Below are 40,588 nucleotides of genomic sequence, written 5' to 3'. Positions count from 1 at the left end.
ACCCGAAAAACGTTCAAAATTACAAAAGGCCTTCAGAATGTGACCATTCTGAAGGCCTTTTGTCGACAATCTGAAAGGAAGTGCCTTAGACACTTCCTTTTTAACTAACGACGATGTTCAACTAGGTCAATTGCACCTAATACAATATGGGCTAAGCCGAAACCAAAAATGGTGTTTGCTAACATTTTGTTAGAACTTTTTTGTTTCATGGCATATCCAGCAGCTGTTACTGCTGAACCTAGTACTGTTGGGATTAATCCTTCACGAATATTGTTCATAAAAGTCCCTCCATCGAAGTTAGTTGGTGATGACACCTATCCTATTATTTCTTAAAAGGAACTCAAATATTCTTTTCTGATACGAGAATTTCCAGAAACTCAAAGGAAGAGTGAAGAAAAAAGGTTTTTATACTGCAATAGCGAATATTAAATGAAAGCAAATACACAGTTGGAGGTGGTGAAGTGGAATCCCATTTATTTGAGCGAATTGACCAATTAAGAAATGCCAATCATATTCTTCCACTAACGAAAGGATTGTCAGACGATCAAAAATACATAATTGACCAGCAATTTCTTTTAAGAATATTTCCTACAGAACATCAAATTAAAAGAAAAAAAGAATTTGACACCATTCATAAACTATCCAATTTTTCCAATTATGTCCCAAAGACAATTGAATTTAATCATCTTGAAGACTTAAATAAATCCTATATGATTTTGACATTTCTACCGGGAAAAGACGCGGATGAAGGTTTAAAAGAGTTAACACCTATTGAACAGTATGATGCCGGGTTTTTAGCGGGAAAAGAGCTTGAAAAACTACATCGATTTTTTGCACCACCAAGTTATCCATCATGGTACACGGTAAAAAAGAAAAAAAGCGATCATTATTTACTTGGATTAAAAAATATTAATGTCGATAAAAGGATAAAACAATTACTAGAGTCTTATATAAAAGAAAATGAAAAGTTAATGATTGGTCGACCGAATACATTTCAACACGATGATTTTCATCCTTCGAATTTATTAATAAAGGATAAAACCTTTGCTGGCATTATTGACTTTGAAAGGATGGATTGGGGAGATCCGATTCACGATTTACAAAAGTTAGGTTTTTTCTCAAAACAAGTTAGTGTTGAATTTACAAGGGGAGTCATTGATGGCTATCTTGATGCTCAAACGATTGATTCCTCTTCTTTTTGGGAGCTGTATGCCTTATATAGTGCGATGCATATCGTTTCCTCACTCGTGTGGGGATTAAAAATTGTACCAGAAACCTTTGATTTACTGTTAAAAAATTCATTAGAAGTGTTAAAAGACCATGAAAATTTCAAAAATAACATCCCGAAATGGTATCTTCCTTCAAATAGATGAAACATACATAAATGTGTGAGGAAAAAGGAGTGGCAAAATGGGCAAAAAAATAAGGGAACTAGGTATTAAAATTGGCAGTTTACCTGTAGGAGAAAACAATTGTATCACCGATGTGGAAGGAGTTAAAGTTGGCCACGTGACATTAGATTATCCATTAAATCAAGAGGGGGGATATGCATGCACAGGAGTAACAGCAATTTTACCCCATGGAAATAATCTATTTCAGCAAAAAGTAACGGCTGCAAGTTACGTCCTAAATGGATTCGGTAAAACGACAGGTCTTGTCCAAGTTAATGAACTAGGGGTCATTGAATCACCAATTATGTTAACGAATACGTTCGCTGTTCCTGCTGTTGCTCAAGGAACACTCGAATATATGTTAGAAACAAATCGGGACATTGGTGTTACGACCGGTACGGTTAATATCGTAGTTGGAGAATGTAATGATAGTTATTTGAACTCCATTCGTTCTTTTCCTATTACACCTGATCATGCAAAGGAAGCAATTTTCAATGCTTCTACGAAAGTTGCTGAAGAAGGTGCAGTTGGTGCAGGGAAAGGGATGGTTTGCTTCGGGTATAAAGGTGGAATTGGCTCTTCTTCCCGTCTAGTCCAAGTGGAAGGATTGGCATCTCCCTATACCGTTGGATGTATCGTACTTAGTAATTTTGGTAACAGTTCAGAGCTATTAAAAGAGCGGTACATAAAATCTAGTACTACACAACATGATTCAACTATTTCACCAACAGATGGATCGATTATGATTGTGCTTGCAACTGATGCCCCCTTAAGTAGCCGGCAATTAAATCGGGTTATTAAACGATGTGGTATAGGATTAGGACGTACGGGAAGCCATTTCTCCCATGGAAGTGGAGATATTGTCATTGGATTTACCACGGCTCATCACATTTCCCATACTACCAATGAAATAGTTGAAGTTCGGACACAATTACGTGAGGATCATGCTGTTATGAATTTACTGTTTACAGCAGCTGCAGAAGCAACAGAGGAAGCGATTCTCAATTCTCTATCCCAGGCAGAAACGACGACGGGCCGTAATGGTCACATCGTACATGCTTATTCATTTGGAGAAAAATAAACAAGATAAGTTATTTAAGTATAGAGTTTACTTAAATAACTTTTTCTTTTTATATGGACAAAATTTTATGCTTATTCCCATTGATAGAAAACTTACATTTCCTATATTTCCAATGGAAGATATCTAATATTACATCCCAATGTAAAACGTCACGAAAATGTCAAAAATATTATTTTTTACCTAGTAAAATAATGTAAAGTATGATAGATTTGTTTTTAAATACTGAATAATCTAAATATTTAAATATCTGTGCTATTGATACATAGTGTGAGGTGATGGTTTATTCAAAACATATTTGCTCCAATTGTTGAAAATAAGAGGTTCATAGCAGACTTGAGTCCTACCATTGTGGAACAGCAGGAACCCATTATCCAAATCAAAGATGAACATCCAAGGTTATTTACAAAGTCTATATACTTCGAACAACAAATTCCGGGAAGTTTGGCATCCATTTATTTACGTAAAGGGGTATATGAAAAACTACAAAAGGTCCTTCAATTATTACCTAGAGAATATAGCTTGATTTTATATGATGGCTTTCGGCCGTTTCAGGTTCAACAAAATTTATTTAATCTGTTTTTAACTGAAATGAAAAGGAACAACCCGACATTTTCAGAAAAAGAAATATTGGATGAAACATTAAAATATGTCGCTTATCCAAGCTTTATGCCTGATCGAATTTCCCCCCACTTAACAGGTGGTGCGATTGATTTAACTATAGGGACTTTAAATGGTGAACCCCTTGATTTTGGAACGTCTTTTGATGAGTTAAGTGAAAAATCCGTAACTCGTTATTTTGAACATCACCCCGATGAGAATATAGATGCTTTAAATAATAGAAGAATGCTTTATAACTGTATGACCGCAGTAGGATTTGCAAACTATTCGGGGGAATGGTGGCATTATGACTATGGAAACATTCAATGGGCAAGAAGAATGGGTGAAAAAGAAGCGAGATATGGTGCCGTAGAAGTGACGATTGAAAATAACCAAGTAAAGGAGTTTCGATTTCAATGAAAGTATATATTAGTGCAGATATAGAGGGGATAACTGGAACGACAGCTTGGATTGAAACCGAATTAAATTCACCGGATATTCAACCCTTTTTAAAGCAAATGACAAAAGAAGTGGAGGCAGCAATTGGAGGGGCGATTGCTGGTGGGGCAACGGAAATATTACTGAAAGATGCCCATGATTCAGCGCGGAATTTAGATATTTCCAACTTACCAACGAATTGTAAAGTTATTCGAGGGTGGACTGGTGACCCAATGTGTATGGTAACGGGGCTAGATGAAAGTTTTGATCGGGCGATTTTTATTGGATATCACAGTAAAGGGGGAAGTCACCGAAATCCGTTAGCACACACCCTTGTCGTAAATGCAGATGTGAAAATAAATGGTGAATATGCCAGTGAGTTTTTAATTAATACGTATGCAGCTGCTATACATGGTGTACCCATTGCGTTTGTTAGTGGCGATGTTGGGCTAACAGAAGAGATTGAGACAGTAAATGAAAACATTGTGACGTTCGCAACAAAAGAAGGAGTTGGAAGTGCCACAATTAGTGTCAGTCCAAAAGTTACCCTATCGGAGACAAAGAGACTTGTAGAAGAAGCGATGAAAATAGATCGGGAGTTATTACAAGTAAAGCTGCCAGAAAAGTTTGTCGTTGAAATCATTTACCGTGACCATACCCGTGCATATCGTAATTCTTTTTATCCAGGAGCCACTTTTAAACCGCACAATACGGTGGAGTTCATAACAGAAGATTATTATGAAGTGTTACGGATTTTACACTTTTTGACGTAATTAAAAGTTCATTCGATTGCAAATAAAACAGATTCTAATCTCTTTTAAGGAAATGGTTGAAAGGTGATTTCATGAAAATAAAAGACATCGTGCTAGGGGTAGTTGAGGCACCTCTAATAACCCCATTTAAAACAGCTCTTCGAACGGTTGAAAGTATTCGGAATATTGCGATTTATGTCCATACAGATGACGGACAAATTGGAATAGGGGAAGCTGCACCTACTGCAGTAATAACTGGTGAAACAAATGCCTCCATTACTAATGCTATTAACGAATATATTGAGCCGGCCATTATTGGAATGGATGTAGAAGATATTTCACTAATCATGGAACGACTCGACAAAAGCATATACAAAAATACGAGTGCAAAAGCTGCGGTAGATATGGCTATCTATGATTTAGTTGCAAAACGTTATCAAGCTCCCCTTTATAAATTATTAGGAGGCTATCGAAAAGAACTATTCACAGATATCACAATTAGTGTCAATGAGACTGATGAAATGGTAAAGGATAGTTTAGCCGCAGTTCAACGAGGATTTCAAATATTGAAAATTAAGGTTGGGAAAGCTCCTGCTGGTGATATCGAACGAATCCAAGCAATACGGGATGCAGTGGGACCAACGATTACATTGCGTGTTGATGCCAATCAAGGTTGGACTCCAAAAGAAGCGGTTCGAATTATTCGTGCCCTAGAGGATGCAAATACGAATATCGAATTAGTGGAACAACCGGTTCATTACAGTGACTTAGAAGGAATGAAATATGTGACAGCCAACACATACACTAACATTTTAGCGGATGAGAGTGTTTTTTCCCCAAAGGATGCCATCACGATTATTGAAAAACGGGCAGCTGACTTCATCAATATTAAACTGATGAAAACAGGAGGGATATACCAAGCTCAGAAAATATGCAATATTGCCGAGGCAAACGGAATTCAATGTATGGTTGGTTGCATGCTGGAAACGAAAATTAGTGTCAGTGCAGCAGCTCACTTTGCTGCTTCACAGAAAAATATTACGATGGTCGATTTAGATGGACCGATTCTTTGTGTGAAAGATCCTATTGCAGGTGGTCCGATATTTAATGGGCAAACCATTTCAATGTTAGATGAGCCTGGAATCGGGTTTTCATTATAAAAAAAGAGAAGCAAGAAATGGGAGGGGTAAAATGAAAAAGGTTTGGTTATTATTGTTAGCTACAATTGTTGCTACTTTTTTAGCGGCTTGTAGCGAAAAAGGTGACGAATCTTCTGGTAAAGTTTCGGAATACCGTACTGTTTATTCAGGAGAAATTAAAACATTGAACTATTTAAAAACAGCTGAAGCAAATGAGTTTGCTATGTCTGCCAATATCATTGATGGACTAATTGAGTACAATCAATATGGAATCGTGCAACCTAGTTTAGCGGAGAGCTGGTCATCCAATGAGGACAATACGGTTTGGACATTTAAACTTCGTGAAGACGTTAAATGGGTTACGAGCGATGGGAAAGAGTATGCAGATGTTGTAGCTCAAGACTTTGTAGACGGCTTAAATTACGTCCTTGATGCAAAAAATGAATCGTCTACTGCTTGGATTGCGACAGTTGTGAAAAATGGGGATGCTTTCTACAATGGCGAGATTACTGATTTTTCACAAGTCGGTGTGAAGGCTGTTGATGAGTATACTTTAGAGTATACGTTAGAAAACCCTACGCCATATTTCCTTTCAATGTTGAACTACGTTTGTTTCTTCCCTGTTAATGGCGAATTTTTAGCTGAAAAAGGGGAAAGTTTCGGTACGACGAAAGAAAACGTCCTTTATAACGGGGCATATGTTTTAGATAAATTTGAACCTCAAAATGAGCGCGTCCTAGTAAAAAATGATACGTATTGGGATAAAGAAAATGTGTTCATCGATCGCATTCGCTACAAATATAACAAAGAAGCAGGAACTGTAGCACCTGAATTATTCTTACGTGGTGAGGTTGATTCTGCGTCCATTCCAACTTCTGTTATTGACGAGTGGTTTAATGATGAAGAGAAAAAAGCCCAAGTTCGTCAAAGTCAAAATAACTTCTATACTTACTTCTATGCATTAAACTTTGATCCACAATTTGATGCTCAATATGAACCAGAAAACTGGAAAGTCGCAGTGAATAATAAAAATTTCCGTAAATCGTTATATCATGCCCTTGACCGAGTTTCAGCCATGTTAACGACAGAGCCTTACAACCCTGAAGATATGTTGAATAATACGATTACACCGAAAAACTTTGTCGATGTTGAAGGTGTCGATTATACACAATTAGAACCATTAAAAAATGTTACAAATACAGATTCATTTAATAAAGATTTAGCATTGGAGTTTAAAGAAAAGGCGATGACAGAATTGCAAGGAAAAGCAACGTTCCCTGTAAAAGTGTTAATGCCTTACAATTCCGGAAGTCCTGACTGGGCAAATCGTTCGCAAGTAGTGGAACAACAATTGGAAACTTTATTAGGTGCTGATTATATCGATATTATTGTGGAAGCAGGTCCTTCTACTGGTTTCTTACAAGAAGTGCGTCGCCCAGGTAAGTATGCACTACTAGAAGCAAACTGGGGTCCAGACTATGCTGACCCTGCTTCGTATACAGATCCATTTACTGAAGGTGGAACGTATAACAAACCTGAACTTGCTGAAGGTTACACAGAATCAAATGGGAAATCAAAATATCAAAATATGGTTGATGCAGCAAAGGCTGAAATGGATTTAGCAAAACGTTATGAACTATTTGCTCAAGCGGAAGCCTTCCTAATCGAAGAAGCCTTTGTCATTCCCTATGCAGTAGGGGGTACAGGTTATATTGCTTCCAAATTAAATCCATTTGAAGCCCAATATTCACCATTTGGTGTAACGTTAGAGAAATTCAAAGGTCAAAAAGTATTAGAAAAACCGATGAGTAATGAGGAGTATAAAGAGGCTTTAGCTAAGTGGGAACAGGAACGTGCAGAAGCATTAGCGGAAGCTGGAGAACAGTAGAGAAAAAGAAAGAAAATTTATTGGAGAATGAACCTTTAGGAGATGTCCGTGACCTATTTTGACATCTCCTTTCATTCTTCTGTTCATCGTTAGGAGGGGTAAGTATGTTGTGGTATTTAGGAAAACGACTGTTGCAATCTGTAGTTACACTTTTTATCATCGTTACGATTGTTTTCTCGTTACTGCGCTTAATGCCTGAAGAAGGATATTTAGGAGCTGCAGCAGAGAAGATGACGCCGGAGCAACAGGAAGTTTATTTAACAAATTTAGGACTCCGAGACCCACTGATTGTTCAACTTGGCCATTTTTATGGAGATCTACTTCAAGGTGATTTAGGAACATCGGTTACATATCGTACGGATGTACCAGTTAAAACGATTATCGCTGAAAAAATAATGTATTCCATCCTGTTTGGCTTAGGAGCGGTTGCCCTTTCTCTACTAGTCGGCGTTCCCCTTGGCATATTAATGGCTCAAATGAAAGGTCGGTGGCTCGATCGTTTAGGAACTGGCTACATCGTATTTGTCGTGGCTGTACCTGCAGCAGTTTACTATATTTTCATTCAAATGTATGTAACAGATCTTTTCAATTTACCAATGTTATTTGATGAGTATAATCCGGTCAGTTGGTTATTACCGCTAACTTCAATGGCATTAGCCCCAACCGCTTCTTACGCGATGTGGATGCGTCGTTATATGGTAGATGAACTAAATAAAGATTATATAAAACTAGCACGGGCAAAAGGGGTAAAGGAGCGGACGTTAATGTTTAAACATGTTATGCGAAACGCCTTTATTCCGATGGCACAATATTTACCAGCCACGATTTTATTTACGATCACAGGTTCCATTTATATAGAATCTTTATATTCTATTCCTGGTATGGGTGGGTTGCTTGTAGATGCAATTCAACGTCAGGACAATTCCGTTGTACAAGGATTAGTTTTAATCTTCTCATCTTTAGGGATTATCGGATTGTTCTTAGGTGATTTAGCAATGGCACTTGTAGATCCTCGTATTAAGTTAGGCAAAGGGGAGAGTGTTCGATAATGGGGCTATATTCAGAAGAAATTACAAATATATCAGAAAAATCCAATGAAAAGCTATTTGAATTCGCAGTAGTAGATGAGAAAAAGGCGGAAGAAACCGGTTATTCGAATTATTCTTATTGGCGTTCAACGTGGAAATCCTTTTTGAAAAATCGATTAGCTGTTTTTTTGTTAATTCTCGTTTGTACAATTGTCGCCTTTGTGATTATCCAACCTTATTTACCTTATCAAAAGTCGCCAACGGAAATTTATATTGATGAACAAACAAGTTCCCAAGCACGAAATATTGCGCCAAATAGTGAGTTTTGGTTCGGAACAAATTCGATTGGTCAAGACTTATGGTCCCGTATTTGGGCAGGAACAAGAACGTCCCTTTTCATCGGCTTTGTTGTGGCATTAGTAGAAGTAATAGTAGGGATTACGATTGGAGCGCTTTGGGGCTTTTCTCGAAAACTGGAAACGCCTATTACCCAAGCATACAACATTGTCGAAAATATCCCGACAACTATCGTTCTAATCTTAATGTCATATATTTTAAGACCGAGCATTTCCACAATTATTATTGCTATGTGTATAACCGGTTGGGTAGAGATGGCCCGTTTCATCCGAAACCAAATTGTTATTTTACGTGATCGTGAATATAATTTAGCTTCAAAATGTTTGGGCACACCAAGTTATCGAATCATTCTTAAAAATTTATTACCCTATTTAATTTCAGTCATTATGCTTCGGATGAGTTTGGCTATTCCTTTTGCTATCGGGGCAGAAGTATTTTTAACGTATATCGGATTAGGTTTACCAATTAGCGAACCTTCTTTAGGGAATTTAATCAATGAAGGAAGAGTATTAATGATGTCTCCAGATCTACGTTACCAATTGATTTTCCCAAGTATTGTATTAAGTATAATAACGATTTCATTTTATATTATCGGGAATGCCTTTGCAGATGCAGCAGATCCGAAAAACCACGTGTAAAGGAGGGATACCGATGGAAGAAATTCAATCAAAGTCCCGGATATTATCCATTCAAAATTTAATTATTCAATTTAAACTACGTGGCCAAGTGTTAACAGCGATTCGTGATATTTCTCTAGATTTATATAAAGGTGAAAGTTTAGCAATTGTAGGTGAATCGGGTTCTGGAAAGTCAGTTCTCGTTAAATCAATCATCGGCTTATTAGAGAAAAACGGCTCGGTTGCCCAAGGGCGTATTTTATACAAAGAGGATGATTTAACAAAATTCGAAACCGAAAAGGATTGGTTAAAAATTCGTGGGAAAGAAATCGCTATGGTAACACAAGACCCGATGACTTCATTAAATCCATTAAAAACGATAGGAAAGCAAATCGAAGAGTGTGTTGTCCTCCATCAAAAATTAAAGGGAAAAGAGGCCTATCAACGAACTTTACAATTGCTAAAGGACGTAGGCATTCATGATGTAGAAAAACGTTATAAACAATATCCCCATGAGTTTTCGGGAGGTATGCGTCAGCGAATTGTTATTGCTATCGCCATAGCTTGTAACCCGAAAATATTAATTTGTGATGAGCCGACTACAGCACTAGATGTAACAATACAAGCACAAATTTTGCAACTGTTGAAAAACTTGCAACAAAAATACGGACTAACGACGATTTATATTACGCATGATTTAGGAGTCGTGGCAAAAGTGGCCGATCGGATTGCTGTAATGTATGCAGGAGATATTATCGAGGTAGGTCAAACCCACGAAGTATTTTTCAATGGCAAACATCCTTATACATGGGCACTCCTTTCTTCCTTACCCCAGTTAGGTGCAAAGGGAGAGGAGCTATATTCCATTAAAGGAACTCCTCCAAATCTATTTAAAGAAATCAAGGGTGATGCCTTTGCACCACGTAATCCTTATGCTTTAAAGATTGATTTCGAAGAACGTCCACCTTTCTTTAAAGTAAGTGAAACCCACTTTGCGAAAACATGGTTACTTCATCCAAATGCACCAAAAGTGGAACTTCCACAAAACTTACAAGCATTCTTTGAAGAGGGGAGACGATTTGCCCATGAGTACTAAAGAAGTCTTACTGGAAGTAAAAAATTTAGAAGTTGCTTTTGGAAAGGGAAAAAGTAAATTCCAAGCAATTGATCAAGTTAGTTTCCAAATTTATAAAGGAGAAACCTTTGGGCTTGTAGGGGAATCGGGCTCTGGGAAAACAACAATCGGTCGCTCCATTATGCGAATTAATGAAGTAACAGGTGGCGAAATTTTATTCCATGGAAAACCGATTAATGGGAAAATTTCGAAGGACTGGGACCGGGAAATTACGCAAAAAATCCAAATGATTTTTCAAGATCCTATGGCATCCCTCAATGAACGGGCAAAAGTGGACTACATTATTTCAGAAGGGTTAATGAATACAAAGCATTATAAAAATGAAGAAGAGAAGCAAAAAAAGGTCCATGATGCATTACTGGAAGTAGGTTTATTGCCTGAGTTTGCGAGTCGGTTTCCTCACGAGTTCTCAGGTGGTCAACGGCAACGAATCGGAATTGCCCGCGCTTTGATCATGGAACCGGAGTTTATTATCGCCGATGAGCCGATATCTGCTTTAGACGTATCGATTCGTGCGCAAGTATTAAACTTGTTATCTAACTTACAAAAACAAAAAGGGTTAACTTATTTATTTATTGCCCATGATTTATCGATTGTACGATTTATTACTGATCGTACAGCGGTCATTTATAAAGGGAAAATTGTCGAGTTGGCGGAAACTGAAAAACTATTTGCTAACCCAATTCACCCCTATACCCGTGCTTTAATATCAGCTGTGCCAGAGCCAAATCCGTATAAAGAGAGGGAAAAGGTGATGGAGGTGTATGACCCAACCCAACATCACTATGATTCAAATCCACCATCCTTTGTGGAAATCGAAGAGGGGCATTTTGTATTAGCAAATGAAGAGGAACTAGAGCGTTACCGTACAACTTTGAAAATAGGGGTGTAATGGATGAAGATTCCTAAAGGATTAAAAAAAGGAGATACGATTGGACTGATTAGTGCTTCCAGTGCGACGCCTCCTGAACTATTGCCAAAGGCGATTGAAGCTGTTGAAAAACTAGGATTCAATGTAGTAGTGGGGAATTCTTGTTGGGAAAGACATGGCTACTTAGCCGGAGTAGATGGACTGCGTGCAAAAGAAGTAAACGAAATGTTTAAGGATCCGACTATTGACGGCATTTTTTGTATAAGAGGCGGCTATGGAGCGATGAAAATTTTGTCTCAATTAGATTATGAAATGATTAAAGAGAATCCAAAAGTATTTGTTGGTTATAGTGATGTGACAGCTTTACATATTGCTTTCAACCAACAATGTGAACTTGTCACTTATCATACACCAATGCCTTCTACTGAATTTGTGAAGCCAGAAATGGATGACTATACGTGGAATTCTTTTTTAAATAATGTGACCCAGACAGAGCGTTCTTCGTATTTTTTAGAAAATCCATCTTCTCAAATGATGACAACACTAGTGCCTGGTGAAGCGACCGGTCAGCTAATCGGTGGTAACTTAACTTTAGTAACGGCATCCCTCGGAACTCCATATGAAATTGATACAAAGGGGAAAATACTATTCCTTGAAGATATTGATGAATACGAAAGAAGTATCGATCGAATGTTAACCCAGTTGAAGTTGGCAGGAAAGTTAGATGATGCAGCAGGAATTATTTTAGGGGCGTGGACAAATTGCGGTCCACAAAACCCGAATCATCCAGAACAAAGTCTACGTTTACAAACGATTTTTGAGGAAATTCTTGTGCCTATTAATATTCCAATATTGATGGATGTCGCTTGTGGTCACTGTTTACCAACAATGTCTTTACCATTAGGAAGAACTCTTCGGTTAGATAGCGAGAATAAAGTGATGGAAGTAGTTGGATGAAGGGACATGAACATGCGAACGAAGCAATCCATCGACTAATCGAAGAAGAACCTTTTAACGTAAAACTCATTGTGAAGGATTTAGATCAAGATGAAGTTATATTTGAAAGAGGAATCCGGGATGTTTTTTCAAGTGCCAGTCTAATTAAAGTTCCCATATTAATAGCAGTTCTTGACTACTTGGAACAGAAAGATCTGTCGTTACATCAAGAACTACCTATCTCGAAAGAAAATTGTGTGGATTTTAGTGTATTGACGGAGCAAGGTATAACAGCTAGCAGTTTATATGAACTGCTTACATGGATGATTATAACGAGCGACAATACAGCGACAAATGTACTGATTGATTTCGTTGGAATGGACAATTTAAATCGTTATTTTAAAAAGATTGGTTTAACGGAAACGTCAGTAAATCGAAAAATGATGGATTTTATTCGATTAGAAAAAGGTATGGATAATGTTACGACGGCAAAAGACATGGCGACTCTATTTACCCATATTTACCGAAGAACGCTTCTATCCGAAACATATAGTGAACTGGCTATCACCATATTAAGCCGACAAAGGGTTCAAGATTCTCTTAAACGATATTTAGTCGAGGAAGTAAAAATGGCTCATAAAACGGGTAGCTTGGATACAGTGGAACATGATGTTGGCATCGTCTTTCATCCTTCAAAAGATTATGTGATTGGTGTGTTTATTGCGAACCATACGAATAATGAAAGGGCCAAGCAGCTTATTGGACGAATATCCAAAACAGTATATCTTCATTTAACTGAAAAGAAGGAGGGAGTAATATGAAGGCGATAGTAAAGACGATGATCGCTCGTTTACATGCTGAGCCAAATGAGTCCTCAGAGTTGATAGATGAAGTATTATACGGAATGACGGTAGAAATTCTTGAGGAAAAACATCAAGGTTGGGTATTTATCCAAACGGAATATCGTTATGAAGGGTTTTGCAAAAAGGAAGATTTATTACTTGTAGAGGAAACAAGTGAATGGCTAACTGAAGCGAAGCATGTCATTTGTCAAAACTTTGCTGACATTTTAACGGAACCTCGAATTCAAAGTGGGATATTGACAACTGTTGTTAGAGGGTCGGTTATGCGGGTAGTAACAAGTGATGATCACACTGAGTGGGAAAAAGTCGAATTAGTGACTGGAGAAGTTGGTTATACCCGGAAACATTGGCTACAACCAAAAGTTGAACAAAACTATTTATCTGAACAACAGTTCCGAGATCAAGTTGTTCAATCGGCTTTAAGTTATTTAACGACGCCTTATCGATGGGGAGGTAAATCTCCATTAGGGATTGATTGCTCAGGACTTTGTTCCATGGCATATATGTTGAATGGCGTTTCTATTTATCGAGATGCAAAAATAGTCGAAGGTTTTCCAATTAAGGAAATCTCGATGGATAACATTCAAAAAGGAGATTTATTGTACTTCCCAGGGCATATTGCAATGTATATGGGGGATGATTTATATGTTCATTCTTCCCTCGGTGGAAATGAAGTTTCAATAAACAGTTTAAATGAAGCCCATCCCCATTATCGAAAAGATTTAGCGACAACGATAACAGCGGTAGGCAGTATTTTTGCCTGAAAACGAAATCGTGGGAAAGCATAACGGTCTTAAAGAGACGGTTATGCTTTTTTATTTAATAAAATTTGATTTAAGTAGATGCTGTATTGTATAAATAAACGAATGTTTTATAATGCAGAATATTAATAATTGCATGACGATATGCATAGAATCGCTTTATTTTAGTGTTATTATCATTTGAACCTATTCAATTCAGTACCTACAGTTATTATTAGATTTTTAGAAAAATTTAACGTCGTATAAAATATAATTTTCATAAAATTAGTTATTGCATATTTATACATATGGGTGTAAAGTATATAAATATTAAATATAGTAATCTCATTTAAATAAAATAGTTCAATAGCAAGAAAAGAGGAATACAACATGAGTAATTGGTTGGATTTATATGATTCAATGGGGGATTATCTTGCTCCGAGTATGGCAAAGGACCATCCAAATATTCCGATTGTCAAAGAAGAAGGTTGTTATTACTACGGAGTGGATGGAAAGCAATATTTAGACTTTACATCAGGGATTGCTGTAACAAATACAGGACATCGTCATCCGAAAATTGTTCAGAGCATTAAAGACGCAGCGGACAATTTAGTCCATGGACCTTCGGGTGTCATTATGTATGAATCCATTTTAAGACTTTCAGAAGAACTTGGTAAGGTGTTGCCAGGGGATTTAGATTGCTTCTTCTTCGCGAATAGCGGGACGGAAGCGATAGAAGGAGCATTAAAGCTTGCGAAATTTGTGACGGAACGCCCCTATGTCGTGTCCTTTACAGGCTGTTTCCATGGCCGTTCGATGGGTGCATTAAGTGTAACAACATCGAAGTCGAAATATCGTAAGTTTTTACAACCATCTCATCTTTCCTACCAAATTCCATACGCAGATGTGAAAGGATGTTCAGATGGAGTAAATCCTGAAAATTATTGTGTGGAACAGTTGGAAAAGGACTTTCACCGATTATTTAAACATCAAGTTACACCTGAAGAAGTAGCTTGTGTCATTATGGAACCGATTCTAGGTGAAGGGGGATATATTATTCCGCCTAAAGCATGGGTGAAAAAGGTTCGGGAAATTTGCGATGAGCATGGAATATTACTCATTTTCGATGAAGTGCAAACTGGTTTTGGACGGACAGGTGAATGGTTTGCAGCCCAATATTTTGACGTCAAACCAGATATTATGGCAATTGCAAAAGGAATTGCATCGGGACTGCCTTTAAGTGCTACTGTCGCTTCGAAGGAATTAATGAAAAAATGGCCATTAGGAATGCATGGAACGACCTTTGGCGGAAACCCAATTGCATGTTCAGTTGCACTGACTACGTTAGAAATTTTACATGAAGAAAGATTAGTAGAAAATTCAAAAGTAGTTGGCGACTATGCAAAAGAACAACTTCTTCAACTTAAAGAAAAATATTCGGTGATTAGTGATGTTCGTTCTGCTGGCTTAATGATTGGTATAGAAATTTCAAATCCTCATACAGGGGAACTTGATGGACAAGCGGTCATGAAAATTCTTGATTATGCATTAGAAGAAGGGGTTCTGTTCTATCTATGCGGAAATGTTGGTGAAGTGATTCGGATGATTCCGCCTCTTACTGTAACGAAAGAACAAATTGATACAGGTCTATCTATGCTGGAAAAAGCTATTCAACGATATATGAAAGAACAATAATTTAACTACAAAAGGAGAAAACAACAATGAAAAATAAAATATTTTTATTCATGCTTGTATTAGTAATGGGTATTTTAGCTGCATGTGGTACGGCAGCTGATGAAGGAGCGTCATCAGGCTCAAAAACAGATGAAAAAGCGGAACAATCAAAAGTATTACGAGTAGGTACATCAGCTGACTATGCGCCATTCGAATATGTTGATACAGCAAAAAGTGATGAAATTATCGGTTTTGATATTGATTTAGCGAACTTAATCGCAGACCGTTTAGGATATAAATTACAATTTACGAATACGGATTTCAACAGTTTAATCCCTGGTCTTCAAGCAGATAAATTTGATTTTGTCATCGCAGGTATGACGCCAACAGAAGATCGCGATGAAGTAGTAGACTTCTCTGTTGCTTACTATGAAACAGAACAATATTTAGTGACGCCAAAAGATAGCGATATTTCGTCTTTAAAAGACTTAAAAGGAAAAGTGGTTGGTGCACAAGTTTCTTCCATTCAAGAAGATTTAGCTAAAATCTTTGCCGAAGAGAATGGTTTTACAGTTGAAAGTCGTAATTTAATCCCTGAAATTATTCAAGAGTTGAAAAATGGTCGTTTCCAAGGTGCAGTGATTGAAAATATCGTTGCTGAAAATTATTTAGCTCAAAACGACGATTTAACTTCTTTCCCGATAGAAGTAGAAGATCCGGATTTTAAAGCCGTTGTTTTCCAAGAAGGTAGCGACTTAAAAGCTGAATTTGACGAAGTGATCCAAGCGTTAATCGATGAAGGGAAAATTGATGAGCTAAAGAAAAAATGGTTCGTAGTAGAAGAGTAATTGGCTTATAGTTAAATTTTAATGAATTGAAAATCTGATATTAAAATCTGCGAGACTCCTATCGGAATCGTGTGCCACCAGAAAACCTTTGTTGCTAAATTGCCTTTTTAATAATTTTGGAGGGTAGTTAGAGGGAGGTGGCAGCGATATGCCGATGGAAAGTGAGCAGATTTTTCGTTTCCATCGTGTTTAACCAAATTGAAATTGATGAAAGGGGGATATATGATGTTTGATTTTTCGAAAGTCATACCCTCTATTCCTTATATATTAGAAGGAATAGGTATTACTTTACAAATTGTTATTTTTGCAACGATTATCGGTTTAGTTCTTGGGATTTTACTTGCCCTTTGTAAAATTGGCAGTATTAAGCCGTTAAAATGGTTTGCTGAATTTTATACATCTATTTTCCGTGGTACACCTCTTGTACTACAATTAATGCTTATCTATTATGCAATGCCACAAATTCTTGGATTTAACATTGAACCAATGCCTGCAGCGATTATTGCCTTTGGTTTAAACTCAGGTGCTTATATTTCTGAGATTATACGTGCAGGGATTAATGCTGTAGATAAAGGACAACAAGAGGCGGCAAAGGCACTTGGTGTTCCTTATAGTAAAATGATGAAAGATATTATTTTGCCACAAGCAATGAAAAACATTTTACCTTCATTAATGAATGAATTTATTACGTTAAATAAAGAGTCCGCCATCGTAACGGTCATTGGTGCATTAGATATTATGCGTCGTGCCTACGTTGTTGGAGGAGACACATTCCGTTATTTAGAACCGTTATTAATCGCTGGTATCATCTATTACATTATGACACTAGTATTAACATTCCTTGGAAAAATGATAGAAAAGAGGATGAGACGTAGTGATTAAAATCGAAAACTTAAAGAAATCATTTGGTAAAAATGAAGTATTAAAAGGAATTTCAACTGAAATAAAAGAAAAAGAAGTGATTGCTGTCATCGGTCCTTCTGGATCAGGGAAATCGACGTTTTTACGATGTATTAACCGTTTAGAAGAGCCGACAAGTGGAAAAATTACAGTTGGTGGGACATTAATTACGGATAAAAACGTATTAAAAGTCCGAGAAAATTTAGGAATGGTCTTTCAAAATTTCAATTTATTCCCTCATAAAACGGTACTTGAAAACTTAATTTATGCACCGATGAATGTGAAGGGAGTCTCAAAAAATAAAGCGATTGAAAAAGCAGAGGATCTTCTTCGTCAAGTAGGATTATTTGAAAAACGTAATGAATACCCAAATCGCCTTTCTGGCGGGCAAAAACAACGTGTTGCTATTGCCCGTGCCCTTGCAATGAATCCAACAGTTATGCTTTTTGATGAACCGACTTCTGCATTGGATCCTGAAATGGTAAAAGAAGTGTTAAACGTAATGAAATCACTAGCGGAATCGGGGATGACGATGATTATTGTAACCCACGAAATGGGATTCGCCCGTGAAGTGGCAGATCGTGTTTTATTCCTTGAGGGTGGTTATCTTGTTGAAGATGCTGCACCAGAAGTGTTTTTCAATTCACCTAAGTCTGATCGGGCTAGAGCCTTTTTAGATAAAGTACTTTAATTGAATTATCGTTCAATAAACAAACCGTCAGTTCATCATGGATAAACTGACGGTTTTTGTTTGTATGATAACTAAAAGCAGGGGATAAAATATCAAATATTAAGATGAATTTTAAAGCATTTTTTGCACACCCTAACATTATTCGGTTATGTTTTGAACTAGTCTTGAATTAAGCTCTATTATGTATGGAGGACTTCGTATGAGTGGGCAATATCAAAAAAATGCAATTGCAATAGACTTCTCTGAACTGTCATTAAAAGCCTTTGAACGGGCTATTAATGTAGCGAATAATTATGGAGCAACTTTATTATTAGTGCATGTCGTTGACACGAAATCCTTTGGTTCTATAGCAGCATACGATTTAGACTTTGCTGAAAAATTGATGAAGGAAAGTAATACAAAATTGGAAGAGCTCAAAAGTAAAGCGGAGCAAGCTGGTGTAAGCAAGGTAGAGGTAGTGGTTAAAGAAGGCTCTTCAAAAAAAATTTTAATTGAGCTACCAGATGTTGATTTAATCGTTTGTGGGGCGATGGGAACGAATCAAATTGAGAAAATGTTTATCGGATCTGTCGCAGAACGTATTGCTCGATTAGCTCCGTGTGAAGTACTAATTGTTCGGTAACATTTGCATGAACACCTCTTTTTTAGGTAGAAGGAATTTCTACTTAGAAGGAGGTTTTTTTTGATTTAACGACAAAAAAATTGATAAAAAAATATTCTCTCTGTTTACGTCTACTAAATTATTTATATGGAAATTTAATGAACATATTATTATTTTGATATATCATTAAAAAATTTCTGATTTAGGTACTGAATGCGTTTTTATTATGTTGTAGAAAAAGAGGTGTACCAATTTTGTGATGAGAAAATGAATAAACTTTCTCTTATTCGATAACAAAATTCTAGTTTTTGTATAGAAATTCTACAGTGATACGAAATGTATAGGTATCTTAAATTGCTTATTATATAGGGTTTTATTGAAAAATAATGAAATAAATATGGATTGAAACATTATTATAAAAAAAATGAAGAATTGGATGATATTAACCGCTTTCTAAAGAAGGAATTTGCGCTTAAATTATTATTTTCTGCTTTTTGCAGAAAAAAACTGTTTTATTCAAATAATTTTTTTGCAAAAACTATTGATTTTCATATTTTGTAAATGTTATCTTGATAAAGTAGTTGTCACAACTTGTTCAAAGATAGAGAGAAAGGGGTTCAAAGAGAATTATGAAGAAAAATCGATGGTTAATTGCTCTTTCTGCGATTGCGATACATCTTTCGATAGGTGGAGCATACGCCTACAGCGTTTATAAAATTCCTATTACAACGGAAATGGGTTGGAGCGCAACAAATGTAACCGTTGCCTTTACAATTATGATGGGGTTAGCTGGATTTGCAGCTGCACTATTTGGTAAATTAGTAGAGAAAATGGGTCCTAGAAAATCAGCTATGATTGCTGCCCTTTTATTTGGTGCAGGACAAGCAGGTTCTGGTTTAGCAATCGAATTAGATTCGGTTGTTCTTTATTGGTTAACTTATGGATTATTAAGTGGTTTAGGTATGGGGATTGGTTATATTGCGCCTGTATCAACATTAGTAAAGTGGTTCCCAGATCGTCGAGGTTTAGCGACAGGGATGGCCGTATTAGGATTTGGTTCTGGGGCGTTAATTACTGCACCGGTTGCAGCAAATTTAATGGAAGGTGTAGGGATTTCTAATACATACTTCATCTTAGGAATTAGCTATTTTGTATTAATGATATTAGGAGCTTTATATATTGCCCCTCCTGTAAAAGGTTATATGCCAGAGGGGATGAAAAAAGCGACCGAAGCAGGTACAAAAGTAGTAAAACAAGATTTAGCACAAATGACAGCAAAAGAAGCTGTAAAAACAAGACAGTTTTGGATGCTTTGGGCAATGCATTTGGTTAACGTAACAGCTGGAATCATGATGATTTCTGTTGCCTCTCCAATGGCTCAAGAAATTGTAGGTTTATCGGTTGCAGGTGCTGCGGCAATGGTTGGTGTCATGGGATTATTCAATGGTGGTGGTCGACTAATTTGGGCAGCAATTTCAGATTATATTGGTCGCCCTAATATATTTGTAATCTTCTTTACGATTCAAGTAATTACTTTTGCTGTTTTACCGTTTACAACAAATGTACTTTTATTCCAAGCGTTTATCTTCCTAGTAGTCAGTTGTTATGGTGGAGGATTCTCCAATTTACCAGCGTATGCTAGTGATTTATTTGGAACGAAACAACTTGGTGTGATCCACGGCTATTTATTAACTACTTGGTCACTAGGTGGAATTTTTGGACCAATTATCGTCAATTCCGTAAAGAGTATGTATGGAAGTTATATTCCTGTATTCTATCTGTTTACAGCATTAATTGCGATTTCTTTATTAATTTCTCTATTACTTCGTGCAGATGTAAACAAGAAGAAGAAATTAATGGAACAAAAGAAAAAAGAAACAGTTGGAGATCTCTCAACTACAACATTATAATTGTTTGAAAATAATCTACCGAATAATCGTCATATCGCCTTATGATGATATTCGGTAGTTTTTTTATTTTAAAAGTTGTTATATAACAAGAAACGATTCTTATTTTACTGTAATACAGTTTCTGAAAATGTTCAACTTCATTGTCACAACTATTTAGAAATCCTGAATGAAAGAGCGATTTTGTGTTTGAAATATTACGAAATGTGGTACATATTTTATGAATCGCACATGTAATGACAAATATCATAGGATGAATATTACATCTTATTCTATACAAACTAACTGTATATGGAATAATAAATGTAAGAGGTGAAGAAAAGTGGCACAAGTAGTTGCTGTTCAAAGTAATTATAGTAAAAAAGAAGAATTGTGGAACGCGTTAACTCATGGTTTAGGTGCTATTTTAGCTATTCCTGCTACAGGTTTATTAGTGATGAAAGCACAAAGTTCAAATTCGACTATTGAGTTAATGAGTTATATTATTTTTGGTGTTTCCATGTTTTGTTTATATGCAGCATCAACTTTGTATCATTCATGGCCTACCCATAAAAGTTTGTTGAAAAAATTAGATCATAGTTCCATCTTCCTATTAATAGCAGGTTCTTATACACCTTTTGCTCTTATTGCAATCGGTGGGAAACTAGGGTGGACATTGTTTTTCCTAGAATGGATTTTAGCTATATTCGGGGTTGTTTTTAAGATGTATTTCGTACACCGTTTTGAACGTTTATCCCTCATTATTTATTTAGGAATGGGATGGCTAGCTATTTTCGTATATGAACCATTATTAAACCACATTACTGGAAATGGCTTTCTAATGTTATTAGCAGGTGGATTATGCTATACAATCGGAACATATTTTTATAAAAACAAGAAAATCCCATACAATCATGCAATATGGCATGTTTTTGTAATAGGCGGAAGCTTATGTATGTTTTTAACGATTTATCTATTTGTTTAATTTAAATAGAGGATAAAGCAATCTGATTGCTTTATCCTCTTTATTTCTTTAAAAGGAAGTTTTACTCCTCGTAAATCATCTTTTTCGTCATACCACCATCTACAGTTAAATTAATGCCCGTTACAAAATCATTTCGCTCATCGGTTAAATACAAACAAGCTCGTGCAATATCTTCTGGTTTTCCTACCCTTCCTGAAAAATGTTGCTGATGATCAATATCCCTTAATTGTTCATAATCCCCCGTTTCAATCCAACCCGGAGAAATACAATTCACACGAATGTGATCTGGTGCAAAGGAGCTAGCTAATGCGTGGGTTAATGCGACAATTCCTCCTTTACTAGCGGCATAGGATTCGGTATGTGGTTCGGACATAAATGCCCTCGTAGAAGCCATAGAGACGATGGCGCCTCCATTTTTATTTAACCGCATAAATTTAGCTGCTTCTCTTGAACACATAAAGACGCTACGTAAATTTGTGTCCATAATATCATCCCAAACGTCTATCGAAATATCGTAGGGGGAAATAGGTTTAAAAATACCTGCATTATTCACTAAAATATCTATAGTTCTAAATCTTTCAACGGATGCTGTCATTAAATGAATGACATCTTGTTCTTTACGTACATCCGTTGGGATGAATAGAACAGAATAGCCCTTATTTTTAAGTTGAATATAAACTTCTTCACCTAATTGTTTATTTATATCAGCCAAAACAACATGTGCCCCTGCTTCGGCATATTGGGAAGCGATTTCTTTTCCGATTCCTTGTGCAGCACCTGTTACAATTACTACCTTATTTTGAAACATAAATATTCTCCTTTCTTTTTTTACGGTTATTTATTCCATATTCATTGGAAAATGGCAAGTATTATCTCTAAAAAGATGCATGTAAAAAAGGATACAAGACTATTGGCTAATAGCTTCTATCCTTTCAGTTTAAATATTTTATTGATTTAACGTTCATCTTGAGGGGCGACGTGGAGTGGAGGTGGAACTAACCAGCCTTTACTTTTATTTAAACGTAATAACTTTGCTCCTAATTGTGCCTTAGCCATATGGAATTGACCATACATCGTCGCAATATCTTCTCGTGTGCTTTTCCCTATAGCCGTACTGCAGGCTACTAATCCTGCGGCAACATTTCCAGATACAATGGCACTAATTTCTGGATCGTTATATTTTGCTCCTACAGGGATGTCTTCAAGACGTGCATTTGGTCGTTCTGGAGGAGCTGGCGGTAATCCGACACCGTTTACTTTTAAGATTTCTGTTAACTGTTTATTTTCTTCTTCCATTCCGACAACCGCTTCTTCTACTATTTTCGCTAAGTCGCGGTCCCCAGTATGATTATATAAAGTTTGATACATAGCAATCATTCCGTTATTTGTTAAAACATGCGACCAAATTGTGAAAACTTCTCCGTAATGTAACGGCTCTTCTTTCGGGTTTTTACTAATTATTCCCATGGATAACACTCCTTATTAAAACATAATATTTCCTAACTAACACTAGAGTGTTCAAGATTGAAATTATTATTCATCTTTATCAACTTTGTCCTGATTTGGTTATTAATTAGTACGTATGCTTCATTGAATTTGTAAATAAAAAATAAAGGAACTTTTAGAAGAAGGGCAGAATTTAGTATAGGAATAATGCGGTTAGAAAAGGAGGAAAGAAAATGTCGGAAGAGGAGTTTTTGAAGAAACTGGAAGTTGAATTAGGTTTGTTAAATGAAAGAGAACGAAAGGATATTATACGCGATTTTAAAGAGTACTTTGCGAACGGAAAGGCCGAGGGGAAAAAGGAAGAAGAGATTGTCGAATCGTTAGGTCCGATTCAAGAGCTAGTCGATGAGCTGCTATCGGCATATTCGGAAGAAGAATTTGAAACAAATGTAGAGATTTCATCATCTGCCATTACACCTTATGAAAATGTAGATATTCAAGCGGATAAAGCAAACATTACTATTATCCCTTCCGATGATGGGAAACCATATATTCATGTGAAAGATCAAGATGGGAAAACGAAAGCTACAATGGAAGTTATAGACAGTACGTTGAAAATTCGTGTAACCCGTGAGGATGGGTTTAAATTTTTCTTTATTCATATAAGTTTAAATGTCCGTTCCGTAGTTCATGTAACGATCCAATTGCCTCAAAAATTGTATGAGCGGCTTCTCGTTCAAAATGATATCGGAAAAATTGAAATACATTCACAACAAGCAAAATGGGTGGAAATTAAAACAGACATTGGAAAAATTCATTTGAAATCATTGTTAGCAAGTACTTTAGATGTTAAATCGGACAATGGACGAATTATAATGGAACAGTCTAATTGTACGGATGTCGTTGCTTCAACTGATAATGGGCGCATCATAGTCAATGACTCAAGAGCAGATAAATTTGAGCTATCGACAGATAACGGCCGAATTGAATTACATAATTTAAAAGGTGAGATAAAAGCATCGACAGATAATGGGCGTATTGAAGGATATATTCCGACTGTTACAAAACCTATTCGTTGGAAAACCGATAATGGCAGTATTACCCTTAAAACGGATGATCCATTAAATGATGCGACTTTAATGTTGAAATCTAGTATCGGTCGCATTAATGTCTATGGAGAAAAAGGGGAAAACTTCCAATTTGGAAATGGCACAGTGCCGATTCGTCTTAAATCAGATACTGGCAATATTACGGTAACAACAGCAAGTTTACAAGAAGTATAAAGAGGAATGGGGGAAAGATGGAATGAGTAACGTATTGGTTTTAGGAGGAACCCGTTTTTTCGGTAAAAAGCTTGTGGAAATACTTGTAAAAGAAGGGCATGATGTGACGATTGCGACGCGGGGGAATTCACCCCATCCCTTCGGTAGCCGTATTAAACAAATTGTAGTTGACCGAACTTCAAAAGAGCAACTTCAAGAGGCCGTTCGAAATACGCAATGGGATATCGTTTATGATAACATTTGCTTTTCGCCGAATGAAGCGATGGAAGCTTGCGAAATTTTTGAAGGTAAAACTAAGAAGTATGTATTCACATCCACCATGTCAACATATATTGACCTTGGTTCTGAGTTAATGGAAGAAGAATTTAATCCATATGATTATTCGATTATAGCTGGTGATAAAAATGATTTTTCTTATGGGGAAGGGAAACGCCAAGCGGAAGCGGTATTTTTCCGAAGAGCTAATTTTCCTGTCGTCGCCGTTCGTTTTCCAATTGTGTTAGGAGAAGATGATTACACAAAACGATTGCATTTCCATATTGAACGGGTAGCAAATGGAAAAGTGATTAGCTTTTTAAATATGGATGCAAGAATGTCCTATATTTTATCCGATGATGCAGCGGCCTTTCTGCGATTTGCAGGGTTTTCAAATATTGTAGGCCCTTACAATGTTGCTTCTCCAGGAACTTACTCGATGAAAGAACTAATGAACCTTGTTGAACAATCGGTAGGTAAAAGGGTAAAAATTGCTCTTATCGGGGATGAGGAAAGTCGTTCCCCTTTTGCTGTTCCAAAAGACTGGTTTATGGCCGTTGAAAAATCCGAAAAAGCGGGATTCCAATGTCGGCATTTACAAGAATGGTTACCGGCATTAATTCAAAAACTAGCGGATGATTTAGAATAATATAAAAAAGCTACTTATAACAGAAGGTAAATGCTTCTAAAATAAGTAGCTTTTCTAATTCAGTAAAAGCAATTTTGTTGAGATGCGCTTCGATTAAAATAATTAAAAGTCGGTTAATACTTGAATAACTTCGGAACATTTTTTGAAGGATATTGTTCCCTTGAAAAATAAAAGGTACAATAACTACAATTGTTTGGCAATATTTTCATAGCAGACATCAGGGAGTGAGACGTTTGAAGAAAAAGCAAAAAAAATATACAACATTTGATAATGTCGTTATATTTCCTGGTACAGTCGAAAAATTAATAGCACAAGCCCACGAATTTGTAGAAAACTATCAATATGATTTAGCGAATAAAAACTTTGAAGAAGCGTTGAAGTATACCGAAGGAGATGAATTAACGCTTAGCGTGTATGCCTATTCGTTATATGAAGTGAAATCATTTGAAAAAGCAAAGGATGTTTGTGAACGGTTATTAAGCATTGGTCCTACGATGTACCTGGAAGTAATGGAATTATACTTAACCATTTGTATGCAACTCAAACAATTTAAACAGGTTGAAAGAATAATTACTTCCTTATTAGAAGAAGGTGCGATTCCCGAGGAACAAATTGAAAAATTTGAACGGCTTAAGGATATAAACGCTAACATAGCGGGGAATGTCGTAAAACAAGAAGAACCTGTAAGAAATAACAATGATGTAGATCCTGAAATGTTTAATTTACAACAATTTATGTCTCTTCCACCTAGTAAGCAACTAAACGCTGTTCATGAATTGACGATGTTAAATATTCGACCGATTGTCCACCATCTTAAAGCAATTATTGAAAACGAAGAAACACATCCCTTTATAAAAAGTATTGTTTTAATATTACTTGTAGAGCAACAGGTGGATACAAATTTGACAATTAGAAAATTCGATAAAGTGATGAATGTTAATCCGGCTAAACTGGAATTACCTACGAAAATGCCACAATTTACACAAGTTTCTAAACTTGTTGTGGAGAAATTAGAAAAGGAACCTTCCACTTTAGAAATGGTAGAATACTTAATTGCTAAACATTCGATTGTCACATATCCTTTTGAATGGTTGTCTTATGATTCGGAAGATGTTGCGATTAGTTATATTGATTTTGTAAAAACGATGTTTGGTAGTGTTCATGAAATGGATTACGAACTAGTAGAATTTTTGCAAAATCTTGAAAAGCTAACAGAACTACAAGAAGTATGAAAAAAGTTGAAACTCCGTTTATCTATGTTATACTAAAATGGTTGTCAAAATCGTATAAACGAGTGGTTTGTCTAACAATTGTAAACTAATTTTGGAGGTATTATAAATGTCAGCAAAATGGGAAAAACAAGAAGGTAATATTGGTACATTAACAATCGAAGTACCAGCTGAAGAAGTTAACAAAGCTTTAGATAAAGCTTTCGCGAAAGTAGTGAAAGAAATTAACGTACCTGGTTTCCGTAAAGGGAAAATGCCACGTCCGATTTTCGAAAAACGCTTTGGTGTAGAAGCTCTTTATCAAGATGCTTTAGAAATTTTAGTTCCAGATGCATATTCAAATGCAATCGATGAAACAGGTATTGTTCCTGTAGATTACCCAGAAATCGATGGAACTGAAAACTTTGCTAAAGGTCAAGATTTCACTTTTACTGCAAAAGTTACTGTAAAACCAGAACCAAAACTTGGTGAGTACAAAGGTTTAGAAGTGAAAAAATTAGCAACTGAAGTAACGGATGAAGAAGTAGAAGCTCAAATTCAAGAACAATTAAGCCGTAAAGCGGAATTAGAAATTAAAGAAGACGAAGCGATCGTAGAAGGCGATACTGCTGTAATCGATTTCGAAGGTTTCGTAGGTGAAGAAGCATTCGAAGGTGGAAAAGGTGAAGACTATCCATTAGAAATCGGTTCTGGTTCATTCATTCCAGGCTTTGAAGAACAACTAGTAGGTTTAAAAGCTGGAGAATCAAAAGATGTAGTTGTAACATTCCCAGAAGAATATCACGCTGAAGAATTAGCTGGTAAAGAAGCTACATTCAAAGTAACTGTGAAAGAAGTAAAAACAAAAGTTCTTCCAGAATTAAACGATGAATTCGCTAAAGAAATCGATCCTGAAGTAGAAACTTTAGAAGCATTACGTGCAAAATTAAAAGAACAAACTTTAGAGCAAAAGAAAGCGGAAGCAGAAAGTGCCTTACGTGACGAATTAGTAGAAAAAGCAGCTGAAAATGCTGAAATCGATATTCCAGAATCTATGACTCACAATGAAATTCACCGTATGATCGACGAATTCGGTCAACGTTTACAAATGCAAGGAATGACGCTAGACCTTTACTACCAATTCTCAGGTCAAGATGAGCATGCTTTACATGAACAAATGCGTCCAGAAGCTGAAAATCGCGTACGTGTTTCATTAACTTTAGAAGCAATCGCTAAAGCAGAAAACATCGAAGTAACAGAAGAAGATGTAAATGCTGAACTAGAAAAAATGGCAGCACAATTCGGTATGACAAATGACCAAATTATTTCAGCTTTAGGTGGAAATACTGAAATTCTAGAAAACGATATTCGTACACAAAAAACAGTTGAGTTTTTAGTTGAGAACGCAAAAATTACTGAATAATTTCTGTTTTTCTAGTACAATGTAGTTGAATGAATATTGTGACAAGGTACGGCAATTCACCGTACCTTGTTTTACAACTAGGAATATTCTGAATTGTCGGTAAAATTAAGGAGTCTGCTAAAGGTTTAACAACTTGCGGTGGATTTAGTCAAATTTTGTTTGACATAGTGAACCAATACATAGACAAAATAAGCTTATGGTAAATGGTATTATAAGCACATCGAAACAACTTATTTGATTAACATAACAGAATCTTGTAAGATTGTTGCTTGAATAGGGGTGAAGCAAATTGTTCAAATTTAATGATGAAAAAGGCAATTTAAAGTGTTCGTTCTGTGGAAAACCACAGGAACAAGTACGAAAATTAGTAGCTGGACCTGGCGTTTACATTTGTGATGAATGTATCGAGCTTTGTTCTGAAATCGTTGTAGAAGAGTTAGGGGTAGAAGAAGAAATTGAATTTCAAGAAATCCCTAAACCGAAAGAGATATTATCGATTTTAGATGAATATGTTATTGGACAAGAGCGCGCCAAAAAAGCATTATCTGTTGCTGTGTACAATCACTATAAACGAATTAATTCGAACAGCAAAATTGATGATGTCGAATTGTCAAAATCGAATATCGTTTTAATTGGACCTACTGGTAGTGGGAAAACACTCCTTGCTCAAACATTAGCTCGTATTTTAAACGTACCGTTTGCTATTGCAGATGCGACTTCACTTACTGAAGCTGGGTATGTTGGTGAGGATGTTGAAAATATCCTTTTAAAATTAATACAAGCTGCTGATTATGATATCGAACGTGCAGAAAAAGGGATTATTTATATAGATGAAATCGATAAAGTAGCTCGAAAATCTGAAAACCCTTCTATTACACGTGATGTATCAGGCGAAGGTGTTCAACAAGCATTACTTAAAATTCTTGAAGGTACAGTAGCAAGTGTTCCTCCACAAGGTGGAAGAAAACATCCACATCAAGAATTTTTACAAATAGATACAACGAACATTCTATTTATCGTTGGTGGAGCGTTTGACGGTATTGAACAAATTATTAAACGCCGTCAAGGACGTAAAGTAATTGGGTTTGGTGCAGATCCGAAGAAAGTGGAAGAGGATAGCGCATCATTACTTTCTCAATTAATTCCTGAAGATTTATTAAAATTTGGTTTAATTCCTGAATTCATCGGACGTTTACCAGTTTTAGCATCTTTAGAGCAGTTAGATGAAAGTGCATTAGTACGGATTTTAACTGAACCGAAAAATGCTTTAGTAAAACAATATCAAAAAATGTTTGAACTAGATAAAGTGGAATTAGATTTCGAAGATGATGCATTGTTAGCGATTGCAAAAGAAGCAATTGAACGTAAAACAGGTGCACGTGGATTGCGTTCGATTATCGAATCGACAATGTTAGATATGATGTTTGAGCTTCCTTCCCGTGAAGATATTGTGAAATGTATTATTACGAAGGAAACAATAACGGATAAAGCTACACCGAAATTGATTCTTGCTGATGGAACAGAACTAAATATTTCAGACAAAAAAACTTCAGCTTAATTTAGCTAAAGTTCAGCAATTAGTTTTGAGAGCTGACTTCGAACTTGCGTTTAAGTAGCGCTATTTCGTAAGTCAGCTCTTTGTTCCAAAAATAAACTACATATAAGTGTCTAATTTAAGTTTTTATTTACATAATAAGTAGTAGGTATAAGACTAACATTTTCGCTCAATACAGAATTTACTATGAATATGTAAGTGAAATGTCGTTTTTTTATCACATACTAAACAAGCGGGTTGTAACGGAAAATGTGGATGGAGGTGAATACCCGCATGACTAAAACAAAAGAAAATATTCCACTATTACCATTACGTGGCTTATTAGTTTACCCTTCAATGGTTTTACATATCGATGTAGGGAGAGCTCGATCTGTAGCGGCATTAGAGCATGCGATGTTAAACGAAAATCAAATCTTTTTAGCAACGCAAAAAGATTTACGTGTGGAACAGCCGACAAAAGATGAGCTTTATTCCATTGGTACATTAGTTAATGTAAAACAAATGCTTAAACTTCCAAATGGAACTTTGCGCATATTAGTTGAAGGCATGAGCCGTGCTGAAATGACTCATTATGAAGAACAAAAGAATTTCACGATGGTAAATCTTGAAATTCATGAGGATGAAACGGAAAAAGACGCAGAAATCGAGGCACTAATGCGTACTTTAATTACGTATTTTGAAAAATACGCTAAATCTTCTAATAAAATTACTTCTGAAACGATTGATTCTGTTATAGACATTGAAGAACCGGGGCGACTTGCTGATATTGTAGCATCCCATTTGCCTTTTAAAGTAGCGGAAAAACAAGAAGTTTTAAGTCTTTTTGATGTGAAGAAGCGGTTGAATCATTTAATTGTTCGTCTCCACGATGAACAGGAAGTATTAAACCTTGAGAAGAAAATTAATTCAAAAGTAAAACAAGCAATGGAACGGACGCAAAAGGAATATTATTTGCGTGAACAAATGAAGGCGATACAAGCAGAACTTGGCGACCGTGAAGGGAAAACGGGCGAAGTTGCCGATTTACGTAAACGCGTAGAAGAAGCTGGAATGCCGGAATCCACTAAAAGAGTGGCCATAAAAGAGCTGGATCGTTATGAAAAGCTTCCTGCTGCTAGCGCTGAAAGTGGAGTTATTAGGAATTATATTGAATGGCTTATTACGGTTCCTTGGAAAGAAAGTACGGAAGATCGGTTAGATATTAAACATGCAGAAGAGATTTTAAATCGTGATCATGACGGATTAGAAAAAGTAAAAGAACGAATTTTAGAATATTTATCTGTCCGTCAATTGAAGAACTCAGTCCGTGGTCCGATTCTTTGTTTAGCTGGACCTCCAGGAGTTGGTAAAACTTCATTGGCAAAATCTGTTGCTGAAAGTTTAAATCGCCATTTTGTCCGCGTATCCTTAGGTGGGGTAAGGGATGAATCGGAAATTCGTGGTCATAGACGTACGTATGTTGGTGCTATGCCTGGTCGTATTATACAAGGGATGAAAAAAGCTGGTACTGTGAATCCGGTATTTTTACTAGATGAAATCGATAAAATGTCTAACGATTTCCGTGGAGATCCATCCGCTGCAATGTTGGAAGTACTAGATCCTGAGCAAAATAATTCATTTAGTGATCATTACTTAGAAGAACCTTACGATCTTTCCCAAGTGTTATTTATTGCGACGGCTAACGATTTAAGTACAATTCCAGGTCCTTTACTTGACCGTATGGAAATTATTTCGATTGCGGGTTATACAGAACTGGAAAAAACGTTAATTACAAAAAATCATTTAATTCCTAAACAAATTAGTGAAAACGGTTTGAAAAAGTCGCAACTAATCATTAAAGATGAAGCGATCGTTGATTTAATTCGATATTACACGAGAGAAGCCGGCGTACGTAATTTACAAAGACAAATTGCTTCCTTATGTCGTAAAGCTGCTAAAATAATCGTCTCCGGCGAGAAAAAGCGGGTAACGGTGAATTCAAAAGTATTAGAGGATATGCTTGGTAAACACCGTTTCCACTATGGTCAAGCAGAAACAGAAAATCAAGTTGGGGTTGCTACTGGTTTAGCTTATACGACAGTAGGTGGCGATACACTTCAAATCGAAGTATCTTTAACACCTGGTAAGGGTAAATTAATATTAACAGGTAAGCTTGGAGACGTAATGAAAGAATCTGCCCAAACGGCATTATCCTATGTACGTTCCTTAACGGAAAAATTAGCAATTGATGAAGATTACTTCGATCAACATGATATTCATATTCACGTTCCAGAAGGAGCTGTACCGAAGGATGGTCCATCTGCAGGAATTACGATGGCAACAGCTCTTGTCTCAGCTATTTCCAATAAACCGATTAACCGTGAAGTAGGGATGACGGGTGAGATTACATTGCGCGGTCGAGTGCTACCGATTGGTGGTTTGAAAGAAAAATCATTAGGGGCCCATCGTGCAGGTTTAACTACAATTATTATTCCAAAGGATAATGAAAAAGATATCGATGATATTCCAGATACAATTCGTGAGCAATTGACGTTTAAGCCGGTATCATCTGCAGAAGAAGTGCTAAGTATTGCACTTGTTGGAGGTTTTTAATGAAATGAAAGTCCATAACGTAGAAATGGTGATTAGTGCCGTTAAACCAGAGCAATATCCAGAAGATGGACTACCTGAATTTGCTTTAGCGGGCCGTTCGAATGTAGGGAAATCTTCCTTCATTAATAAAATGATTGGAAGAAAAGCATTAGCCCGTATTTCATCCAAACCAGGGAAAACCCAAACGTTAAACTTTTATAAAATCGAAGAACAGTTATTTTTCGTAGACGTACCTGGTTATGGTTATGCAAAAGTTTCGAAAAAGGAACGGGAAGCATGGGGTAAAATGATTGAGCGATATATAACAGCGCGTAGTGTCTTACGTGCTGTTGTATTAATCGTTGATTTACGACATTCCCCAACGCAAGATGATGTCATGATGTATGATTTTTTAAAGTATTACAATATCCCTGCCATTGTCATTGCGACAAAAGCAGATAAGATTAAAAAAGGTAATTGGGATAAGCATAAAAAAGTAGTAAGAGAAACGTTGGATATGGACAAAAATGATCCGTTAATCGTTTTTTCATCTGAAACGGGTTTAGGCTTTGAACAAGCTTGGGCTGAAATTGAAAAACGAATGTAATCTTACATAAATCTAAATGCACTAGTAAAAGTTTTGCTAGTGCATTTTTCTTAAACGATATTTCGACATTACATAATGAAATAATAGAATTATTCTAAATATTTCTTTTTAAGCATTCTAAATTGAAACGCCACGTAATATTTGTTACACTTACTTTAGAATAATTCTAATTTAAAAATACTTTCATAGCATGTTCACATTTTATCGTGTGGATAACGCTTTCTTTATGTTAAAATAAAATTTATGAAATAGATCGTGTGAGGTGTAAAGTTCATGCATACACTAGTCGTAGGCTTGAATTATAGAACTGCGCCAGTCGAAATTCGTGAAAAATTGTCGTTTATTGAGAGTGAATTACCGAAGGCGATGGCAGCATTAAAAAAAGAAAAAAGCATATTAGAAGACGTAATTGTTTCAACATGTAACCGAACTGAAATTTATGCAGTAGTTGATCAATTGCATACAGGCCGTTATTATATTAAACAATTTTTAGCGAAATGGTTCGACATACCTGTTGAACAATTTGATGCTCATTTATATATTCGGGAAGATGACGATTCGTTACATCATTTATTCCGTGTTACATCTGGAATTGACTCTATGGTGTTAGGTGAGACACAAATTCTTGGACAAGTGAAGAAAAGCTTTTTAGAAGCTCAAGAGATTGGTTCTACGGGTACGATTTATAACCAATTGTTTAAACAAGCTGTTACTTTCGCTAAACGTGCCCATAACGAAACGACAATCAATGAAAATGCGGTATCTGTTTCATATGCAGCAGTAGAACTTGCGAAGAAGATTTTCGGGTCATTAAAAAATAAACATGTTGCGATTTTAGGTGCTGGTAAAATGGGTGAACTTGCCATCCAAAACTTATACGGTAATGGTGTCGGAAAAGTAACTGTTGTGAACCGTACTTTTGAAAAGGCGGAAAAGTTAGCATCGAAATTTAACGGTGATGCGAAATCAATGCAAGAACTGCAATGTATTTTATTAGAAGCGGATATTTTAATTAGTTCTACAGGTTCAACTGATTATGTAATTGACTTGGAACTAATGGAATACGTTGAACGTTTACGTAAAGGAAAACCATTGTTCATGGTTGATATCGCAGTACCCCGTGACTTAGATCCGCGTATTGGCGATTTATCAAATGTTTTTCTATATGATATAGATGATTTACAAGGAATCGTGGAAGCTAATTTAGCAGAACGTGAACAAGCGGCACAAGAAATTACTGAAATGATTGGACAAGAAGTCATTCAATTTAAAGATTGGTTTGCCACTTTAGGCGTTGTTCCTGTTATTTCTGCACTTCGTAAAAAAGCGGATCGTATTCAAAAAGAAACAATGTCTAGTATTGAAAATAAAATGCCTAATTTAACTGAACGTGAGCGCAAAATTTTAAATAAACATACGAAATCCATCATTAATCAATTATTGAAGGATCCTATATTGCAAGCGAAGGAATTGGCGAATTCACCTAAGGCAAATCAACAGTTGATGCTGTTCCAACAAATATTTGGAATTGAAGAAGCAGTCAATGAAGAAGTGAATACTCAACAACGAAGTGAACAAGCTTTCATGGAAAGTTCACAAAATAAGGCAGTTTTAGATGGAAAATTGTCATATTAATTTTATTTAGTTAGAAGGATAACGGCTAAATAAAGCCTCTTAAAATGTAAGCAACATTTCGATTTCGTTTCGTACTGACTGTTGCCTTGTATGAAAAGTAGGGCGTATTGATTTAAGGAATTGAGGCGTTTTCGTATCTGTATGGTAAACTGAGATACGAGAACGCTTATTTTTTGAAGTTTTACATATTTTTACTGAAAACCTTAAATTAGGTATTAGATTAATAAAAGTTGTAAAAGATGAAGAAGGGTAGCGAAATGACACAATTAGCAATGGCTAGGCTTTATGAGATCATGGTTGTTCTTTATGCCGTCGGAATCGTATTTTATTTCATCGATTTTTTCTACAAACGTGTTAAAATTCGGCGAATTGGGTTTTGGCTCATTTCCGTAGTATGGGTTTTACAAACTGCATTCTTTTTACTTTATATAATTGAAATTAGACGTTTCCCCATTCTCTCCTTAACAGAGGGAATCTATTTTTATGCGTGGTTACTTGTTACAATTTCAATTATTTTACACTGTATTGCACGAGTCGATTTACCTGTATTTTTTATAAATGTTTTAGGATTTATCTTTGTGACGATACATTTATTTGCACCAAATCAGGTAGAACATCCATTAGTTGAATCGCTAGAATCTGAGATGGTATTTATCCATATATCTTTTGCTATTATTTCCTATGCTGCTTTTTCCCTTTCTTTTGTTTTTTCTGTTCTATATTTAATTTTATATAGATTGCTGAAAGAGAAAAAGTATACGAAATTATGGTCCCGTTTGCCTAGTTTGCATCAAATGAGTAGGTGGATGTTTTATTCCGTTTTAATTGGTGTTCCAATCATTTTTATTAGTTTATTATTAGGGCTGGAATGGGCGTTTTTAAAATTGGAGGTCCTCTCCATTTTTGATATAAAAATTGTCGGTTCTTTTATCATTACAGTCATTTATTTGATAGTTTTAGTGTTACATCATAGTGGGAAACTCACAGGTTTAAATTTTGCTTGGGCACAAATTTATACTTTCTTACTTGTTGTAATTAATTTCTTCTTGGGTAGTAAATTATCCAACTTTCATTTTTGGTATTAGTAGAAAGGTAGGCTTATCATGAGAAAAATCATCGTAGGTTCACGGAAAAGTAAATTAGCATTAACTCAAACGAACTGGTTCATTAATGAATTAAAAAATGCAGGTGTTCCTTTTGAGTTTGAAGTAAAGGAAATTGTAACAAAAGGAGACCGTATTTTAGATGTCCAACTATCTAAAGTAGGTGGGAAAGGGTTATTTGTGAAAGAAATTGAACAAGCCCTTTATGATAAAGAAATTGATTTTGCTGTTCACTCCATGAAAGATATGCCAGCTGTATTACCAGAAGGATTAGTGATTGGTTGCATCCCTCCTCGTGAAGATGCAAGAGATGCCTTTATTTCAAAAGGTCATGTGAAATTTGCGGATTTACCTAAAGGAGCAGTTGTTGGGACAAGCTCTTTACGACGAAGTGCTCAACTTTTACAAGCTAGACCTGACCTTGAAATTAAATGGATTCGAGGAAATGTAGATACTCGTTTAGCAAAGCTTGAAAATGAAGATTATGATGCAATCATTTTAGCTGCTGCCGGATTAAAACGTCTTGGCTGGAATGACGATGTTGTAACGGAATATTTAGATATCGATCTATGTCTACCTGCTGTAGCCCAAGGGACATTAGGAATTGAATGTCGTGGGGATGATAAAGAGTTATTAAATGAATTAGCAAAATTGACAGATTCTATTACTTGGAATGAAGCCCATGCTGAGCGTGCATTTTTAGCTGCAATGGATGGGGGTTGCCAAGTGCCAATCGCTGGCTATGCAAAAACAGAAGGGGATACGCTTACTTTAACTGGTTTAGTAGCAGCTCCAGATTCATCTGTTATTTATAAAGAAACATTAACAGGCTCTAATCCTGAGCAGTTAGGGAAAGAGGTAGCGAAAATATTAACAGAGCAAGGAGCCTTTGATTTAATTCAAAAAGTAAAGGCTGAGCAAAATGCCTAACACTTTAGAAGGGAATACGGTCGTTTTAACAGGTACGACAAAACCGACTACAATCCTAACGAAAATAAAGTCATTAGGTGGAGAAGCTATTTTTTGTCCCTTAATTGAAACAAAGGAAACGATTCTTCTAGATGATGATAAACAGCTTCAGCAGGCTCGAATAGTTGACTGGCTCATTTTCACAAGTCAAAATGGTGTCAAAGCCTTTTGTAATAAGATGAAACGCCATCATTTGACCCCTTCCCATTTTAACGGGAAGGTGGCGGCGGTTGGTACAAAAACAGCAACCTGTCTGGAACAAAACGGCTTTCACGTGAGCTTTATGCCGACTGTCTTTAGTGCAGATGTGTTTGTAAAGGAGTTTCCTGCAATAGCGGGGGACGAACCGAACTGTTTATTCATTAAAGGAAATAGAGCAAAAGATACGTTAAAAAGGGGATTAGCCTTTGACGTGAAAGAATGGACTGTGTATGATACTCATGAAAATCTTTCCTATGTACAATCTTTAATAGAACTTGTACAAAAGAAGGCAAAACTAATTCTTATATTTGCAAGCCCTTCAGCTGTAGATGTTTTTGCAAAGTATGTTGCTCCCACAATTGGGTGGGACAAAGCGACAATAGCTGCCATCGGCCATATAACAGCAGCAAGATTAGCGTATTATGGTGCCGAAGTTACATACAAACCAAAAGTTTATACAATGGAAGCAGTTATTGAAGAAATTCAAAGAAAGAAGGAAATCAATCATGAAAGATCTTAATTTCAAAAGACATCGTCGCCTACGTTCATCCGCTACTATGCGATCAATGGTGAAAGAAACTTATTTGCATAAAGAAGATTTTATTTATCCGATTTTTGTTATTGAAGGGGAAAATATAAAAAATGAAGTAAGTTCCATGCCTGGTGTTTTCCAATATTCTTTGGATAGATTAGCTGAAGAAGTAGATGAAGTTGTCGCTTTAGGAATCCCATCCGTTATTTTATTTGGTCTTCCAGCGGAAAAAGATGCTGTTGGTACTGGTGCATTCCATGATCATGGAATCGTTCAAAAAGCAACTCGTCTCATTAAAGAACTTCACCCACAATTAATCGTGATTGCGGATACATGTTTATGTGAATTTACTGATCACGGTCACTGTGGTGTAGTAGAAGGCGAGAAAATTTTAAATGATGCTTCTTTAGATGTTTTAGCACGTACTGCTGTATCCCAAGCAAAAGCAGGTGCGGACATTATTGCCCCATCCAATATGATGGATGGTTTCGTAGCGGCAATTCGTGTTGCTTTAGATGAAGCTGGTTTTGAAGATATACCGATTATGTCTTACGCTGTAAAATATGCATCAGCATACTATGGTCCCTTCCGTGAAGCTGCAGATGGAGCACCACAATTTGGAGACCGTAAAACATATCAAATGGATCCTGCGAATCGTTTGGAAGCATTCCGTGAAGCGGAATCAGATATCGAAGAAGGAGCAGATTTCTTAATCGTAAAACCTGCTTTATCTTATTTAGATATAATCCGTGATGTCCGTAACAACTATAATTTACCAATTGTCGCTTATAATGTATCTGGTGAATATGCCATGGTGAAAGCAGCCGCTTTAAACGGTTGGATTGATGAAAAAGCTGTTGTGCTAGAAACATTACTTGGTATGAAACGTGCAGGAGCTGATATGATTCTTACTTATCATGCTAAAGACGCAGTCCGTTGGTTGGAGGGTAAATAATCATGACATACGAAAAATCGATTCAAGCATTTTCAGAAAGCGTTCATTTAATGCCAGGTGGGGTAAACAGCCCTGTTCGTGCATTTAAATCAGTCAATACAGATCCGATATTTATGGAGTCTGGAAAAGGTGCCATTATTAAAGATATTGATGGCAATGAATATATTGATTATGTGTTAAGTTGGGGGCCGCTTATTTTAGGTCATTCCCATCCAGAAGTTGTGAAAGCTATTCAAGAACAAGCGGCAAAAGGTTCTTCCTTTGGTGCGCCAACGTTATTGGAAAATGAATTAGCTCAACTTGTGATTGATCGTGTTCCTTCCGTTGAAATGGTTCGTTTCGTTTCATCGGGAACGGAAGCAACAATGGCTGCATTACGTTTAGCTCGTGGATATACGGGTAGAGATATTATTTTAAAATTTGAAGGATCTTATCATGGCCATGGTGATTCTTTATTAATTAAAGCGGGTTCAGGTGTTGCAACTCTTGGTTTACCTGATAGCCCAGGAGTACCTGCGGATATCGCTAAAAACACATTAACGGTTGCTTATAATGATTTAGAAGCGGTACAAGCGGTATTTGAAAAATTCGGTGAACAAATTGCTGCTGTAATCGTTGAACCTGTTGCAGGGAATATGGGTGTTGTTCCACCGAAACCAGGTTTCTTAGAAGGATTACGAAAAGTAACTGAAGACAATGGCTCTCTTCTTATTTTTGATGAAGTGATGACTGGTTTCCGTGTTGATTACCACTGTGCTCAAGGTTACTTTGGGGTGAACCCTGATTTAACATGTCTAGGTAAAGTAGTTGGTGGTGGTCTTCCGGTAGGTGCTTTTGCAGGAAAACGTGAAATTATGGAACAGATTGCACCAGCTGGTCCAGTTTATCAAGCTGGTACATTATCTGGAAACCCGTTAGCGATGACAGCGGGTATTGAGACATTATCTCGTTTAACTCCGGAATCCTATGAATATTTCAAAAAATTAGGTGACCGGTTAGAGGCAGGTATTCGTGAGGCCGCAACGAAATACAATATTCCGCATACGGTTAATCGCGCTGGTTCAATGATAGGATTATTTTTAACGAACGAAGAAGTAGTAGACTTTGCATCTGCTAAAACTTCTGACTTAACTTTATTTGCAGAGTATTATAAATTAATGGCAGAAGAAGGTATCTATTTACCACCTTCCCAATTTGAAGGATTATTTATTTCAACAGCCCATACAGAAGAGCATATTGAAAAAACGGTTGAAGCATTCCACAAAGTGTTTGCAAAATTAGCTCGATAATCAAAAAAGAGTGTCTATCCCAAAACGGGAAAGGCACTCTTTTTTATTTTAAGTAAAAAACAAGGGAGAGGGTATGAAAAACCTTCCCATAGAAGCGTTTAAATCGACTTTTCTAAGCATACTTATTTTCTTGAAGCATATGGTAGATACGGGAGGGATACCATATGCAAAATATTAATTGGGATATGATGACGCAATTTGTTTTTCCAGAACAGTTAGGTGTGGTAGAAGAAGTACTTTCAGTTGAAATTAAACCTATTTGGCAACAAATTGAGACGGATGAATCCATTCGTTTAGTTGGTATTTATCATATAGCTGCTACGGCGCGTTTTAATCCACATGAATTGCCTGAGTATAGCGATGGTACTTACATTGAAGAATTGGAATTTGAAGGGAATAACGGTTATTTTGAATATGCATTACCTTTAGAAATTGATCTACCTCGTGATAAAGTTGCGAGTGAAAGTCGTCCTCAAGTTTCCATAAATGATGTGTCGTACTTTGTATATAATGGTTCCAATTGTACATTTAAATGGGATGTTGATTGCCAATTTGAGGAATCCGTTGAAGGTGCTTTATTCCATTACGAAGTGGAAAACTCGTCATCGGACCAACCTCTAGTATCGGAAGAAATTCGGTTTAATTATGATGCTATTATCCCAGAACAACCTGTTATTCCAGAACAACCTACCTTTACAGAAAGAACAGAAGTATCTGAACTGACGGACGAATCAATTTCGTTGAATGAGCGAGTAAAGGGAGAAGAAACTTCAGCGTTACAAGAAGAATCACAGATGACAGAAGAAATTCGCTTTGGTAATGACGCTATATTTCCAGAAGAACAACCAACAGTTCCAGAACAGACAGCAATTTCAGAACAACCAACAGTTCCAGAACAGACAGCAATTTCAGAACAACCAACAGTTCCAGAACAGACAGCAGTTTCAGAACAGTCAATCGTTTCAGAACAATCTACGACTAAAGAACAACCAATTGCTCTTGTGCAACCCGAAGTGGAGGGTACAACTGATACCTCTGGACAAACTCCGGTTGAACAGTTCCATCTGAATATAGAATCATCAAGTAAAAAAGAACATGAAAAAGTAGTATTGGATTCTTATGAAAGTAGTATAAAAGCCGTTGATCATATTACGTTTTCCAGTGGCGATCTTGTCAAAAATGAAGATGAGACAGAAAAACCAGAAGCTGAGAAAAAAGAGAGAGTGGTGGAATCTAATCAATATTTCCCAACAGATGCAGATGATTTTTATCAAGAATTAACAGAATCGTATACAATTCTAAATTTCTCAAATAAAATCCTTCGCAAATAACCAACATAATAAAACTAAAATTAATAATAAAATAAAATCGCCGGTTGTTGGCACTATTAATGTTCGAATGGCTTGAAATACTGCAATCGGAATAGCAATTTGTTTACAAAAGAAACGAGTTTTCCTAAGCCAAGGTGGTAACAAATAAGGGTTATAGT

General features: G+C 36.3%; 38 protein-coding genes (1 of these 38 running past the window's edge). 34 read left to right on the top strand and 4 right to left on the bottom strand.

Going from position 1 to position 40,588, the window contains the following annotated elements; genetic code table 11:
- Nucleotides 1-104: 104 nt before the first annotated feature.
- A complete protein-coding gene (locus H9636_RS09380) occupies nucleotides 105-278 on the bottom strand; it encodes an asparagine synthase (protein ID WP_122971573.1) in 174 nt (57 codons plus the stop codon).
- A gap of 183 nt (nucleotides 279-461) precedes the next feature.
- Here H9636_RS09380 and H9636_RS09375 point away from each other — a divergent pair, with 183 nt between their 5' ends.
- The 20 genes from H9636_RS09375 to trhA all read left to right on the top strand — a co-directional run bounded on the left by H9636_RS09375 (nucleotide 462) and on the right by trhA (nucleotide 21,418).
- Entirely contained in the window at nucleotides 462-1,373 is a 912-nt protein-coding gene (locus tag H9636_RS09375; RefSeq protein ID WP_191707361.1) for an aminoglycoside phosphotransferase family protein, read from the top strand.
- A gap of 37 nt (nucleotides 1,374-1,410) precedes the next feature.
- A complete protein-coding gene (locus tag H9636_RS09370) occupies nucleotides 1,411-2,472 on the top strand; it encodes a DmpA family aminopeptidase (RefSeq protein ID WP_191707360.1) in 1,062 nt (353 codons plus the stop codon).
- 333 nt (nucleotides 2,473-2,805) lie between these two features.
- Nucleotides 2,806-3,489 (top strand): M15 family metallopeptidase, encoded by a 684-nt coding sequence (locus tag H9636_RS09365; RefSeq protein WP_225230156.1) that lies wholly within the window; start codon nucleotides 2,806-2,808, stop codon nucleotides 3,487-3,489.
- Nucleotides 3,486-4,280 carry a M55 family metallopeptidase gene (locus tag H9636_RS09360; RefSeq protein WP_191707359.1) on the top strand — a complete coding sequence of 265 codons (795 nt, stop codon included), beginning with the start codon at nucleotides 3,486-3,488 and terminating at the stop codon, nucleotides 4,278-4,280. The genes H9636_RS09365 and H9636_RS09360 overlap by 4 nt, the downstream gene beginning before the upstream one ends.
- A gap of 71 nt (nucleotides 4,281-4,351) precedes the next feature.
- On the top strand, nucleotides 4,352-5,419 hold the full coding sequence (locus H9636_RS09355) for a dipeptide epimerase (protein WP_191707358.1): 1,068 nt from the start codon (nucleotides 4,352-4,354) through the stop codon (nucleotides 5,417-5,419).
- A gap of 31 nt (nucleotides 5,420-5,450) precedes the next feature.
- Nucleotides 5,451-7,286, top strand: coding sequence for a peptide ABC transporter substrate-binding protein (locus H9636_RS09350; RefSeq protein WP_191707357.1), 1,836 nt, complete (start codon nucleotides 5,451-5,453; stop codon nucleotides 7,284-7,286).
- A gap of 104 nt (nucleotides 7,287-7,390) precedes the next feature.
- Entirely contained in the window at nucleotides 7,391-8,335 is a 945-nt protein-coding gene (locus tag H9636_RS09345; RefSeq protein WP_191707356.1) for an ABC transporter permease, read from the top strand.
- The gene (locus H9636_RS09340; protein ID WP_191707355.1) at nucleotides 8,335-9,309 is read left to right on the top strand and encodes an ABC transporter permease; all 975 of its coding nucleotides are present in this window, start codon (nucleotides 8,335-8,337) and stop codon (nucleotides 9,307-9,309) included. The genes H9636_RS09345 and H9636_RS09340 overlap by 1 nt, the downstream gene beginning before the upstream one ends.
- A 13-nt stretch (nucleotides 9,310-9,322) precedes the next feature.
- A complete protein-coding gene (locus H9636_RS09335) occupies nucleotides 9,323-10,384 on the top strand; it encodes an ABC transporter ATP-binding protein (RefSeq protein ID WP_225230155.1) in 1,062 nt (353 codons plus the stop codon).
- Nucleotides 10,374-11,315: an ATP-binding cassette domain-containing protein gene (locus tag H9636_RS09330; RefSeq protein WP_191707354.1), complete on the top strand. Its 942-nt coding sequence runs from the start codon at nucleotides 10,374-10,376 to the stop codon at nucleotides 11,313-11,315. The genes H9636_RS09335 and H9636_RS09330 overlap by 11 nt, the downstream gene beginning before the upstream one ends.
- A gap of 3 nt (nucleotides 11,316-11,318) precedes the next feature.
- A complete protein-coding gene (locus H9636_RS09325) occupies nucleotides 11,319-12,251 on the top strand; it encodes a S66 peptidase family protein (protein ID WP_191707353.1) in 933 nt (310 codons plus the stop codon).
- Nucleotides 12,248-13,051 carry a serine hydrolase gene (locus tag H9636_RS09320; RefSeq protein WP_191707352.1) on the top strand — a complete coding sequence of 268 codons (804 nt, stop codon included), beginning with the start codon at nucleotides 12,248-12,250 and terminating at the stop codon, nucleotides 13,049-13,051. Before H9636_RS09325 ends, H9636_RS09320 begins: the two co-directional genes overlap by 4 nt.
- Nucleotides 13,048-13,857, top strand: coding sequence for a C40 family peptidase (locus H9636_RS09315; protein ID WP_191707351.1), 810 nt, complete (start codon nucleotides 13,048-13,050; stop codon nucleotides 13,855-13,857). Before H9636_RS09320 ends, H9636_RS09315 begins: the two co-directional genes overlap by 4 nt.
- A 366-nt stretch (nucleotides 13,858-14,223) precedes the next feature.
- Nucleotides 14,224-15,528: an aspartate aminotransferase family protein gene (locus H9636_RS09310; RefSeq protein ID WP_191707350.1), complete on the top strand. Its 1,305-nt coding sequence runs from the start codon at nucleotides 14,224-14,226 to the stop codon at nucleotides 15,526-15,528.
- Between the two features lie 26 nt (nucleotides 15,529-15,554).
- The gene (locus H9636_RS09305) at nucleotides 15,555-16,355 is read left to right on the top strand and encodes a transporter substrate-binding domain-containing protein (RefSeq protein ID WP_191707349.1); all 801 of its coding nucleotides are present in this window, start codon (nucleotides 15,555-15,557) and stop codon (nucleotides 16,353-16,355) included.
- A gap of 222 nt (nucleotides 16,356-16,577) precedes the next feature.
- A complete protein-coding gene (locus H9636_RS09300) occupies nucleotides 16,578-17,237 on the top strand; it encodes an amino acid ABC transporter permease (protein WP_191707348.1) in 660 nt (219 codons plus the stop codon).
- Entirely contained in the window at nucleotides 17,230-17,946 is a 717-nt protein-coding gene (locus H9636_RS09295; RefSeq protein WP_191707347.1) for an amino acid ABC transporter ATP-binding protein, read from the top strand. The genes H9636_RS09300 and H9636_RS09295 overlap by 8 nt, the downstream gene beginning before the upstream one ends.
- A gap of 199 nt (nucleotides 17,947-18,145) precedes the next feature.
- Nucleotides 18,146-18,568 carry a universal stress protein gene (locus H9636_RS09290; RefSeq protein WP_191707346.1) on the top strand — a complete coding sequence of 141 codons (423 nt, stop codon included), beginning with the start codon at nucleotides 18,146-18,148 and terminating at the stop codon, nucleotides 18,566-18,568.
- A 608-nt stretch (nucleotides 18,569-19,176) separates the two neighbouring features.
- The gene (locus H9636_RS09285) at nucleotides 19,177-20,457 is read left to right on the top strand and encodes an L-lactate MFS transporter (RefSeq protein WP_191707345.1); all 1,281 of its coding nucleotides are present in this window, start codon (nucleotides 19,177-19,179) and stop codon (nucleotides 20,455-20,457) included.
- A gap of 319 nt (nucleotides 20,458-20,776) precedes the next feature.
- Nucleotides 20,777-21,418: a PAQR family membrane homeostasis protein TrhA gene (gene trhA, locus H9636_RS09280; RefSeq protein ID WP_191707344.1), complete on the top strand. Its 642-nt coding sequence runs from the start codon at nucleotides 20,777-20,779 to the stop codon at nucleotides 21,416-21,418.
- Nucleotides 21,419-21,479: 61 nt separating this feature from the next.
- On the opposite strand, the gene H9636_RS09275 is transcribed toward trhA, so the two are convergent.
- The gene (locus tag H9636_RS09275; RefSeq protein ID WP_191707343.1) at nucleotides 21,480-22,226 is read right to left on the bottom strand and encodes an SDR family NAD(P)-dependent oxidoreductase; all 747 of its coding nucleotides are present in this window, start codon (nucleotides 22,224-22,226) and stop codon (nucleotides 21,480-21,482) included.
- A gap of 146 nt (nucleotides 22,227-22,372) precedes the next feature.
- Nucleotides 22,373-22,885, bottom strand: a complete 513-nt coding sequence (locus tag H9636_RS09270; RefSeq protein ID WP_191707342.1) for a DUF3231 family protein — start codon at nucleotides 22,883-22,885, stop codon at nucleotides 22,373-22,375.
- A 212-nt stretch (nucleotides 22,886-23,097) separates the two neighbouring features.
- Between H9636_RS09270 and H9636_RS09265 the strand changes: the two genes are divergently transcribed.
- The 14 genes from H9636_RS09265 to H9636_RS09200 all read left to right on the top strand — a co-directional run bounded on the left by H9636_RS09265 (nucleotide 23,098) and on the right by H9636_RS09200 (nucleotide 40,430).
- Entirely contained in the window at nucleotides 23,098-24,147 is a 1,050-nt protein-coding gene (locus H9636_RS09265) for a DUF4097 family beta strand repeat-containing protein (protein ID WP_191707341.1), read from the top strand.
- A 22-nt stretch (nucleotides 24,148-24,169) separates the two neighbouring features.
- Nucleotides 24,170-25,051: an NAD-dependent epimerase/dehydratase family protein gene (locus tag H9636_RS09260; protein ID WP_191707340.1), complete on the top strand. Its 882-nt coding sequence runs from the start codon at nucleotides 24,170-24,172 to the stop codon at nucleotides 25,049-25,051.
- A 224-nt stretch (nucleotides 25,052-25,275) separates the two neighbouring features.
- Entirely contained in the window at nucleotides 25,276-26,283 is a 1,008-nt protein-coding gene (locus H9636_RS09255; RefSeq protein ID WP_318241011.1) for a tetratricopeptide repeat protein, read from the top strand.
- A gap of 106 nt (nucleotides 26,284-26,389) precedes the next feature.
- Nucleotides 26,390-27,682, top strand: coding sequence for a trigger factor (gene tig / locus H9636_RS09250; protein ID WP_191707338.1), 1,293 nt, complete (start codon nucleotides 26,390-26,392; stop codon nucleotides 27,680-27,682).
- Between the two features lie 289 nt (nucleotides 27,683-27,971).
- Entirely contained in the window at nucleotides 27,972-29,240 is a 1,269-nt protein-coding gene (gene clpX, locus H9636_RS09245) for an ATP-dependent protease ATP-binding subunit ClpX (protein ID WP_191707337.1), read from the top strand.
- Nucleotides 29,241-29,510: 270 nt separating this feature from the next.
- Nucleotides 29,511-31,829 carry an endopeptidase La gene (gene lon / locus H9636_RS09240; protein WP_191707336.1) on the top strand — a complete coding sequence of 773 codons (2,319 nt, stop codon included), beginning with the start codon at nucleotides 29,511-29,513 and terminating at the stop codon, nucleotides 31,827-31,829.
- 4 nt (nucleotides 31,830-31,833) lie between these two features.
- Nucleotides 31,834-32,415, top strand: a complete 582-nt coding sequence (yihA, locus tag H9636_RS09235) for a ribosome biogenesis GTP-binding protein YihA/YsxC (RefSeq protein ID WP_191707335.1) — start codon at nucleotides 31,834-31,836, stop codon at nucleotides 32,413-32,415.
- Nucleotides 32,416-32,688: 273 nt separating this feature from the next.
- Nucleotides 32,689-34,050, top strand: coding sequence for a glutamyl-tRNA reductase (gene hemA, locus H9636_RS09230; RefSeq protein ID WP_191707334.1), 1,362 nt, complete (start codon nucleotides 32,689-32,691; stop codon nucleotides 34,048-34,050).
- Between the two features lie 257 nt (nucleotides 34,051-34,307).
- Nucleotides 34,308-35,135, top strand: coding sequence for a cytochrome c biogenesis protein (locus H9636_RS09225; protein WP_191707333.1), 828 nt, complete (start codon nucleotides 34,308-34,310; stop codon nucleotides 35,133-35,135).
- 18 nt (nucleotides 35,136-35,153) lie between these two features.
- On the top strand, nucleotides 35,154-36,083 hold the full coding sequence (gene hemC / locus H9636_RS09220) for a hydroxymethylbilane synthase (protein WP_191707332.1): 930 nt from the start codon (nucleotides 35,154-35,156) through the stop codon (nucleotides 36,081-36,083).
- The gene (locus tag H9636_RS09215; RefSeq protein ID WP_191707331.1) at nucleotides 36,076-36,843 is read left to right on the top strand and encodes a uroporphyrinogen-III synthase; all 768 of its coding nucleotides are present in this window, start codon (nucleotides 36,076-36,078) and stop codon (nucleotides 36,841-36,843) included. Before hemC ends, H9636_RS09215 begins: the two co-directional genes overlap by 8 nt.
- Nucleotides 36,830-37,810 carry a porphobilinogen synthase gene (hemB, locus tag H9636_RS09210; RefSeq protein ID WP_191707330.1) on the top strand — a complete coding sequence of 327 codons (981 nt, stop codon included), beginning with the start codon at nucleotides 36,830-36,832 and terminating at the stop codon, nucleotides 37,808-37,810. The genes H9636_RS09215 and hemB overlap by 14 nt, the downstream gene beginning before the upstream one ends.
- Nucleotides 37,811-37,812: 2 nt before the next feature.
- Nucleotides 37,813-39,099, top strand: coding sequence for a glutamate-1-semialdehyde 2,1-aminomutase (gene hemL / locus H9636_RS09205; RefSeq protein ID WP_191707329.1), 1,287 nt, complete (start codon nucleotides 37,813-37,815; stop codon nucleotides 39,097-39,099).
- A gap of 164 nt (nucleotides 39,100-39,263) precedes the next feature.
- Nucleotides 39,264-40,430 carry a hypothetical protein gene (locus H9636_RS09200; protein WP_191707328.1) on the top strand — a complete coding sequence of 389 codons (1,167 nt, stop codon included), beginning with the start codon at nucleotides 39,264-39,266 and terminating at the stop codon, nucleotides 40,428-40,430.
- Here H9636_RS09200 and H9636_RS09195 read toward each other — a convergent pair.
- Nucleotides 40,407-40,588: the 3' portion of a hypothetical protein gene (locus H9636_RS09195; protein ID WP_191707327.1), read on the bottom strand. It continues 16 nt past the right edge of the window; the window shows 182 of its 198 coding nt (coding positions 17-198); the start codon falls outside the window, past its right edge; the stop codon is at nucleotides 40,407-40,409. The two genes, H9636_RS09200 and H9636_RS09195, sit on opposite strands and share 24 nt — an antisense overlap.

The sequence above is a fragment of the Ureibacillus galli genome (assembly GCF_014836845.1).
GTDB classification, from domain to species: domain Bacteria; phylum Bacillota; class Bacilli; order Bacillales_A; family Planococcaceae; genus Ureibacillus; species Ureibacillus galli.
This window is presented reverse-complemented; position numbering and strand designations above follow the sequence as displayed.

What these genes read in the sequence shown, in the direction of transcription:
- H9636_RS09380 (WP_122971573.1), bottom strand. Translation starts at nt 278, where the DNA reads ATGAACAATATTCGTGAAGGATTAATCCCAACAGTACTAGGTTCAGCA.
- H9636_RS09370 (WP_191707360.1), top strand. Translation starts at nt 1,411, where the DNA reads ATGGGCAAAAAAATAAGGGAACTAGGTATTAAAATTGGCAGTTTACCT.
- H9636_RS09360 (WP_191707359.1), top strand. Translation starts at nt 3,486, where the DNA reads ATGAAAGTATATATTAGTGCAGATATAGAGGGGATAACTGGAACGACA.
- H9636_RS09355 (WP_191707358.1), top strand. Translation starts at nt 4,352, where the DNA reads ATGAAAATAAAAGACATCGTGCTAGGGGTAGTTGAGGCACCTCTAATA.
- H9636_RS09350 (WP_191707357.1), top strand. Translation starts at nt 5,451, where the DNA reads ATGAAAAAGGTTTGGTTATTATTGTTAGCTACAATTGTTGCTACTTTT.
- H9636_RS09345 (WP_191707356.1), top strand. Translation starts at nt 7,391, where the DNA reads ATGTTGTGGTATTTAGGAAAACGACTGTTGCAATCTGTAGTTACACTT.
- H9636_RS09340 (WP_191707355.1), top strand. Translation starts at nt 8,335, where the DNA reads ATGGGGCTATATTCAGAAGAAATTACAAATATATCAGAAAAATCCAAT.
- H9636_RS09335 (WP_225230155.1), top strand. Translation starts at nt 9,323, where the DNA reads ATGGAAGAAATTCAATCAAAGTCCCGGATATTATCCATTCAAAATTTA.
- H9636_RS09330 (WP_191707354.1), top strand. Translation starts at nt 10,374, where the DNA reads ATGAGTACTAAAGAAGTCTTACTGGAAGTAAAAAATTTAGAAGTTGCT.
- H9636_RS09325 (WP_191707353.1), top strand. Translation starts at nt 11,319, where the DNA reads ATGAAGATTCCTAAAGGATTAAAAAAAGGAGATACGATTGGACTGATT.
- H9636_RS09320 (WP_191707352.1), top strand. Translation starts at nt 12,248, where the DNA reads ATGAAGGGACATGAACATGCGAACGAAGCAATCCATCGACTAATCGAA.
- H9636_RS09315 (WP_191707351.1), top strand. Translation starts at nt 13,048, where the DNA reads ATGAAGGCGATAGTAAAGACGATGATCGCTCGTTTACATGCTGAGCCA.
- H9636_RS09310 (WP_191707350.1), top strand. Translation starts at nt 14,224, where the DNA reads ATGAGTAATTGGTTGGATTTATATGATTCAATGGGGGATTATCTTGCT.
- H9636_RS09305 (WP_191707349.1), top strand. Translation starts at nt 15,555, where the DNA reads ATGAAAAATAAAATATTTTTATTCATGCTTGTATTAGTAATGGGTATT.
- H9636_RS09300 (WP_191707348.1), top strand. Translation starts at nt 16,578, where the DNA reads ATGATGTTTGATTTTTCGAAAGTCATACCCTCTATTCCTTATATATTA.
- H9636_RS09290 (WP_191707346.1), top strand. Translation starts at nt 18,146, where the DNA reads ATGAGTGGGCAATATCAAAAAAATGCAATTGCAATAGACTTCTCTGAA.
- H9636_RS09285 (WP_191707345.1), top strand. Translation starts at nt 19,177, where the DNA reads ATGAAGAAAAATCGATGGTTAATTGCTCTTTCTGCGATTGCGATACAT.
- H9636_RS09275 (WP_191707343.1), bottom strand. Translation starts at nt 22,226, where the DNA reads ATGTTTCAAAATAAGGTAGTAATTGTAACAGGTGCTGCACAAGGAATC.
- H9636_RS09270 (WP_191707342.1), bottom strand. Translation starts at nt 22,885, where the DNA reads ATGGGAATAATTAGTAAAAACCCGAAAGAAGAGCCGTTACATTACGGA.
- H9636_RS09265 (WP_191707341.1), top strand. Translation starts at nt 23,098, where the DNA reads ATGTCGGAAGAGGAGTTTTTGAAGAAACTGGAAGTTGAATTAGGTTTG.
- H9636_RS09260 (WP_191707340.1), top strand. Translation starts at nt 24,170, where the DNA reads ATGAGTAACGTATTGGTTTTAGGAGGAACCCGTTTTTTCGGTAAAAAG.
- tig (WP_191707338.1), top strand. Translation starts at nt 26,390, where the DNA reads ATGTCAGCAAAATGGGAAAAACAAGAAGGTAATATTGGTACATTAACA.
- lon (WP_191707336.1), top strand. Translation starts at nt 29,511, where the DNA reads ATGACTAAAACAAAAGAAAATATTCCACTATTACCATTACGTGGCTTA.
- yihA (WP_191707335.1), top strand. Translation starts at nt 31,834, where the DNA reads ATGAAAGTCCATAACGTAGAAATGGTGATTAGTGCCGTTAAACCAGAG.
- hemA (WP_191707334.1), top strand. Translation starts at nt 32,689, where the DNA reads ATGCATACACTAGTCGTAGGCTTGAATTATAGAACTGCGCCAGTCGAA.
- H9636_RS09225 (WP_191707333.1), top strand. Translation starts at nt 34,308, where the DNA reads ATGACACAATTAGCAATGGCTAGGCTTTATGAGATCATGGTTGTTCTT.
- hemC (WP_191707332.1), top strand. Translation starts at nt 35,154, where the DNA reads ATGAGAAAAATCATCGTAGGTTCACGGAAAAGTAAATTAGCATTAACT.
- H9636_RS09215 (WP_191707331.1), top strand. Translation starts at nt 36,076, where the DNA reads ATGCCTAACACTTTAGAAGGGAATACGGTCGTTTTAACAGGTACGACA.
- hemB (WP_191707330.1), top strand. Translation starts at nt 36,830, where the DNA reads ATGAAAGATCTTAATTTCAAAAGACATCGTCGCCTACGTTCATCCGCT.
- hemL (WP_191707329.1), top strand. Translation starts at nt 37,813, where the DNA reads ATGACATACGAAAAATCGATTCAAGCATTTTCAGAAAGCGTTCATTTA.
- H9636_RS09200 (WP_191707328.1), top strand. Translation starts at nt 39,264, where the DNA reads ATGCAAAATATTAATTGGGATATGATGACGCAATTTGTTTTTCCAGAA.